We start from the raw sequence: 57671 nt of genomic DNA, 5'->3' as shown, positions 1-57671 counted from the left end.
TAGCTCTGTAGGTATTCCCCCCTCACCCTAACCCTCTCCCCAGAGGGGAGAGGGGACTGCACGGAGCCGTCTTTTCTCCCTCGCCCCTATGGGGAGAGGGCCGGGGTGAGGGGCAGGTTTGAATTACGATTTGGTCGACTGCTCAAAGCGACGCAGCAGCTGATTCCCGCGCTCTACCGCGGAATCCAGCGCCTGCTGTGGCGTTTTCTTACCGGTCCAGACGCTTTCCAGCTCCTCATCCACAATGGTGCGGATCTGCGGCATGTTGCCCAGGCGCAGGCCTTTGGTGAACGGCAACGGCGGCTTGTTCAGCATCTGACGCGTCGCGATATCCGCGCCCGGGTTCTTGCTGTAGAAGCCCTGCTCGCGGGTCAGGTCGTACGCGGCTTTGGTGATCGGCAGGTAGCCGGTTTTCTGGTGCCATTCGGCGGCGTTTTCCGGCTTCGCCAGGAAGTCGAGGAACTCGGCTACGCCTTTATAGGTGCCCTTGTCTTTACCCTGCATCACCCACAGGCTCGCCCCGCCGATGATGGCGTTCTGCGGCGCGCCCTTCACGTCGGCGTCGTACGGCATCATGCCCACGCCGTAGTTGAATTTGGCGTAGTGACGGATGTCCGCCAGAGAGCCGGACGAGGCGGTGGTAATGGCACAGTCGCCGTTGTAGAACTTCTCGGTGGATTCGTCTTTACGCCCGAAGTAGCTGAAGTCGCCCTTCTTGTTCAGATCGGCAAGCAGCGCAATGTGCTTCACCTGCTCCGGCTTGTTGAACTCCAGTACCGCATCGGTGCCGTCGAAGCCGTTGTTTTTGGTCGCAACCGGCAGGCCGTGCCAGGCGCTGAAGTTTTCAATCTGGATCCAGCCCTGCCAGCCGCTAGCGTAGCCGCACTTCATTCCCGCCGCTTTCAGCTTCGCGGTGTATTCGGCCAGGTCCTGCCAGGTTTTTGGCGGCTGCTCCGGGTCTAAGCCGGCTTTTTTGAATGCGTCTTTGTTGTAGTACAGCACCGGCGTAGAGCTGTTAAACGGCTGGGACAGCAGATGGCCGGTTTTGGAATCGGTGTAGTAACCCGCTACGGTCGGTACAAACTGGGATTCATCGAAGTTGATACCCGCTTCTTTGAATACTTCATAGACCGGCTTGATGGCTTTGGAGGCCATCATGGTGGCAGTGCCCACTTCATAAACCTGTAACAGTGCAGGCGCGTTGCCGGTACGGAAGGCGGCGATGCCCGCGCTCAGGCTCTGCTCGTAGTTGCCTTTGTAAACCGGCACAATTTTGTAATCCGGGTGGGTGTCGTTGAAACGCTGCGCCAGGGAGTCAACTTCTTTACCCAACTCCCCTTCCATGGAATGCCAGAACGGAATGGTCGTCACAGCCATTGCATTCGTCGCAAAAGCCAGACCCAGTGCCAGACCCAAAGCTGTGTGTCGTAACGATGTCATTGTCATCTCTCTTATTGTGCCGGATGCGCGATATCACGCGTTTTATGCTCGCGAGGTAACATGACATGCTCGAATGACAGAAAAATAACTGTTTGTTTACAGATAAGTGACAGTAAAGGGTCAGGGGGATGATGGTTGTGTGAAGGGGGTTTATGTGAAAAAGCCGGGTGGCGGCTTCGCCTTACCCGGCCTGGTTGATACCGTAGGCCCGATAAGCGTAAGCGCCACCGGGCGATACAGACGACTCAGCCGCCCAGATACGCGCTCCGCACCGCTTCGTTCGCCAGCAGCGCGTCGCCGGTGTCTTCCAGCACTACGCGGCCGTTCTCCAGCACGTAGCCACGGTCGGCGAGCTTCAGCGCCTGGTTGGCGTTCTGCTCGACGAGGAAGATGGTCATCCCCTCTTTGCGCAGCTGCTCGATGGTGTCGAATATCTGCTGGATGATGATTGGCGCCAGGCCGAGCGACGGCTCGTCCAGCAGCAGCAGGCGCGGCTGGCTCATCAGCGCGCGGCCGATCGCCAGCATCTGCTGTTCACCGCCGGACATGGTGCCCGCACGCTGAATGCGGCGCTCCCACAGGCGCGGGAAGAGTTCGTACACCCACTTGATGCGGGTCTGGTATTCATCGCGGTGGGCGAAGAACCCACCCATCGCCAGGTTCTCTTCCACCGTCATACGCGAGAACACGCGGCGCCCTTCCGGAACAATCGCCACCGCCTCGCGCATGATTCTGGCGGTCTGCCAGTCGGTAATGTCTTTGCCATCAAACACAATCCGCCCGCTGGTGGCGCGCGGGTCGCCGCACAGGGTGCCGAGCAGCGTGGTTTTGCCCGCGCCGTTGGCGCCAATCAGAGTCACGATTTCACCCTGATTGATATGCAGGCTGACGTCGTGCAGCGCCTGGATCTTGCCGTAGTGCGCGTTGACCTTGTCGAACGTTAACATCGCTTTTTCCATCTTATGCCTCACCCAGGTATGCGCGGATCACGTCCGGGTTGTTGCGGATCTCTTCCGGCGTGCCGTTTGCCAGCGGCGTACCCTGGTTAACCACGTAGATACGGTCCGAAATGCCCATTACCAGCTTCATGTCGTGCTCAATCAGCAGAATGGTGGTGTCGTGGTGATCGCGCAGCTCGGCAATCAGCTCGTCCAGCTCTTTGGTCTCTTTCGGGTTGAGGCCCGCCGCCGGTTCGTCGAGCATCAGGATTTCCGGCTGGGTGACCATGCAGCGCACAATCTCCAGACGACGCTGGTCGCCGTAGGCCAGATTGCTCGCCTGGCGGTTAGCGTGCTGCAGCAGGCCAATTCGGTCGAGCCAGGTGGCGGCGCGATCGAGCGCTTCATCCTGGGCGCGGCGGAAGGCCGGGGTTTTCAACAGGCCGGAGAACAGCCCGGTTTTCAGCTGCTGATGCTGTGCCACCAGCAGGTTCTCAATCACCGTCATCTCGCGGAACAGACGCACGTGCTGGAAGGTACGCACCACGCCCATGCGGGCAATCTGCTGGCCCGGCAGCCCTTCAAGGTGCTTGTCGCGCAACATGATGGTGCCGCCCGTCGGCTTGTAGAAGCCGGTCAGGCAGTTAAAGACCGTGGTTTTCCCCGCGCCGTTCGGGCCAATCAGGGAGACAATCTCTTTCTTGTGCAGATCCAGTGACACATTGTTGACCGCCAGCAGGCCGCCAAAACGCATCATCAGACCGTTAACGGATAATAATGGCTGACTCATGCCTGCTCTCCTTTCGCTTGACCGTTCTTCAGCTTCAGCTGTGGACGGGTCATCGGCAGCAAGCCCTGCGGACGCCAGATCATCATCAGCACCATCAAACCACCCAGCATTAACATGCTGTATTCGTTAAAGTCGCGCATCAGCTCGCGCGAAACAACCAGCAGGATGGCCGCGAGGATAACGGCAAACTGCGAGCCCATCCCGCCGAGCACCACAATCGCCAGCACAAAGGCGGATTCGGCAAAGGTGAACGATTCCGGGCTGACGAAGCCCTGACGCGCGGCAAACAGCGTCCCGGCGAAACCGGCAAACGCGGCGCTGATGGTGAACGCGGTCAGCTTGATGCGTGTCGGGTTCAGGCCCAGGGAACGGCAGGCGATCTCATCTTCGCGCAGCGCTTCCCACGCGCGGCCCAGCGGCATGCGCAGCAGGCGGTTAATCACGAACAGGGTAATCACCACCAGCAACAGCGCCACCAGATAGAGCCAGATCACGCGGTCGGACGGGTCATACTTCACGCCGAAGAAGTTACTGAAGGTATCCCAGCCGCCTTCGCGGGCGGTACGGCTGAACTCCAGACCGAAGAAGGTCGGTTTCGGGATCTGGCTGATGCCGTTCGGGCCGCCGGTCACTTCGGTGTTGTTCAGCAGCAGGATACGGACGATTTCACCGAAGCCTAAGGTCACGATCGCCAGGTAGTCACCGCGCAGGCGCAGCACCGGGAAGCCAAGCAGGAAACCGGCTGCGGCGGAGACCAGCCCCGCCAGCGGCAGGCAGGTCCAGAAGCCGAGGCCGTAATAGTGGTTCAGCAGCGCGAAGGTGTAGGCGCCGATGGCGTAGAAGCCGCCGTAGCCCAGCACCAGCAGGCCAGAGAGCCCCACCACCACGTTCAGACCGAGACCGAGGATCACGTAGATCATGGTCAGGGTAGCGATATCTACGGTTCCACGAGACACCACGAACGGCCACGCCACGGCGGCCACCAGCAGCGCCACGAGGAACAGCTTCTGCTTAACGGTTGACCCGTCGATGGCCGGCAGAACGAATTTCGGCCCGGAGACGTTTTTCAGCGACTTCTGGAACAGCGGACGCAGCAGCTGGAACAGGAACACGACGGCAGTGCCGATAAACACCCACTGCCAGCGGATGTCGGGGGCGGCGTCCACCACCAGCTTCGTCCCGTCCAGACCTAACTGGACGCCCATAAAGACGCCCGCCAGCACGAAGAACATGGCGGCAGAGAGCAGCGCCATTGCAAAATGCATCGGTTTCATACTTTCTCTACCTCCGGACGGCCCAGAATGCCGGTAGGCATGACCAGCAGAACCAGAATCAGCAGGGCAAACGACACCACGTCTTTATATTCCGTGCTCAGATACGCCGAGGAGAGCGCTTCCGCCACGCCCAGGATCAGGCCGCCGATCATCGCCCCCGGAATACTGCCGATACCGCCCAGCACCGCCGCGGTAAAGGCTTTCATCCCGGCCATAAAGCCGATGTACGGGTTGATCACGCCGTAGAACTGGCCGAGCAGCACGCCTGCGACGGCCGCCATCGCGGCGCCAATCACGAAGGTCAGGGCAATCACGCGGTCGGTGTTGATGCCGAGCAGGCTCGCCATCTTCAGGTCTTCTGCGCAGGCGCGGCAGGCGCGTCCCATCCGCGAGTAGCGGATGAACAGCGTCAGGGCCAGCATCGCAATAAAGGTCACGACCCAGATAACCAGCTGCATGGTGGTGATAGAGGCCGAGAAGTTTTCACTGGCCCCCACAATCCACTGGCCGTTAAACAGGCTTGGCAGCGCCACGTCGCGCGAGCCTTCGGTCAGGCTGACGTAGTTTTGCAGGAAGATCGACATCCCGATCGCGGAAATCAGCGCAATCAGACGCTTGGAGCTGCGTACCGGCCGGTAGGCCACGCGCTCGATGCTCCAGCCGTAGGCGCTGGCAATCACAATCGCGCCAACAAACCCGGCGGTGACCAGCAGCCAGCTGCTGTCGATGCCCATCATCATCAGCGCGGCGATGATCATAAAGGAGACATAGCTACCGATCATGTAGACCTCGCCGTGGGCGAAGTTGATCATGCCGATAATGCCGTAAACCATCGTATAGCCGATGGCGATCAGCGCGTAGGTGCTTCCCAGCGTAACGCCGTTAAACATCTGCTGCAGGAAATAGAGAAACTGCTCGGACATATGCAAACCTTTTTATACCCGCCCGTCAGTCCGGGCGGTGGGATAATTATTTGGCGGCCGAGGATGAACCGTCGGCGTGCCACTTAAAGACACCAAACTCAAATCCCTTCAGATCGCCTTTCTCATCCCAGTTCAGCGGCCCAATCACGGTGTTCGCCCCGTGTGCTTTTAAATCTTTCACCAGATCCAGCGGTTCTTTGCTGCCGGAGCGTTCCAGCGCGGTGGCCAGAGACTGTACGGCGGCGTAGGTGATCCAGACGTACGGACCACTCGGATCTTTCTTCTGCGCCTTGAGCGCATCCACGATAGCCTTGTTGGCCGGATCCTGGTCATAGCGTTTTGGCATCGTCACCAGCATGCCTTCAGCAGAATCCCCGGCGATGTTCGACAGAGAGGCATTGCCCACGCCCTCTGGCCCCATAAACTGGGTCTTCAGACCGGTGGCGCGCGCCTGACGCAGCATCTGCCCCATCTCCGGGTAGTAGCCGCCGTAGTAAACAAAGTCGATATTCTCTTTTTGCAGGCGGGCGATCAGCGCGGAAAAGTCTTTCTCACCGGCGGTAATCCCGTCGAAGAAGACGATGTTTGCGCCGCCTTTTTTCAGGCCGTCCTGAACGGAGCGCGCCAGGCCTTCGCCGTACTGCTGCTTGTCATGAATAATGGCGATACGCTGCGGCTTGACGGTTTCAAGGATGTATTTGGCGGCGGTTGGCCCCTGAGAGGAGTCCAGCCCCGCGGTACGCATGATGTGCTGGTATCCGCGCTGGGTCAGCTCAGGGTTAGTGGCGCCAGGGGTGATCATCAGAATGCCTTCGTCTTCGTAGATATCAGACGCGGGCTGGGTGGACGACGAGCACAGGTGGCCGATCACATACTGGATGCCGTCGTTAACGATTTTGTTGGCGACCGCGACGGCCTGTTTCGGATCGCAGGCGTCGTCATATTCTACGCCCACCAGCTTGTCGCCTTTGATGCCGCCCTTAGCGTTGATGTCTTTGATGGCCTGGCGCGCACCGTTGAACTCCATATCACCCCACTGGGCAACAGGGCCGGACATCGCGCCCACTACCGCAACTTTAATGTCCTCCGCCATGGCGGCATGCGAGATCGACAGTGCGACCATCCCCGCGATTAACGTCTTCGCGTTCCTTTTCATCTCTGAATCCCCATTCGTGATGTCGTGTTTATATTTTGTTTTATTATGGTTAAAAAGCATTCTGTACTTTTAATGAACAACGCTATTTTTACCAGTGCCTTTAATGGTTTAGCGCAGTTTTTTGTCAAAAACCAGACTAAAATCTCTATTTTTCAGGCGATTAAGCAAAGATAATATTCTGAAATCAGGCAGAGATAAACAAATAAAAGTGCAGTTTGCAGCATAAAATAACGGTACAAAGCGCCGAATAAATCACTACCATTCAGGTTAAAATTCTGCTTATTTTTCGATCCATGTGTTTTCAAACTGCCCATCGCGTTGCCAAAAAACTAATCACCTGGTTAATGAGAATAAAAAGAGGAAGCCGCTGAGTGAATAAATTGAGTACACTGCCTCTACTCAATTTGATTTGGACAAGTAGCTAATGAAACTGACTATCGTGCGTCTGGTGACCTTTAGCGACCAGGATCATATCGACCTGGGCAAGATCTGGCCGGAATATTCCCCTTCGTCGCTGCGCGTTGATGAGACCCACCGCATTTATGCCGCGCGTTTTAACGAGCGCCTGCTGGCTGCGGTTCGCGTCACTCTGAGCGGTACAGAAGGAGCGCTGGACTCACTGCGCGTTCGTGACGTCACCCGTCGTCGCGGCGTGGGACAGTATTTAATTGAAGAAGTGATCCGCGAAAACCCAAGCGTGAGCTCATGGTGGATGGCTGACGTGGGCGTGGAAGACCGCGGCGTGATGGCAGCGTTTATGCAGGCGTTAGGCTTTTCGGCGCAGGAGAGCGGGTGGGAGAAGCGCTAAAAGAAAGCCGGGTGGCGGCTGCGCCTTACCCGGCCTACATTCTCCACTGTATTTTCCCAAGCATTTCGTGTTGCAGGAAGGCGGCAAGTTATGAAATCCCCGGGAGCTTACATAAGTAAGTGACCGGGGTTGAATAACGCAGCCAACGCACCTGCGGCGCGAAAGGAGACGGGAAAATTATTTTGCGTCTGTCGCCGTGCCATTGGCATGCCAGTCAAACACGCCGAACTCGAAGCCCTTCAGGTCGCCCTTCGCGTCCCAGGAGAGTGGCCCCATGACGGTCTGGACCGTATTCGCTTTCAGCCAGGTGGCAATCTCAGCCGGATCGGCGGACTGGTTCAGACCTGCCTGCAGAGACTGCAGCGCCGCGTAGGTGGTCCAGACGAAAGCGCCGCTTGGATCCTGTTTCTTCGCCTTGATGGCATCTACGATAGGTTTGTTCGCAGGGACCTGGTCGTAGTTCTTCGGTTTGGTCACCAGCAGGCCTTCGGCTGATTCACCCGCGATGTTAGACAGAGAAACGTTCGCCACGCCTTCCGGGCCCATAAACTGGGTTTTCAGGCCAGCAGCGCGCGCCTGACGCAGGATCTGGCCCATTTCCGGATGGTAGCCGCCGTAGTATACGAAGTCGATATTCTCTTTCTTCAGACGCGCCACCAGGGTGGAGAAGTCTTTCTCACCGGCGGTGATACCGTCGAAGAACACCACGTCGGCATTGGCTTTCTTGAGGTTGTCCTGCACTGAACGCGCCAGACCTTCACCGTACTGCTGCTTGTCATGAACGATAGCAATGCGCTTCGGCTTCACTTTTTCAACGATGTATTTCGCCGCGGTTGGGCCCTGGTCAGAGTCCAGACCGGTGGTGCGCAGGGTCAGCTTGTATCCACGCGCAGTCAGCTCCGGTGCGGTCGCTGCCGGGGTGATCATCAGAATACCTTCGTCTTCGTAGATGTCAGACGCGGGCTGAGTAGAGGAAGAGCACAGGTGACCGATAACGTATTTGATCCCGTCGTTCACCACTTTGTTCGCGACCGCGACCGCTTGTTTCGGGTCACAGGCATCATCATATTTTACGATCTGCAGTTTTTCGCCTTTGATACCGCCCTTAGCATTAATGTCTGCAACCGCCTGTTCAGCGCCGGTAAATTCCTGGTCGCCGTACTGTGCTACCGGACCGGACATCGCGCCAACCACAGCCACCTTGATGTCTGCCTGTGCCATGGTGCTGAATGCCAACGCGATACATCCTGCCAGTAACGCTTTACCCTTCATGTTCATCCTGAGATTCCCCATTATTATGGTTATTACGATTGTTGTGATGTTGTTGTGCAGCGCTTTATGTCAGTTATAGGTGTGCTGTCCGCGCTTTTTCAGCATACTCTGCTAAAACATACCCGATTTTTATGATTTTGGAATAGCTAATTTGAAATGAATATATGATAAGCCCGGCAGGATTTACCGCCGGGCATGTGGCTTTAACGTGTCAGCGACGCGGAGATAATGTCCAGCGCTTTACGGAACTGCGCTTCAGGGATAGTCAGCGGATAGAGGAAACGAATGACGTTGCCGTAGACGCCGCAGCTCAGAAGAAGCAGCCCTTCCTGCAACGCGCGCTCCTGCACCTCACGGGTAAATTCCGGCGAAGGCTGACCCGTTTGCGGGTCGTTAAACTCTACCGCCACCATCGAGCCCTGCCCGCGAATGTCAGCGATATACGGGCAGTGTTCCTTGGCTTTGTTGAGCACTTCAACCAGGTGATGGCCGAGATGCGCCGAGCGCGTGCAGAGATCTTCCTCGTCAATCACGTCCAGCACCGCGTGCGCTGCGGCAATCGCCAGCGGATTGCCCGCGTAGGTGCCGCCCAGCCCGCCCGGCGCAGGCGCGTCCATCACGTCGGCACGGCCCGATACCGCAGAGAGCGGCATCCCGCCCGCCAGGCTTTTTGCCATGGTGATCAGGTCCGGCTTCACGCAGTGGTGTTCCATCGAGAAAAGCTTGCCGGTGCGGGCGAAGCCGCTTTGCACCTCGTCAGCAATCAGCAAAATACCGTGGGTATCGCACAGGGCGCGAAGAGCCTGCATAAAATCAGCAGGCGCAATGTTGAAACCGCCCTCTCCCTGAACCGGTTCGAGAATAATCGCCGCGACCTGGTCAGGAGCAATATCTGCTTTAAAGATACGTTCCAGGCTTTTTAACGCCTCAGCGGTGCTGACGCCGTGCAGGTCATTCGGATACTGCGCGTGGTAAACCGAGCCGGGGAAGGGTCCGAAGCCGAGCTTGTACGGCGCAACTTTGCCGGTCAGCGCCATGGTCATAAAGGTGCGGCCGTGGAACGCGCCGCCGAAGGTGATAAGGCCAGGACGTTTGGTATAGGCGCGCGCAATTTTGACCGCGTTTTCGACCGCCTCAGCCCCCGTCGAGAAGAACGCCGTTTTGGCAGGACCTTCTACGGGCACGCGTGCGTTGATACGCTCGGCAAGCGCCACGTAGCCTTCGTACGGCAAAATCTGGTAGGCCGTGTGGGTAAACGCGTGGAGTTGTTTTTCGATGGCGGAAATGACTTTGGGATGGCGATGGCCGGTATTCAGCACCGCGATCCCAGCGGCGAAGTCGATATACTCATTGCCTTCCACGTCCCACACCGTGGCGTTTTCGGCTTTATCGGCATAGAAGTTACACATCACGCCGATGCCGCGCGGCGTCGCCTGTAAACGCCGGTCGTTCAGTTCGTTATTTTTCACCCTGTCCCCCTGAGAAAGTCGCCTGCTTAGCGCATCAGTAAGTGTTTGCCAGGGGGAGGAAATTAGCCAGAGCGGGCGCTAAAAAAACAAAACCCCCGAATTTGCATTCGAGGGTTCTCGGTGTACTTCGCGAAAATTACGCTTCGATAGCGGCGCGAAGTTTTTTCATGGCGTTCTTTTCAAGCTGACGCACACGTTCTGCAGAGACGCCGTAGCGGTCGGCCAGCTCCTGCAGCGTGGACTTGTTGTCTTCGTCCAGCCAGCGGGCGCGGATAATATCCTGGCTACGTTCGTCGAGGCCTTCCATCGCATGGGTCAGCTTGTTCGCGGCCTGATCTTCCCAGTTGTCCTCTTCGATGCCGTCAGCAAAATTAGAGGTTTTATCCTGCAGATACAGAACCGGCGCCATTGGCTGGCTGTCGGAGGCGTCATCGTCGGAGGACATATCAAAGGTCATGTCCTGCGCGGCCATACGGGATTCCATCTCACGCACGTCTTTGCTGGATACGCCCAGCTCGCGCGCCACCATTTCCACTTCGTCCTGATTGAACCAGCCCAGACGCTGCTTGGTTTTACGCAGGTTGAAGAACAGTTTACGTTGCGCTTTTGTCGTGGCGACTTTCACGATACGCCAGTTGCGCAGCACGTATTCATGAATTTCTGCCTTGATCCAGTGTACGGCGAAGGAGACGAGTCGCACACCCACTTCCGGGTTGAAGCGACGCACAGCCTTCATCAGGCCGATGTTGCCTTCCTGAATCAAGTCCGCCTGCGGCAGGCCATAGCCCGCATAATTACGAGCAATGTGAACAACAAAGCGCAGGTGAGACAGGATCAGCTTTTTCGCTGCTTCCAGATCGCCCTGGTAATGCAGCTTTTCAGCAAGCTCCTTTTCTTCCTCGGCCGTTAACATCGGCCAGGTGTTCGCAGCCCGGATATAAGATTCCAGGTTACCAACAGGGGCTAAAGCTAAAGTTTGCATTTCTTTGGTCATTCATTCCTCTCAGTATTTCTTCTGGTCCAGGCTGTCCCCGTCAGGCAACAACCATGCCAAAGCGTTTGAGCAACGAGATTAGCATTCACTCTTTTATCAGACAGTGATTTTATCCACAAGTTCCAGGTGCAACGGTGAATAAATTACGCACAAAATGTGACATGGAGATGATAACAGGGGAAGAGACAACAGGGACGCTTTCCCTGCAGAGCGAACATCTCGGTGCAGGGAAAGATTATATCACGCTTTTATTAGTCGGGAGTAAAGTGACGTAAATGTTGAACGGTTGCCAGCCACGCTGCCACCCACCCAATCATCGAACACACCAGCAGCAGTAACAGGCACTCATCGAACCCTAAGCCACTGATATCAAACTTCGTTCCGAAAACCTGCGCCACTTCAGTCACGGCAGAGGAAAGCCGCATCACCAAAATTTCTGACAATATCAGTGAAAGAAATGCGCCGGAAAAACCGAGCAGTGCGCCGCCGTAAAGGAACGGACGGAGGATGAAACCATCCGTCGCACCAATCAGTTTTTGCACGTTGATGGTATCGCGACGGGCGAAAATGCTCAGGCGCACGCTGTTGCCGATGACGAGGAAGACCGCCGCCACCATCAGCACGCCAATCATCGCCGCGACGCGGCCTACCAGCCCGGTGAGAGCAGAAAGGCGCGCAAACCAGCTGTCATCCATGCGCACTTCATCAATGCCCTTAATGCGCGTGATGCGATCGCGCAGGGTGTTAAGCGAATCGGTCCCCTGGAAATCCAGCTTCGGGATTACCACCGCCACGGCGGGCAGCGGGTTCTCTTCGAGCATATCCAGCGCGCCGCCAAAGCCAGACCAGTTACGGAACTCGCCCAGCGCGTCTTCACGTGAGAGATAGTTGACCTTCTCTACGCCCTGCTCGGCCTGAATTTGCCCAACCACCTGGGCCGCCGCGTTATCGTCGAGCGCTTTATCCAGATAGACCGTGATCTGCGGGGACGGATAATACTGTGAGGCCGCCTGGTTGACGTTTTTATAGACCATATAGCAGACGCTTGGAAGCGTGAGGGAGATGGCAATCACCATCACCGTCAGGAACGTCGCCAGCGGTTTGCTTTTCAGGTCCTGCAGCGCGCCGTGGAACGCGTAGCGCACCTGCTCGTTAAAGACGTTGGTTTTACGGGAGGCCGGTTTTGGCGCGGCCTTCTGGCGCTTCGGCGCATTACGATTGCCGTCCCCCCCGCCCTGCGGCTTACGGAAACGGTCAAACCGGTTCCCGAACTGCCGAATCTGGTTTATTGCATCACGCTTATTCACCGTGGCCTCCGTGCAAATGACCGTCGCTCAGGGTCAGCATGCGGTACGAACGACGGGAAATCAGCCCGATGTCGTGCGTTGCCATCAATACGGTGACCCCTACGCGGTTAAATTCCTCAAACAGACGCAAAATCCCTTCTGACAGGGCATCGTCCAGGTTACCGGTCGGTTCATCCGCCAGCAGCACCGCAGGCTTGTTCACCACCGCGCGGGCGATACCCACGCGCTGCTGTTCACCGCCGGAGAGCTGGATCGGGAAGTTCTTCGCTTTGTCCAGTAGCCCGACCTTATCCAGCGCCGCAGAGACGCGGCGGCGGATATCGTCATAGCTGGCGCCGGCAATAATCAGCGGAATGGCCACGTTATCGAAAACGGTGCGATCCATCAGCAGGTGGTGATCCTGGAAAATCATACCGATCTGGCGACGCAGGAACGGCACCTCACGGTTTTTCAGGCGGCTGATCTCATGGCCGCTGAAAAAGATCTTCCCGGCGCTTGGGCGCTCGATCCCACAGATAAGCTTGAGCAGGGTACTTTTCCCCGCGCCGGAATGGCCGGTCAGGAATGCCATCTCGCCTGGCTGCAGGTGGAATGTGACCCCCTGCAGCGCTTGTCTCCCACCGAGATAGGCCTTGCTGACGTGTTCAAAGCGAATCATTGTTAGTCCTCTCGGGCAAATAATGCCTCAATAAAGTCGCCCGCCTTAAACGGACGTAAATCCTCAATACGCTCGCCCACACCGATGTAACGGATAGGAATGCCGAACTGGTCAGCCACGGAGAAAATCACCCCGCCTTTCGCGGTGCCGTCCAGTTTGGTCAGCGTGATCCCCGTCAGTCCTACCGCTTCATGGAACAGCTTTGCCTGGCTGATGGCGTTCTGTCCGGTGCTGGCATCAATGGTCAGCATAATTTCATGCGGTGCGTCTTCGTCCAGCTTCTTCATGACGCGAACGATTTTCTTCAATTCTTCCATCAGGTGCGATTTGTTCTGCAAACGCCCTGCGGTATCGGCAATCAGCACGTCCACGTTGCGCGCCTTCGCCGCCTGGATAGCGTCAAAGATCACGGACGCGGAATCCGCGCCGGTATGCTGGGCAATCACCGGAATGTTGTTGCGCTGGCCCCACACCTGCAGCTGCTCAACCGCCGCTGCACGGAAGGTATCGCCCGCCGCCAGCATCACCGATTTGCCCTGCTGCTCGAACTGGCGCGCCAGCTTGCCGATGGTGGTGGTTTTACCCACGCCGTTCACGCCGACCATCAGAATAACAAATGGCGTTTTGCCTTCAATATTAAGCGGTTCGTCAACTTTTGCGAGAATTTCACCCATCTCGTCTTTCAGCAGACCGTACAGCGCTTCGGCGTCGCGCAGCTGTTTGCGGCTCGCCCCTTCGGTCAGATTGGCGATGATCTTACGGGTAGTTTCTACCCCAACGTCAGCAATCAGCAGTTGTTCTTCCAGCTCTTCAAACAGATCGTCGTCGATCTTCTTGCCGCGGAACAGACTGATAAATCCGGAACCTAAGTTTTCTTTGGTTTTAAGCAGGCTGCGCTTCAGGCGCGCGAAGAAACCTTCTTTGGTCGGTTTTTCCTGCTCCTGAACGATCTCGTCTTCGGCCTGCTCTTCTACCGGCACAACGATGACCGCTTCTTCAGCTGCCTCCGCCGCCAGCGCCTGGGCTTCCAGCTCTTCGTCGGTCAGCTCTGGCTCAAGCGTCGCTTCTTCTTCGACCGCCTCAACGATTTCAACGGTTTCCGCTTCGGCCTGCCACTCTTCGGCAGACACCGCTTCGTCTTTGACCTCTTCCGGCAGCGGAAGCTCTTCGTGTTCGATAGCGGCCTGTGGCGCTTCGGTAACGGCTTCGACGACAACCGGTTCTGGCTTCTCGCTCTCCTGAACCTGTTCAGTGACTTCAACCACCTCTTCAGCAAAGGTTTCAATCTCTTCTTTGCTGTGCGCCGTTTCTTCCGCTTCGACAACCGCGGCGGTTTCTACAGGCGTTTCAGGCTGCGACTGCTCTTCAACGGCTTGTTGCTCTTCGGTTTTCTGTTCTGTTTCTTGCTCTTTTTCACCGAAGCCCAGCCAGGAAAAGAAGCCACGTTTTTTTTGTTTTGCCATCTGCGACTACACTCCTCGCGGCGCTATATACATGGAAGCTAAAAAAATGATGAAATAGTCTAACACTTTACTTAATTGACATCACCGCCCGCAATCGCAGGCCAATTGTTAACAGAGCTTTCCTGAGATGAAGAAACCCAACCGCGCCCCGGCCGGTCAAATTCGTATTATCGGCGGTCAGTGGCGAGGCCGGAAATTACCGGTGCCGGACAGCCCCGGTTTACGCCCAACTACCGACCGCGTGCGCGAGACGCTGTTTAACTGGCTGGCTCCGTCTATGGTAGACGCCCACTGCCTGGACTGCTTCGCCGGAAGCGGCGCCCTCGGGCTGGAAGCGCTGTCGCGCTATGCCGCCAGCGCCACGCTGCTGGAGATGGAGCGCGGCGTTGCGCAGACGCTGCAGCAAAATCTGGCGACGCTGAAGGCGAGCAACGCCAAAGTGGTGAACACCAACACGCTGAGCTTCCTCGCGCAAAAGGGCACGCCGCATAACGTGGTGTTTGTCGACCCGCCGTTCCGCAAGGGGCTGCTGGAGGAGACGTTATCCCTGCTGGAGCAAAACGGCTGGCTGGCGGATGACGCGCTAATTTATGTTGAAAGCGAAGTGGAAAACGGTTTACCGCCGGTTCCCGCCCACTGGGATCTGCACCGTGAAAAAGTGGCAGGTCAGGTTGCTTATCGTCTTTATCACCGTCAGGCACAAGGAGGATTCGATGCCGGTACTGATTAACCTGGGACGCTTGCTGATGCTGGGCGTCTGGGCGTTCTTGATTCTGAATCTGGTGCACCCGTTCCCGCGCCCGATGAACATTTTCGTTAACGTGGCGCTGATTTTCACGTCGTTTATGCACGCCCTTCAGATGGTGATGCTGAAAAACGGCCTGCCGAAAGACGGCCCGCAGATGACGGGCTGGCAGCAGCTGCGCGTCTTTATTTTCGGCGTGTTTGAGCTGCTGGTGTGGATGAAGAAGTTTAAGGCGCAGGTGAAGAAATAATGTGCGGCCTGATGCCCTCTCCCACAGGGAGAGGGAACCGATCGCGCCTTATTCAGGCGTAAAACCTTCGAATCGCGACCCTTTGTAGCTCAGCGTTCCTTTCTCTCCCACCGTCAGCTGATGGTACTGTTGCGCCTCCAGGCGGAAGGTCATCTCAAGGCCGCCCGTTTCCGGCTTAAAGCTCGCTTCATAGCGCATTGTTGTGCCCGCAGGCGTCACCTGCTGCTGGCGCGAGCGGCGGTCGTTGAGCGGTTTTTCGCGTTTGTTCGTCACCACCACGCGCTTTTGCATCAGCGGTGCAGCATCGTTATCCGCCTTCTCGCGGCGCTGCTGCACGAAACGAAACGAGGCGGCAATGACGATAATCGCCACCACGATAATGAAAAAAAGCGGCATCTTGCTCATTGAAAAATCCCATCAGATTATGCGGAATTCAGGATACCTTGCCTTCCCTACCATTGCCAAACGCCCGCCCGCGTCACTACACTGGATCAGAAACTGATTATTCAGGCTTAACAGATACAGGGAGTTAATATGCTTTGGTCATTTATCGCTGTCTGTTTTTCCGCATGGCTTTATGTCGATGCGTCGTACCGTGGTCCCACCTGGCAGCGCTGGTTGTTTAAACCGGTCACGCTGTTGCTCCTGCTGCTGCTGGCCTGGCAAGCGCCAATGTTTAACGCCGTCAGCTATCTGGTGCTCGCCGGGCTGTGCGCCTCTCTGATTGGCGATGCCCTGACCCTGCTGCCGCGCCAGCGCCTGCTGTATGCCGTAGGGGCATTTTTCCTGTCGCATCTGCTGTATACCATCTACTTCGCCAGCCAGATGACGCTCTCTTTCTTCTGGCCGCTGCCGCTGGTCCTGCTGGTGATTGGCGCCCTGCTGATCGCGGTGATCTGGTCGCGTCTGGAAGAGATGCGTTTGCCGGTTTGTACGTTTATCGCCATGACGCTGGTAATGGTATGGCTGGCTGGTGAACTGTGGTTCTTCCGTCCGACCGCTCCGGCGATGTCAGCGTTCTTCGGCGCCGCATTGCTGCTGATCGGTAACGTCGTCTGGCTGGGCAGCCACTATCGCCGCCGCTTCCGGGCGGATAACGCGATTGCCGCCGCCTGTTACTTTGCCGGGCATTTCCTGATTGTGCGTTCGCTGTATATCTAAATAGCGCTTGACTCTGGAGTCGACTCCAGAGTGTATGCTGCGGTTAATGAGAAAATTATCATTGCCGGAGACTGCCATGTCGACTCCAGAAATACCTAAAAAAGTTCCTCAATTCTCGGCACTTAAGCTCAGCCCGGTTCCGTCGAAAGACGACTGCTGCTGCGAAGGCGCGTGCGAAACGCAAACTCAACCCCTTCCTGAAAGCGGCAACCGCTACAGCTGGGTCGTCAACGGCATGGACTGCGCCGCCTGCGCGCGCAAAGTGGAAAACGCCGTCAAACAGGTGCCGGGCGTGAGTCACGTTCAGGTGCTGTTCGCCACCGAAAAGCTGCTGGTTAGCGCCGATAAAGACGTCAGCAAGCAGGTTGAAGCCGCCGTCAGCAAGGCGGGTTATACCCTGCGCAGCGAAACGGCGCCCGTTGAAAAAGTCTCCTCCCTGAAAGAAAACCTGCCGCTCATTACCCTCATCATCATGATGTCCCTGAGCTGGGGTCTGGAGCAGATTAACCACCCGTTCGGCAATCTGGCGTTTATCGCCACCACCCTGGTCGGTCTGTTCCCGATTGCCCGTCAGGCGCTGCGCCTGATGAAAAGCGGCAGTTGGTTTGCCATCGAAACGCTGATGAGCGTGGCGGCCATCGGCGCGCTGTTCATTGGCGCGACGGCAGAAGCGGCGATGGTGCTGCTGCTGTTCTTAATCGGCGAACGTCTTGAGGGCTGGGCGGCGAGCCGGGCGCGTAAAGGGGTCAGCGCGCTGATGGCGCTGAAGCCGGAAACCGCCATTCGCGTGGTAAACGGTACGCGTGAAACGGTCGCCATCACTACGCTGCGTCCGGGTGACGTGATAGAAGTCGCGGCAGGCGGACGCCTGCCTGCAGACGGCGCGCTGCTTACCGCCACCGCAAGCTTTGATGAAAGCGCCCTGACCGGGGAATCCATTCCAGTAGAGCGTGCCGCGGGTGAAAAAGTGCCTGCAGGCGCCACCAGCGTCGACCGTCTGGTACAGCTCACCGTGCTTTCCGAGCCGGGTGACAGCGCCATCGACCGTATCCTGAAGCTGATTGAAGAGGCTGAGGAGCGCCGCGCGCCGGTCGAACGCTTTATCGATCGCTTCAGCCGGATCTACACGCCCGCCATTATGCTGGTTGCCCTGCTGGTCACCGTCGTCCCACCGCTGTTCTTTGGCGCGCCGTGGGAGGGCTGGATTTATAAAGGGCTGACGCTGCTTCTGATCGGCTGCCCATGCGCGCTGGTGATTTCCACCCCGGCGGCGATTACGTCCGGTCTGGCGGCTGCGGCACGTCGCGGGGCGCTGATTAAGGGCGGCGCGGCGCTGGAGCAGCTCAGCCAGGTCCAGCATATCGCCTTTGATAAAACCGGTACGCTGACCGTGGGCAAGCCGCAGGTGACCGGCGTGTATCCGCAGGATATCAGTGAGGATGAACTGCTGACCCTGGCCGCCGCCGTTGAACAGGGCTCCACCCATCCGCTGGCGCAGGCGATTGTGCGTGAAGCGCAGTCGCGCGGACTAAACATACCTCCGGCAACCGCCCAGCGGGCGCTGGTAGGGTCAGGTATTGAGGCCACCGTTGACGGTAAAAAGGTGCTGATTGTCGCGGCGGGTAAGTCTTCTACTCCAGAGGTGGAGACGTTAGAACAGACCGGACAGACTGTCGTGACCGTCATGCAGGACGGCACCGCAAAAGGGATGCTGGCGCTACGCGACACCCTGCGCGATGACGCAAAAGAGGCCGTGGCGGCGCTGCGTCAGCTGGGCGTGAAGGGCGTGATTCTCACCGGTGATAACCCTCGCGCGGCGGCAGCGATTGCCGGTGAGCTGGGGCTGGCGTTTAAAGCCGGATTGCTGCCTGCGGATAAGGTCAGCGCGGTGACGGAACTGAACGCTCAGGCTCCGCTGGCGATGGTCGGTGACGGGATTAACGATGCCCCGGCGATGAAAGCGTCCACCATTGGTATTGCGATGGGTAGCGGTACTGACGTGGCGCTGGAGACCGCCGACGCGGCGCTGACCCACAACCGCCTGACCGGACTGGCCCAGATGATCGATCTTGCGCGCGCAACGCGAGCCAATATCCGTCAGAACATCGGCATCGCGCTCGGGCTGAAGGGGATTTTTCTGGTGACGACCCTGCTCGGCATGACCGGACTGTGGCTGGCGGTGCTGGCGGATACCGGGGCAACGGTGCTGGTGACGGCGAACGCGCTCCGGCTGCTGCGCCGCCGGTAAAAAAACGCCCGGTGGCGCTAACGCTTACCGGGCCTAGCCGCCACCCGACTTTTTTATAAGAAATAGCTCATCGCCAGGCCTAAAAACAGCACCAGACCGACGTAGTTATTGTTCATAAACGCCTTGAAGCAGGCATCACGTTCACGCTTAGCGATCAGCTTCTGCTGATAAGCAAACAGCAGCCCCGCCACCAGCACGGACCAGTAAAACTCCCAGTTCAGCCCGTTCAGGCGGCCAATCGCCACCATCAGCGCCAATACCGCGACCTGCAGGATACCGATAATCAGCTTGTCGTGACGACCAAAGAGGATGGCGGTGGATTTGATGCCGATTTTCAGGTCATCGTCGCGGTCTACCATTGCATATTGCGTGTCGTAAGCCACCGCCCAGAGAATGTTCGCCAGGAACATCAGCCAGCAGCTGAGCGGTAAGGACTCACTAACCGCCGCAAACGCCATCGGAATCGACCAGCCAAACGCCGCGCCCAACACCACCTGAGGCAGGTGGGTATAGCGCTTCATAAACGGATAAACCCAGGCCAGGGCCAGCGCCGCAACGGAAAGCAAAATGGTCATGGTGTTCAGGGTTAACACCAGCAGGAAAGAGAGCAGAACCAGAACAATAAACAGCACGCGGGCTTCTTTCCCGGTGACCTGCCCGCTGGGTAACGGACGACCGGCAGTACGCTTAACATGACCGTCGAATTTACGATCGGCATAGTCATTCACCACGCAGCCCGCCGCGCGCATCAGCCAGACGCCGGCAACGAACACGCCCAGGATCCACAGCGGCGGCACGCCCGGCGTGGCAAGCCACAGCGCCCAGAGGGTCGGCCACAGCAGCAGCAACGCGCCAATGGGTTTATCGGTACGCATTAAGCGGTGATACGCCAACAGCTTATTCTGCGTCAGGCTCCACTCCATTTTTTCTTCCTCTTAGTACAACGGTGATGCCGGTAAAAAAAGCTCCGTCAGTATTAACGGTTTACCGCTCAGGCGAAGGCGGGAACGACGCCCCCACAGTTCAGCATCACGACCAATCTCAATAAAATCCCGGGTAAGCTCAGACGAGGTGAAAAGGTAACGCCCCAGAGGCGTTTTCCCCAGACGTTGCAGCGCCAGCTCTGGCCCGGAAAGGGTGGACTCGGGCACTACCGTCCGTCCGGCAAGCCACGGCTCGCCATCGGCACAGAGCAAAATTTCGCGCAGCCAGTAACGTGGCTCGTGCGGCAGCAGCGGCAGCTCGTTGGCGATCTCATCGCCAGAGACAAACCCTTCCTGAATCAGGGTCACCGTGACCGTTTTACCCTGCTGCTCAAAACGTTTCGTCATGGAATCTTCCAGCAGCAACCAGTCCAGCTGCTGCGGATCAAGCGCAGGTATTTGGTCGAAATAGCGCAGCGCACGCAGTTGCGTTAGCGCAGGGTGTGACATGCCAGACTCTCCGATACATAACGTAATGGCATTGTATCGCAGAAACACGGATTGAGGGGGGCCAAACGTTATTTAACGATCACGATCGCAACATGGGCGCAACAGCCTGGCCGATACGAAAAAAAGTGCGCCCACTCAGGCGCACCAAACTACTAACAAATCAGCACTGTGGGGAAACGGTTACCCCTTGCCTTTTACACTGCTGATAAAGGTGGAACGGGCAGTGGTTGAACCTAAACGTTCGGCTTCATCAAGCAGCTTCAGCGCTTTATCGACATCGCCGCGCTTCACCGCCTGCTTAATGGCGTTGTTGAAGTACTCTTCGGTGTCGTTCAGTACCGGCTCGGCTTTCTTCGCCGGTGCAGGCGCTGCAGTCGCTACCGGTGCGGCTGCCGTGGCAGCGGGTGCGGTATAGGCAGGTGCAGGTGCCGCAGTGTTGCCAACGGTGACAGCAGCAGGGCCAGAGGATCCGAATAACGGACCGACCAGAATACTGGAGCTGGTGTTTGTTTGAACTTTGAGTTTTAGCGTACCGTTCGTCACGTGGCGTGCGACCGGATCAGGAATATCAGGAATAGCGTTACCCGCCCCCTGAGCATAGGATTTTGCCGGATCAATCATTTTGGTGGTGCGCTGCAGATCTTCGGGCGTAGTAAACGCGAGGATATAAATCTTTTGCTGGCCTAAAGCGGGTGTCAGTTTCAGGATGCCCTCAAGGCGGTCAGCCGACATGACGCCGGGTTTCTGATAGGTAAAATAACTGCTTGGGAAAAAAGCTGAAGGCGACATGTTTTGATCAAGCACTAACACGTTTGGTGCAAATACAGAGGGTGTTTTGTCGGCTTCACTGACAAGCGTTAACGTTAACTCACCCACATTTGCAGGGACACTCCATGCAGCAACCGGTCCTGAAATTCCCGGTACATTCAGGGTCTGTCCTGTATTCCCCAACTCGATGGTCTGGGTTTGTGCCACATTCACGGGCACCCAGTTCAGACTTTGCAGTGTGGCAGAGGGGATCGCAGGCGCAGCAGTCGTGTTCTGCGGAACGATATTGACATCAGCCAAGCTCACTGCTGGTAATGCAGCAAACATGCCCGCCGTCAGACAGAGTGCTAAGAGACTTTTTTTCATCGTTATGACCTCATTATTCGAAAGCATGGTAGCCAGGCAATAGCGCATACTTTCCGAGAAATGCGTTATGAGTTAGAGGGGCCTAAGCCCCTCTTTTAAATACATTAACGTCTAAAATTACCACCAGATTTCCATCTGAGCACCGAAGGTCCACTCGTCGCTGTCACCACGGCTGGTCGTACCGAACGGAGTTACAGTGCTGTTGCTTGCAGCAGTGGAAGAGAAGTTACCCTCAGAGTCGGTCTTCACGTAACCCCATTTCTCATCCCACTTGGCGTAGGTAGCAAACACGCGAATCGCTGGACGGGACCAGATGCTGTCACCCGCCTGCCACTGTTGTGCCAGAGTGATTTTGTATTGGTCGTTACGATCGCCGGTTTGCTGAGATTTGACGTTGTCATATCCCACTTCCAGCAAGGTGCTCATGATAGGCGTCCATTTATACATTGGACGTACGCCCACGGTGTACCAGGTGGTACCTTGATTGTTGTCACGATCGATATCCTGATACATACCGACGTACATCAGGTCCCATTTATCCGCCAGCGTGATCGCACCGTGGTCGAGGATACGGATCAGGCTGCCGTCATTATCAACAGCACCCCCACGCGCCTGACCTTTACCCTGAGAAATCATGGAGTCGGTGGCGTACTGCACCACAAACTTGTTGAAGCCTTTCATCATGCTCTGGGTGTGTTCTGCAGTGAACATCCAGCCATCTTTCGATGCACCAGGCTGCAGGTAGTAATCGTCAGGAATGTTGGTATGGCCGTAGTCAACACCCAGTTCCAGAGTACCGCCCGGGTTAATTTCCATACCGGCTAAACGCGCATCAAACACGTCGTTTGGCACTTTGTTGTTATAGGTACGCAGACCGGTATTCGGATCGCGATCGCCAAAAGCCGAGGAGCCGCCGGATTCAGAAGAACGAGTTGCTGCGAGAGAGAGTTTACCTATACCGACATCAACGTTTTCCAGACCTGCACCAGGACCAGAAATATCCCAGTAGTAGAAGTCGATCATGTGAACGTCATGACGTTGATAGAAACGCTTACCTGCCCAAATATTTGCCCCTGGCAGTGAATCAATCAGGTTTTTACCTACGACGTTAAACTCACGCACTGCTGGCGTGTTACTGTCTTCCCAGTCGTTAAGCTGAGCAGTTTTATAGGCGATGTTGGAATCGAAATAGAAGCTCTTGTCCGCTTCTTTCCACACTTCCTGGCCTAATTTAACTTCCGCATAGGTTTCACACTCGTTACCAAGACGATATTTAGAATCCGCACCGGTGGTCTGGAAACATTGTTGTTCACCACCACTCCCGGTCCAGCCGATGCCAGAACGAGCATAACCTTTAAAATCTACAGCACCCGCCTGGGCAGACAGGATGCCTGCCGCAATGGCGATTGCCAGAGGGACTTGTTTGCGCAGAGTAATCATCATTCTATCTCCTGAGATCATTGCTTTTCTTTGAACACTTCACCTGTCGGTTTCGTGTCTTCTTTTGGGATTGCTTAAACGCCTGGCTCTTTATGCAACCGACGACATGCAGTGCCATCCTCACGGAACAGATGGCAACGCTCTGGCGGCAAGCCGATAGCGAATGTGGCACCCTCTTCTACCAACACCACGTCGTTCTGGCGGTAGACCAGGTTCTGACGGATGGCGGGGATCTGGATATGAATCTGTGTTTCGTGACCAAGCTGTTCGACGACCTGAACGTCACCTTCCAGGGTCACATCAGCGATGTGGCTCGGCAGCAGATGCTCAGGACGAATACCGAGGGACATGTTTGCCCCGACCTGTACGTTGGCGCTGTCGACCGGCAGCCAGACCTGCTGGCGGTTTGGCAGCTCCACCTGTACCTGTTCAATGGCTGTCGCGGTCACTTTGACGGGCAGGAAGTTCATCTTTGGCGAGCCAATGAAGCCCGCAACAAAGCGGTCTGCCGGGTAGTGATACAGCTCCAGCGGTTTACCCACCTGCGCCACGCGACCGGCATCCAGCACCACGATTTTGTCGGCGAGGGTCATCGCTTCGACCTGATCGTGGGTGACGTAAATCATCGTGCGGCCAAGACGCTTGTGCAGACGGGAGATTTCGATACGCATCTGGACGCGCAGGGCGGCATCCAGGTTGGAAAGCGGTTCGTCGAGCAGGAAGACGCGCGGCTCGGCGACCAGGGTACGGCCAATCGCCACGCGCTGACGCTGACCGCCGGAAAGCGCTTTCGGCTTACGCTCCAACAGGTGCGCCAGCTGTAATACTTCAGCTACCTGCGTCACGCGCTGGTTAATGACCTCTTTCTTCGCGCCGGCCAGCTTCAGGCCAAAGGACATGTTCTCGGCAACGGAAAGATGGGGATAGAGTGCATAAGACTGGAACACCATGCCTACGCCACGTTCGGCAGGCGGGATGTCATTCATTCGGGTATCACCAATCAGCAGGTCGCCGCTGGTGATGGTTTCAAGACCGGCAATCATACGCAGCAGAGTAGATTTACCACAGCCTGATGGGCCAACAAACACCACGAATTCGCCTTCGTTGATGTCCAGATTGATGTCTTTCGACACCACAACGTCACCCCAGGCTTTCGTTACATTACGCAGCTGTACGCTCGCCATGCCCTTCTCCCTTCGTTACAACCTGTCACCGACAGAAACATTCAAGATAAGTTCACTATGGGGTATCCATTACTTTCCCGAATCCTCCACCCCCCGCCTTTTTTATGGGGGAGGAGGCGGGAGGATGAGAGAGCAGGCTCTGCGACCGCCGTGGGAGGGCTGAGGCAAAATTCGTGAAGCCGCCTGCAAAATTCGGTGGGTTTTTATGTGCGCCAGCACTCATAACTTAAATTTATGCAACGGAGATCACACAAACGGGGGGTGGGGCGTAGGGGTTGGGAGGATGGAAAGAGGATGTCAAATAAGGAGACTGAGACACGTTGAACCACTGAAGTCATACCATGAGACATCACCAAAAAGGATGGCAGCTATGAATATCAAGACTGGCGCACGCGTTTTCGCATTGTCCGCCCTCGCAGCAATGATGATTTCCGCACCGGCGCTCGCCAAAATTGAAGAAGGCAAACTGGTTATCTGGATTAACGGCGACAAAGGCTATAACGGCCTGGCCGAAGTGGGCAAAAAATTCGAGAAAGACACCGGCATCAAAGTTACCGTAGAACACCCGGACAAACTGGAAGAGAAATTCCCGCAGGTTGCGGCAACCGGCGACGGCCCGGACATCATCTTCTGGGCGCATGACCGTTTCGGTGGTTACGCGCAGTCTGGCCTGCTGGCTGAAGTCACCCCGGACAAAGCTTTCCAGGACAAACTGTTCCCGTTCACCTGGGACGCTGTTCGCTATAACGGCAAGCTGATCGCTTATCCTGTCGCGGTTGAAGCCCTGTCTCTGATTTATAACAAAGACCTGGTACCTAACCCGCCGAAAACCTGGGAAGAGATCCCGAAACTGGATAAAGAGCTGAAGGCGAAAGGTAAATCCGCCCTGATGTTCAACCTGCAAGAGCCGTACTTCACCTGGCCGCTGATTGCTGCCGACGGCGGTTACGCGTTCAAGTTTGAAAACGGTAAGTATGACGTGAAAGACGTGGGCGTCGACAGCGCGGGCGCGAAAGCGGGCCTGACCTTCCTGGTTGACCTTATCAAGAACAAACACATGAACGCTGATACCGATTACTCCATCGCGGAAGCGGCGTTCAACAAAGGCGAAACCGCGATGACCATCAACGGTCCGTGGGCCTGGACCAACATCGACAAGAGCAAAATCAACTACGGCGTGACGCTGCTGCCAACCTTCAAAGGCAAGCCGTCTAAACCGTTCGTTGGCGTGCTGAGCGCGGGTATCAACGCTGCCAGCCCGAACAAAGAGCTGGCGAAAGAGTTCCTGGAAAACTACCTGCTGACCGATCAGGGTCTGGATGAAGTGAACAAGGACAAACCGCTGGGCGCCGTTGCGCTGAAATCCTTCCAGGATCAGCTGGCGAAAGACCCACGTATCGCGGCTACCATGGATAACGCCCAGAAAGGCGAAATCATGCCGAACATCCCACAGATGGCTGCGTTCTGGTACGCCACCCGTACCGCGGTCATCAACGCTGCAAGCGGTCGCCAGACCGTTGATGCCGCGCTGAAAGATGCTCAGGGTCGTATTACTAAGTAATGACGTAGTCCCCTCTCCCTTTGGGAGAGGGTTAGGGTGAGGGTTGTCGCTATTCGCACGCCCTCACCCCGGCCCTCTCCCCCAGGAGAGGGAGAAAAGATCAAACGTTGTAGAGGAAAAACCCCATGGATGTCATTAAAAAGAAACGCTGGTGGCAAAGCGACGCGCTGAAGTGGTCAGCGATAGGTCTGCTGTGTCTGCTGGTGGGTTACCTTGTTGTTTTAATGTACGTACAAGGGGAATATCTGTTCGCCATCATGACGCTGATTTTAAGCTCTGCTGGCCTGTATATTTTCGCCAACCGTAAAGCCTATGCCTGGCGCTATGTCTACCCGGGCGTGGCCGGGATGGGGCTGTTTGTCCTGTTCCCGCTGATTTGTACCATCGCCATTGCGTTTACCAACTACAGCAGCACCAACCAGCTTGCGCAGGAACGCGCCCAGCAGGTCCTGCTGGATCGCTCATATCAGGCAGGCAAGACCTTTAACTTCGGCCTCTATCCTGCTGGGAACGAGTGGAAGTTAGCGCTTACTGACGAAGCAAGCGGCAAATACTACGTTTCCGACGCGTTCAAATTTGGCGGCGAGCAGAAGCTGGCCTTAAAAGAGGCCCAAGCCCTGCCGGAAGGTGAACGTGCCAACCTGCGCGTCATTACCCAGAACCGCCAGGCGCTGACCCAGCTCACCGCCGTGCTGCCAGATGAAAGCAAGGTGACCATGAGCTCGCTGCGCCAGTTCTCCGGCACGCAGCCGCTGTATACCCTGGCGGACGACGGCACGCTGACCAACAACCAGAGCGGCGTGAAGTACCGTCCGAATAACGACATTGGTTTCTATCAGTCCATTACTGCCGACGGCAAATGGGGTGATGACAAGCTCAGCCCGGGCTACACAGTCACCATCGGCTGGGACAACTTTACCCGCGTGTTTACCGACGAAGGCATTCAGAAACCCTTCTTCGCCATCTTTGTCTGGACGGTGGTCTTCTCGGCGCTGACGGTGATACTGACCGTTGCCGTGGGCATGGTTCTGGCCTGTCTGGTCCAGTGGGAATCCCTGAAGGGCAAAGCAATCTACCGCGTGCTGCTGATTCTGCCGTATGCCGTGCCGTCGTTTATCTCGATTCTGATTTTCAAAGGGCTGTTTAACCAGAGCTTCGGTGAAATCAACATGATGCTGAGCGCCCTGTTCGGCATCAAACCGGCCTGGTTCAGCGACCCAACCACCGCCCGCTCGATGATCATCATCGTGAATACCTGGCTGGGCTATCCGTACATGATGATCCTGTGCATGGGGCTGCTGAAGGCCATCCCGGATGACCTGTACGAAGCTTCGGCGATGGACGGTGCGGGTCCGTTCCAGAACTTCTTTAAGATTACGCTGCCGCTGCTCATCAAGCCGCTCACCCCGCTGATGATTGCCAGCTTCGCCTTTAACTTTAACAACTTCGTGCTGATTCAGCTGTTGACCAACGGCGGCCCGGACCGCCTCGGCACTACGACGCCGGCAGGCTATACCGACCTGCTCGTGAGCTACACCTACCGTATCGCCTTCGAAGGCGGCGGCGGCCAGGACTTCGGTCTGGCGGCAGCGATTGCCACCCTGATCTTCCTGCTGGTAGGCGCCCTGGCGATTGTGAACCTGAAAGCCACACGTATGAAATTCGACTAAGGAGGGCATCGATCATGGCAATGGTACAACCCAAATCTCAGAAACTGCGCCTCCTGGCGACGCACTTAGGCCTGCTGATTTTCATCGCGGCGATCATGTTCCCGCTGCTGATGGTTATCGCCATCTCCCTGCGTTCGGGTAACTTCGCGACAGGAAGCCTGATCCCGGACGAAATCTCCTGGGAGCACTGGAAGCTCGCGCTGGGCTTTAGCGTGGAACACGCGGATGGCCGCGTCACGCCGCCGCCGTTCCCGGTGCTGCTGTGGCTGTGGAACTCGGTGAAAATCGCAGGCATTACCGCCATTGGTATCGTGGCGCTGTCCACCACCTGCGCCTACGCCTTTGCCCGTATGCGTTTCCCGGGCAAAGCGACGCTGCTGAAAGGGATGCTGATTTTCCAGATGTTCCCGGCGGTGCTGTCGCTGGTGGCGCTGTATGCCCTGTTTGACCGCCTGGGCCAGTACGTCCCGTTTATCGGCCTGAACACCCACGGCGGCGTGATCTTCGCCTACCTTGGCGGTATCGCACTGCATGTGTGGACCATTAAAGGCTATTTCGAAACCATCGACGGCTCGCTGGAGGAAGCGGCCGCGCTGGATGGGGCTACCCCGTGGCAGGCGTTCCGCCTGGTGCTGCTGCCACTGTCGGTGCCGATTCTGGCGGTGGTGTTTATCCTGTCGTTTATCGCTGCGATCACTGAAGTACCGGTTGCCTCACTGTTACTGCGTGATGTGAACAGCTACACCCTGGCCGTGGGTATGCAGCAATACCTCAACCCGCAAAACTACCTGTGGGGCGACTTTGCCGCGGCGGCCGTACTTTCCGCCATCCCGATTACCGTGGTGTTCCTGCTGGCGCAGCGCTGGCTGGTGAACGGCCTGACGGCGGGCGGTGTGAAAGGTTAAGTTTCATTTTGTTATGCCACTGCAACCCTCAACTTTAGACGTATTGTATTGACCCAACTTGTGACTGTTGTTAGGCGCTCTTCGGAGCGCCATTTTTTTATTCCCGTTTCAGCCGCTTCGAATTGCACAGCCAGAGGGTGATCACCAGCAGCAGGATCGCCGCCGAGTAGATCAGCACGTCGAGCGGGGATTTATGATCGACGATGATCAGCCGCACAATGGCGGTGATCCCAATGTAGACAAAATAACGTAGCGGGAAGTGAAAGCCGGACTGAAAATACTTCACAATCAGGGCGATAAATTCAAAGTAGAGAAAGTAGACCACCAGGCCTTCCACCAGCGCATATTTGCTGGTTTGTTCAGGGGCAAACAGCACATCCGCCAGATGCACCGTCTCTTTGCCGAGAAAGACGACCAGTATCAGGCCAAGGCTCAACAGACCGAGGTTCAGCACGGTCTGGAGGATAGTTGAGATAAACTCAACGCGCGGGCGAGTCAGGGATGTCATACAGCACCTCATTCTCCAGGGCGAGGTTTCTGTATAACGCAAAAATGTGACGGGGATCTATATTTTTTAATTATGTTTTATGTACGGAGGTAACCGATGGATCGTAAACCAACCGGGGTTCGCAACGTGACCTGCGGCGACAATGTGACCGTATATGAACCTACTAATCTTTACGACTGCGTGCTGGGCAACGGCGTATTCGTCGGCCCGTTTGTTGAAATCCAGGGCAATACGTACATAGGCGACGACAGCAAGATTCAGTCGCACACCTTCATTTGCGAGTACGTCACCGTCGGCGAACGCTGTTTTATTGGCCATGGGGTGATGTTTGCCAACGATATGTTCCGCGAAGGCAAACCCAATGCTGACCGGAACAGCTGGGGACGCATTACCGTGGGGAATGACGTATCAATAGGCAGCGGTGCCACCATCCTGGCGGTCTCCATCTGCGACGGGGCGGTGATTGGAGCAGGAAGCGTGGTAACAAAATCGATCGTCGAGAAAGGTGTCTATGCCGGTAACCCTGCGAGGCTGCTGCGCCGCTTGTGACTTCCCGGTGGCGCTGCGCTTACCGGGCCTACGAAATCGTAGGCCGGGAAAACGCAGCGCCGCGCGGCGTGAAGCATCAGCGGAAGTTAATGTTCTTATCGCTGGTCATGTCGTACAGCTGGAACTTACGTCCAAGCTGCTGGCCGCCGTCGCGCGTCAGCGGCGTCCAGCCAACCGCTGCACGGCTGCGGGTTGGGCCTGACGAGAATAGATCCAGCGGAATCGACACATAGACTCCCTTGGTGAAGTCCCCTTCCCCGTATTCGTCCGGCGAGACGTTGGTAATGGTGGCGTAGCCGCCCACCACGACGCCGCTATCGAAGTGTTTGGAGATGTCCAGCGTACCGCCCTTATCGCCCGCCAGGTACTGGCCTACGCTGGCTTTCACCAGCACGTCAGGCGCGAACGACGGCGTCCAGTAGGCGGTCAGGTGTCCGGTTTTGACGCTGTAGTCGGTGAACTTCATCATGTCCTGCGCGCTGCGCCAGTCACGCTGTTTAACATAGTTAGCATCAATCCCGAACGCCCAGTTGCTGTCGACAGGACGATAAAGCACTTCCGCCCCCGCGCCGCCGTACATGGTTTCCAGATATCCACCGTACACCTGGCCGTAGAAGCCGTTGCCGAAGTACTGGAAGTAGTTGGCCTGCAGGTTGTTCACGTAAGCATCGTTCTGCACGTACTCACGCACGCGGGTACGCACGCGCGGCAGCGACGAGTCTTTTGGCGGGTTGGTGTAGTTGAACTTGTCGTAGTTGTTGGCGATGTTGCCGAACAGGCTGCCGGTGGTCAGCAGATGGTCGGTCAGCCACAGATCCGCCGTCGCCATGACGCCCAGCTGATACATGTAGAAGTTTTCCGGCCCACCGACGGACTGGTTCAGCACCGGATCGATATGGAAATCGAAGCGCGACTTGTCGATATACCAGCCCTGCTCTGTGGTTTCTGGCACGATCGGCTCAACGCGTTTTTGCACCAGCTCGGTTTCATGTCCGAGCGGCTCGCCTTCCAGGTGGCGCTTAAGGCTGGCAACATCCGTTTCCGTCGTCACCTGCGGCAGGTTGAGACGATTCTCCGTCACGCGGATCGTGCGGATCCCCTCTGGCAGATCGTTCATGATGATCCGGTTGGCGCGCTCGATCCCTTCCCGCGAGTCGCGGTATTTCACCTGCTCGCCGGTGACGTAAAGCGTATCGCCTTTCACCTGAATTTTCGGATCCGCCAGGCCGGCATTGTATTTCAGCAGCGTAAGCTGGTTTGCCACCACGGAGTGCTGCAGAATCGCATCCTGCGGTTCCGGCTGGTATGCAGGCCGCGCGTTATCATTGTAGTGTGGCCGCATGTCGTTAAAGTTAGTGCGCAGCGTGAAGCCGAACATCACCGTATTGCCGCGCTCGTAGCTGAGGTTAACGTCGGCCCAGTCGGTGACGCGATAAATTGCGCCGACGTTAAACTTGCTCTTCTGCTCAATCTTCCCGGCGAAGTCCTGCGAGTAATCATTCCCCTCGTACTCCAGCTTCAGGCGTAACGGCTGCCATGGGGTTTGATACTCCACACCGCCAAACAGCGATGCCGGACCGTGGAACATCTGGTCCCCGTTGATGGAGCCCGCTTTCTTATAGCTGTTATCGCGGTAGCAGTATTTATCGCTGTAGGAGCAAAACGGGTTTTTCACGTTTCCGCTGGTGCCGAGATAGCCCCATCCCAGGCCAAGCGAGAAGTCGAACGGCCCCCAGGCCTTGCTGCCCACGATGTATTCCGCATCAAACAGGCCGGTACCGCCGATATCTTTGGCGCCCACGGAGACCTGCGGCATCCAGTAGCTCTCTTCCCACAGGCGCAGCTTGACGTCGAAGGCTTTATCTTTGTAGGTCTGATCGCCTGAGAACGCCTCGACGCTGCTGTATTGTTTCGTCCGCACGTCGGTATAGCGCAGCGTGGTTTCAAGCCACGGAAACAGCTGCACTGACCCCGAGTAGTAGCGATACTGGTCGTTATCACGGTAGTTAAGGCTAATTTCCCCTTCTCGCGCCATACGCGCGGTGGGCGTTTGCAGTAAACCGACGCCGCCGAAGTCTGACTGAGACGGGCCAATGGGTGCCGGATACGTTTCTGCATGGCAGGCGGCACTCACGCAGAGCGCCAGCATGCTGTAGAGATAGGTTCTTTTCATTATTCCGGTATCCGCTGAATCAGGGAGTGAAGGATATCGGCGTTAAGCCCGTCATACGCCTTCGTCCAGAAATGGTCGGCAAAACCGACAAAAATAATGCTGCCCGGCATGGGTTCGATATGACGTTTATTCCAGTAAGCAACGGGGGCTTTTTGCGTGTGGCCGTCGGGGTAAATCACCCAGGCGTAGCTGTTATCCGCGCCGCTCAGCCGACTCTGCTCGTCGAGATAACTCGCCACGTCACGACCGGGGGTAAAGGGCTTGTTACCCGGGCTGCTGATAAGCCCCATCACGGTCACCGTCGTCGGCTTCGCCGGAAGCCAGAGCGTATAGTCCCCTTCCAGGGCCGGGTTGCCGTTTTCCGTGACCCGCACGTCATCCGGGTCAAGATTGACGTTCTGTCGGCCCGTCACCTTCAGCGCCTGCAGCTGCTGGCGAACGCTATTAATCGCCGCCGCGTCGTCGCCGTCTTCCTGCTCCGCTAATCCCGTTAGCCTGGCAAGGAGCGCCTTGTGCTGTTGTTCCGCTTCAGCTGTCTTCTGACGTTCAGCGATGACTGCCCCCGGCCACCAGCTGTTGGCGAGCCTTGGCTGTCCGACGAGATCGAGAAGATGCTCGGCGTGGGTTAAGGTTTTGGGTTTTTCACTGTCCGGCGTGTAGACCTTTACCGTACCCGCGGACCATGCCAGCGGCGCGGCAAAACTGGCGATAAGCGCAGCGTGAATGAGCGTTTTCATGATTTCGCCGCCTTGATCAGGGTGGTTTTGACCGGGAAGAATCCGGCACCAAGATACTGTAATGACTGGCGGATCTGCCCTTCCTCGTCAATCCAGAAGCGGTTGTGCCAGGTGGCCCGATCGGTAGTGACCTCTTCATCCAGCACGCGAACCTGCGTTTCGTCGCTGCCGACCTTCACGCTGTCGGTGCCGTCCCAGCGGAAGGTCGAGCGTGCCGTGGCGTAACGCACCTGCTTGTGTTCAGTCCAGCCCATCGTGCGCGTCCAGCCTGCGCCGTCGACGATCTGGTTCGGCTTGATCAGCGGGTCGTCGGCGAGATTATTCACCTCCAGCAGGTTGTCGCCGCCCAGCAGGGTTTTCACGATACGGCCATGCTGCGTCACGATGGTGGCCTGATCCTGCGTCACCCATTTCTGCTGCCCGTTTTCATCGAAAGCGAGCACCACAAACAGCTGCGGGCCATCGTTAAGCTGCATGTACTGACTGGCATAAGGCATGTTCTGAAGTTCGTCATCGGTCAGATGCACGCCCGGCGTGCCGAACATGCTTTCCCACAGTGAATTTCCCAGCCCTTTAGTGGTGGCCGAGCACGCCTGCAGCAGCAGGCAAATCAGAATGATTGCAGGTCGCTTCACGACTCTTCTCCGAAGGGGCGAAATAACCACACCGAAGTGTGGTTATGATTAAAACACCCGCTATTACTGGGTGCTGGTTGTCGTGGTGGTCGTGGTTCCGGTGTTGGAGCCATCACCGCCACCGGTTGCCGCCAGCGCGACACCCACGGCTGAACTTACGGTGCTGGCGCTGGCTGCGGTAGAACTTCCCGCAGACGCAGACGTCGCAGCCGACCCTGCCGCTTCCCCGACCTGAACCGGAGCTGCATAAACAGATGTCGCCGCAAGCGCAGATATGGCAAAAATGCCATACAGTACTTTCTTCATAACAATTTCCCTTCAATGAATGAATGGAGATTTGCCCGAAAAGAATTTCAGGCGGAATCGAGTATACACAACTCATGCCGTGGGTTTGCCGTAAGGGGAAATAGGGGGCGGGTTTTCGGAATAATGGTTAAAATGGAAATGAAGGACAAACCCAAAAAATATAAAACAAATACAAATCAAATTCTTATAATATATTTACATTATCTTATTTCTGCGTATTTTCTTAAAATAAACCGCAGCAATTAACGGGTTAAGCGTCTTTTTCGGATTAAACTCAGATCCAGAATTTGAGTTAACTAACAGACATCAGGAATTATCCGATAAAAAAATGCCGGCATTAAGCCGGCACGTTTTCATGTCGTTTTAATTACGCACGCCATGCTTTATAACGGTTGATCAAACCATTTGTCGAGCTGTCATGGCTGGTAATCGCTTTATCGTCACCCAGCTCTGGCAGAATACGGTTTGCCAGCTGTTTGCCCAGCTCAACGCCCCACTGGTCAAAGGTGAAGATGTTCAGGATCGCGCCCTGCGTGAAGATTTTGTGCTCGTACAGGGCAATCAGCGCGCCCAGGCTGAACGGCGTGATTTCGCGCAGCAGGATGGAGTTGGTTGGACGGTTGCCTTCGAACACCTTGAACGGCACCACGTGGTCCAGCGTTGCCGGATCTTTACCCTGGTCGCGGTATTCCTGCTCTACCACCTCGCGGGATTTACCGAACGCCAGCGCTTCGGTCTGGGCGAAGAAGTTGGACAGCAGCTTCGGATGGTGGTCGGACAACGGGTTATGGGTGATAGCCGGGGCGATGAAATCGCACGGTACCATTTTGGTGCCCTGGTGAATCAGCTGGTAGAAAGCATGCTGACCGTTAGTGCCCGGCTCGCCCCAGATAATTGGGCCAGTCTGGTAGTCCACCGCGTTGCCGTTACGGTCAACGTACTTACCGTTGGATTCCATGTTGCCCTGCTGGAAGTAAGCCGCAAAGCGGTGCATGTACTGGTCGTACGGCAGGATCGCTTCGGTTTCAGCGCCGAAGAAGTTGTTGTACCAGATCCCGATCAGCGCCAGCAGCACCGGCAGGTTTTTCTCAGGCGCGGTGGTGGAGAAGTGTTTGTCCATCGCGTGCGCGCCGGAGAGCAGCTCAACGAAGTTGTCGAAGCCCACGGACAGGATGATGGACAGCCCAATCGCTGACCACAGGGAGTAGCGGCCGCCAACCCAGTCCCAGAACTCGAACATGTTCGCGGTGTCGATACCGAACTCGCTGACGGCTTTACCGTTGGTAGAAAGCGCCGCGAAGTGTTTCGCCACGTGCTTGTTGTCGCCAGCGGTTTTCAGGAACCAGTCTCGCGCGCTGTGGGCGTTGGTCATGGTTTCCTGAGTGGTAAAGGTTTTAGACGCAACCAGGAACAGGGTGGTTTCCGGGTTCACGTTTTTCAGCACTTCGGCGATGTGAGTACCATCGACGTTAGACACAAAGTGCATGTTGAGGTGGTTTTTATACGGACGCAGCGCTTCGGTCACCATGAACGGGCCGAGGTCAGAACCGCCGATACCGATGTTAACCACGTCGGTGATCGGTTTGCCGGTGTAGCCTTTCCAGCTACCGGAGATAATCGCTTCGGAGAACGCTTTCATCTTTTCGAGCACCGCGTTCACTTCCGGCATGACGTCTTTGCCGTCAACGATGATTGGCGTATTGCTACGGTTACGCAGGGCCACGTGCAGCACGGCACGGTCTTCGGTGCGGTTGATCTTCTCGCCGGAGAACATGGATTTGATGGCGTCTGCAAGCTCAGTCTCTTTTGCCAGATCCTGCAGTTTTGCCAGCGTCTCTTCGGTAATGCGGTTTTTAGAAAAATCCACCAGCATCAGGTCGTCGAAGGTCGCGGAGAACTTGTTGAAACGATCGGCATCTTTCGCGAAAAGATCCGCGATGGTGACGTCTTTCATTTCATCATAATGTTTCTGGAGTGCCTGCCAGGCAGCGGTCTGCGTTGGGTTGATGTTTTTCATTAGCAATACTCTTCTGATTTGAGAATTGTGACTGCGGTCGATTGTAGCGCCTGCAAATAAAAATTGTGATGGTTTTTATGCCATTGCCCTGGCCTGCATCAAACACAGGTGAAAAGACCCGAAAAGTATAGCTGCTGAAGCGCCCTCCCGGAGCGGAGAAATGTCGGTCAAAATGCCCTAAAACGGAGCATAAAATCTGGCCCTGTTATAAGTCCTGTTTCTCAGGGGTACCCCCCCATAAAAAATCCGCATAATCCCAGCATTGACAGGACCTCCCCCGCATTTTATTTATAGGGCCGTATTTTGCGCCTGCACCTGTTTTCGTTTCACTCTTGTGCCAAGGTCGCTTATTCATTCCCTGACACGAGGTTGTTATGACGAGTTTTGTGGTCGCCAAATTTGGCGGCACCAGTGTGGCCGATTACGATGCCATGAACCGCAGCGCCGATGTGGTGCTGGCCGATCCGAATACCCGCCTGGTGGTGCTGTCTGCCTCCGCCGGCGTGACGAACCTGCTGGTTTCTCTGTCTGAAGGACTGGAAGCGACAGAACGTTTCGTGAAGCTGGATGCACTGCGCAAAATTCAGTTCGACATTCTTGAACGTCTGCAGAACCCTAACGTCATCCGCGAGGAAGTGGAACGTCTGCTGGAAAATATCACTACCCTGGCAGAAGCGGCTTCTCTGGCAACCTCCACCGCCCTGACCGACGAGCTGGTCAGCCACGGTGAGCTGATGTCCACCCTGCTGTTTGTTGAAATCATGCGCGAGCGTAACGTTCAGGCGCAGTGGTTTGACGTGCGCAAAATCATGCGTACCAGCGACCGCTTTGGCCGCGCCGAGCCGGACGTTGAGGCGCTGGCGGAACTGACCAATCAGCAGCTGGCCCCGCGTCTGGCAGACGGCATCGTGGTCACCCAGGGTTTTATCGGCAGCGAAGCGAAGGGCCGCACCACCACGCTTGGCCGTGGCGGCAGCGACTACACCGCAGCGCTACTGGGCGAGGCCCTGCATGCCACGCGCGTGGATATCTGGACTGACGTTCCGGGCATTTACACCACCGACCCGCGCGTCGTTTCCGCGGCGAAACGTATTGATGTGATCGCCTTTGAAGAAGCGGCGGAAATGGCCACCTTCGGCGCGAAAGTGCTGCACCCGGCCACGCTGCTGCCTGCCGTACGCAGCGATATCCCGGTCTTCGTCGGCTCCAGTAAAGATCCAAAAGCGGGCGGCACGCTGGTCTGCAAGAAAACGGAAAACCCGCCGCTGTTCCGCGCCCTGGCCCTGCGCCGTCGCCAGACGCTGGTGACCCTCCACAGCCACAATATGCTGCACTCCCGAGGTTTCCTGGCGGAAGTGTTTGGCATTCTGGCACGCCACAATATCTCCGTGGATCTGATCACCACCTCGGAAGTGAGCATTGCGCTGACGCTGGACACCACCGGTTCAACCTCAACCGGTGATACCCTGCTGACGCAGTCGCTGCTGATTGAGCTGTCTGAGCTGTGCCGCGTGGAAGTGGAAGAAGACCTGGCGCTGGTTGCCATCATCGGCAACAAGCTGTCGCGCGCCTGCGGCGTGGGCAAAGAGGTATTTGGCGTGCTCGACCCGTTCAACATCCGCATGATTTGCTACGGTGCGTCCAGCTATAACCTCTGCTTCCTGGTGCCAGCCGATCAGGCCGAGCAGGTCGTGCAGAAACTTCATCAGAATTTGTTTGAATAAGCGCAAGAGTGGCCCGGGCGTTTTCACTACCGGGCCATTCTTTAGCTTTTCATTACTGTTCTCATCAGCAGCGAATCCAGATCTTTTAAATTTCCTTCTCTGCTGTCGGGTAGTACCGGCGGCACTTCTCCTCTCACCAGCTCACTTTGCAAAAAAGCGTGGAGTAAGGGCCGTTTAGGACCATATTCCGCTTCACCTGCGCGCTGTTTTATTTCCAGTAATGCATCGATTTCCGCACGTAACGGCGCGCACAGTTCGCTCCCGGCAAGCAGTTCGGCAAAACGCATCGGTGGAACGTCTTTCCCCGCTTCTACCCACCGCGCCGCCAGCAAAGGGCGCAGAACATAAAAGTACTTTTTCAGCCGAACCGTTTCCCCCTGTAAATATCCACGGAAGTTTTTTCGGGACATTGAGTAGTAATGCCAGCGGGCGCGCAATGGCGAAAACCACGCAGGTATCAGCGCACGCAACTCGGCCACTACCGTCTCATCCTCCTGATAAACAACAGGGGAATCTAGCCACTCGATAAGCGTCGGGTTTGCCCCCTTCAGCAGGCCCAGTGCCTTGCGCCATTCCCAGCCACAAACGTCCAGTTCATCATCTATCGGCAGCTCGATCACATCCCGCTGGGATTCGACGCGCAGATACCATTCTGGGTGGTGAACGTACAAAAACCGCACATCATAATCGCTATCCGGTGAGGCAAATCCCCATCCCCGGCTGCCCGATTCACAGGCGTAGAGCACGCGCACGTTATAGCGCTGCTCTATATCGCGAAGTTGCGCGCAGACACGTGCGCGCATCGCGCTATCAACATCGTTGTTGCTCATTTTTTTATCCTTTTACACACACTACCTGACGCAGGGTGTGAACGATCTCCACCAGCGACGATTGCGCGGCCATCACGGCGTCAATGTCTTTATAGGCCATCGGCGTTTCATCGATCACCTCATTGTCTTTGCGACACTCTACGTGAGAGGTCGCCTGAATATGGTCGCTGAGGGTATAGCGTTTTTTTGCCGCCGTTCGGCTCATCACTCGCCCGGCGCCGTGGCTGCAGGAACAGAAGCTTTGCTCGTTGCCGAGGCCACGCACGATGAAGCTCTTTGCGCCCATTGAGCCCGGAATAATCCCCATCTGCCCTTTCTGCGCCGACACCGCACCTTTGCGCGTGATCAGTACCTCTTCCCCAAAGTGATGCTCTTTCTGCACATAGTTGTGATGGCAGTTAACCGCCTCCTGCTGCGTAATAAAGGGCTTTGTCACTTCGCGAGAGAGCGCCGCCAGCACGCGCGACATCATCACTTCCCGATTGTGGCGGGCAAAATCCTGCGCCCACTCCACCGCCTCAATGTAGTCCTCATAGTGACGACTCCCCTCCTGAAAATAGGCCAGATTTTTATCCGGCAGATGTCCCAGGTGATGCTGCATATCCTGCTGTGCCAGGGCGATAAACACATTACCGATGGCGTTTCCTACGCCGCGCGAGCCGCTGTGCAACATCACCCAGACGCGCTGCTGCTCATCGAGGCAAATTTCAATAAAGTGGTTTCCGGTACCCAGCGTGCCCAGATGCTGGTAGTTGTTGGTTTTCCGCAACTGCGGGTATTTATCCGTGAGTTGTTTAAAACGTGGGGCCAACACCAACCAGCGATCGTCCACTTCTTTCGGTGGCGTTTCCCACGCGCCTTTATCCCGTCGAGAACGCATATTGGTTCTCCCATGCGGTACTGCCTGTTCAATGGCGCTACGTAAACCGCTGAGATTATCCGGCAAATCACCGGCCACCAGCGACGTGCGAACGGCAATCATCCCGCAGCCAATATCCACGCCAACCGCCGCAGGAATAATTGCCCCTTTGGTCGGAATCACGCTGCCGATGGTTGAGCCTTTACCGAGATGAACGTCGGGCATCACCGCAAGGTGTTTGAAAATAAACGGCATCTTTGCAGTATTCAGTAACTGCGCCTGTGCCTCTGGCTCCACGGGAACGCCGTGAGTCCACATTTTGATCGGGGCGCCGTTTGACGCCGTCAGTAATTCAAAATCATTCTGTTGCATTGCGTTATCCTTTCAGGTTAACAAGGCCGTGTAATACCTGGTCCAGGCCACCAAATACTGAAATTTTGTCGATACGCTCCGCGACCCTTTCCAGGGTTTCCAGCTCTTTTAAACGCAGCGCCACCGGGTTGTTCTCCATCACCTTTGCGGTGTTTAACAGCGATCGTGTCGCCGCCGTTTCTTCACGTCGGCGAATAACATTCGCCTGGGCCGATTTTTCGGCCTCTACCAGACGGGATAAAATCGTTTTCATATCACCAGGTAAAACAATATCTTTTACCCCAAGCGACGCAATTTCCATTCCAAAGGATGACAGGCGGCCTTGCACCTGTTTGCTGACCACCTCATCAATGATCTGCTTATCTTCCAGTAACTCATCGAGCGTGCGGGTGCCGACCGCCTCACGCAGTGCGAACTGGAGTTCGCGGTACAAATGTTCCAGCGGTTTCGTAAGCTGTCCGCAGGCCTGCAGCACGTCGCTGTAGCGCCAGTTAGCCGCCAGGTTCAGGCGCAGGTTAACTTTGTCCTTCGTCAGGATCTCCTGCCCGCTCACTTCCACCACCTGAAGGCGCGTATCCACTACCTCTGCCTCAACCAGATGGTTAATTTTCCAGTAAGCCGTCAGTCCCGGCGGTAACAGTGCCTGAATTTCTCCGTCGATTTTCACCACCCCGACGTGCCAGGCAGGTACCTGTACGACCAGCATCGCGTCGCGCCCCTTTAGCGCGCCATTACGACGCGGTTGCAGAGCAGCATTCATCACGTCCACCGGCACCCGCACGTCGCGGGTATCGATTCTTTGCAGGGTCAACGCCGCATCCTGCTGCCAGTACAGACGACGAGTCGAAGGCGGCACAATTTCCTGCAATACGCCGTTGTTCGATAACACCCCGATTTCATCTGCAGTAAGGTCAACCGCCAGGCAGTAACGTACCACCCAGTCAGGCTGAAAGCGGCGCAGATAATCCGCCAGCGCACCCGGCACCTCGCTGCCATCCTGGCTCACCACCAGCACGTCGTCAGTATTGAACCAACCCAGACGGTGTTCACCCGCCTCCAGTACCCGGTAATAATCGCCAGTTTTTGCTACCAGTCCTAACTGACCTTTTTTTATCGTGATTTTTTTAGCCATTTTATATTCCTTAAAGTCAGGCGCGGGTGCAGGCACGAAATCACAGGGGAATGCCTTTTCGCCTGCGATCCGGCGCCATTACCGGCGACCTTCATTGGGATTGCTGACTGCGCAATACCCGTTTTTACTTTGATGTTTACAACCAGTTTTCATTGGGAGAATGAATCGGGAATCGAACCCTTCTATCTGTCATTGTTTGACGGAACGCCCCCGGAAAACAGCCTTGCCGTTCCTGGTGCGCCGACGGGGCCTTAACCCCCAGTGTGCTCAACGTCGTGACGTTATCTGTATTGCCAGAAGCGTGCCAAAAACAAAAATCGCTGTTTTATTTTTTTATTTTATTGATAATCAATGAGTTTTATTTATCGCGCTTTTCATGCATTGCCGTTCGGCTCAACATTTCTTATCCTGCTATATCGACAATTATCTTTCTGGATAAACATGAAGAAGCGGAAGGTGGTGATCGGGGTGCTTGGCACCGTGATGGATAAACGAGGAAAGCGGGCTAATCGCTTTCGCAAATGGCGACCGACCGTCGGGCTGTGCCAACAGCCGGATTTCCCGGTCGACAGGCTGGAGCTACTACATCAACCGCGAGATCTCGGCATGGCTCAGCAACTGGCGGAAGATATTGTGCTGGTTTCCCCCCACACCGAGGTGCGTCCCAGCACGGTAATCATTGAAGACCCGTGGGATTTCGAAGAGGTTTATGCCGCGTTTCTCGATTTCGCCACCCAGTACACTTTTGATACCGATCGCGAAGAGTATTTCGTCCACATCACCACCGGCACGCATGTGGCGCAGATCTGTTGGTTCCTGCTGACGGAAGCCCGCTATCTTCCCGCCAGCCTTTTGCAGACTGGCCCTGCCAGAAAAGAAGCCTCTGCTGAGGAGACTGCAGCCGGAACTTACTCAATTATCGATCTGGATTTAAGCCGCTACACGACCCTTACCAACCGTTTTCAGCGCGAGCAGCAGCAGTCAATCTCATTTCTGAAAGCGGGTATTGAGACGCGAAATGCCACCTTTAACAGTCTGATCGACAAGATTGAACGCGTGGCGCTACGTTCAACAGCCCCGATCCTGCTGACCGGCCCCACCGGCGCGGGCAAGTCGTTCCTTGCGAACCGCATTTATCAGCTTAAGCAGTCACGCCATCAGGTTTCCGGCAAACTGGTTTCCGTCAACTGCGCGACCCTGCGCGGTGATAACGCCATGTCCACGCTGTTCGGCCATGTGAAAGGGGCCTTTACCGGCGCACTGTCGGCGCGCAGCGGCCTGCTGCGTGAAGCCGATGGCGGTGTCCTTTTCCTCGACGAGATTGCCGAACTAGGCCTGGATGAACAGGCGATGCTGCTCAAAGCCATTGAAGAGAAAACTTTTTTCCCGTTTGGCTCCGATAAAGAAGTTCACAGCGATTTTCAACTTATCGCCGGAACCCACCGTGATATGCGCCAGTGGGTGGCAGAAGGACGTTTTCGTGAAGATCTCTATGCCCGTATTAATATGTGGAGCTTTGCCTTACCCGGCCTTGCCCAACGGAAAGAAGACATCACGCCGAATGTTGACTACGAACTTCAACGTTTCTCTCGCGAAAGCCAGACGCAAATCCGCTTCGATAAAGAGGCACGCGAAGGCTATCTGGCCTTTGCCTGTTCCAGCAGAGCGCTGTGGCGGGGCAACTTTCGCGAACTGAGCGCCAGCGTCGCACGCATGGCGACGCTGGCGGAACGAGGGCGTATTACTCAGGATCTGGTGCTGGAGGAGATCTCACGTCTTCAGACCGACTGGCAAACTGACGTGACGCAGCCTGCAACTGACACGGAGATTGATCTCTTTGACCAGCGGCAACTGGAAACGGTGCTGGAGGTATGTCGCCGCAGCGCATCGTTGTCTGAAGCCGGACGTGAGCTGTTTGCCGTTTCACGGCTCAAAAAAGCCAATCCTAACGACGCCGACCGACTGCGCAAATATCTGGCTCGCTTTAGTCTGAGCTGGGAAAGCATCCGGTCATAATTCATTTGAATATTACTTCCTTACGCGATAAACAATAACTATAGCCGGGCTCGATCCCGGCTTTTTATAACAAACACACGCAACATTCATCGCAAGGAAATCATTATGTTATCCGCCATTACGCGGCTGTTCCCGTTATGGGCGCTGCTGCTCTCCGTACTCGCGTATTACACTCCCACCACGTTCACCGGTATCGGTCCATGGGTCACCACGCTGCTGATGCTGATCATGTTCGGTATGGGCGTGCATCTGAAAATCGACGACTTTAAACGCGTGCTCTCTCGCCCTGCGCCCGTCGCGGCAGGAATATTTCTGCACTATCTGGTGATGCCGCTCGCGGCGTGGCTGCTGGCGATGGCTTTTAAGATGCCGCCCGATCTCTCCGCCGGGATGGTGCTGGTGGGCAGCGTGGCCAGCGGCACGGCGTCCAACGTCATGATCTACCTCGCGAAAGGGGATGTGGCGCTCTCCGTCACTATCTCATCCGTCTCCACGCTGGTTGGCGTCGTTGCCACACCGCTGTTAACCCGCCTGTACGTGGATGCGCATATTCAGGTGGACGTGATGGGAATGCTGCTGAGCATTCTGCAAATCGTGGTGATTCCGATTGCGCTGGGGCTGGTCATTCACCACCTGTTCCCTCGCGTGGTGAAGGCCGTTGAGCCGTACCTGCCCGCATTTTCGATGGTCTGTATTCTGGCCATCATCAGCGCCGTGGTGGCGGGCTCCGCCTCACACATTGCTTCCGTAGGCTTTGTGGTGATCGTCGCGGTGGTGCTGCATAACACCATTGGTCTGCTGGGCGGCTACTGGGGCGGGAAGCTGTTTGGTTTTGACGAATCGACCTGCCGCACGCTGGCAATTGAGGTAGGCATGCAGAACTCCGGCCTGGCGGCGGCGCTCGGTAAAATTTACTTCTCGCCGCTGGCGGCCCTGCCGGGTGCGCTGTTCTCCGTCTGGCACAATCTCTCCGGCTCTCTGCTGGCGGGCTATTGGTCCGGCAAACCGATTGATGAACAAACGAAAAAAGATGCGGTGAAGCAGGGTTAATTGACTCAGCTTGCTTTACACTGAAGCCTCTCTCTCAGGAGGCTTCAGCAATGGCGACACCACGTTTGACCCAGAAAGACATGACGGAAGCCGAGCAGCGCGAACTGAAAACGCTTCTCGACCGCGCCCGCATCGCGCATGGCCGCACGCTGACCAACGCCGAAACCAATCAGGTGAAAAAAGAGTACATCGACAAGCTGATGGCGCAGCGTGATGCCGCAGCGAAAAAAGCCCGCAAGCTGAAAAAAGAGCAGGCTTATAAACCTGATGCAGAAGCGACCTTTTCCTGGTCCGCCACCACATCAACCCGTGGAAGGCGCTAATCAGCGCCCTTTCTTTTTACGCCCCGGCTGGGTAAAGCGTTTTCCGTTGCCCGGCTTGCCTCGCCCTTTATCTTCCGCCTGCGGCGCCTTCACGACCGGGCGCTTAATCGCCTGAGCTTTCGGTTTTGCTTTGGCCTTCGGCTTCGCTTCGGACGAGGAGTTCTCGATAAGCTTGAACAGCTCGATCAGCTCGTCGTCCGTTAAGTCGCGCCACTCACCCAGCGGGATGCCGGACAGGCTGACGTTCATGATGCGCGTGCGCTCAAGCTTCGTCACTTCATAACCGAAATACTCGCACATGCGGCGGATCTGGCGGTTTAAGCCCTGCACCAGGGTAATGCGGAACGCGAACGGCGCTTCTTTCTTCACCTTACACTTTTTCGTGACGGTACCGAGGATCGGCACACCGGCGCCCATGCCGCGAATAAAGTCGTCCGTGACCGGTTTATTCACCGTCACAATGTACTCTTTTTCGTGATCGTTACCGGCACGCAGGATCTTGTTGACCAGATCGCCGTGGTTGGTGAGGAAAATCAGCCCCTGAGAGTCTTTATCCAGACGGCCAATCGGGAAGATACGGCTGCTGTGGTTCACGAAATCTACGATGTTGTCCCGCTCGCCGTCTTCTGTGGTGCTGACAATCCCAACCGGTTTGTTCAACGCGATAAACACCAGGTCTTCAGCATCACGCGGTTCGATGACCTGACCATTCACTTTAACCACATCGCCAGGGACCACCTGGTCGCCGATGGTGGCGCGTTTGCCGTTAAGAAACACGTTACCTTGTTCAATGTAACGGTCAGCCTCGCGACGTGAGCAGATCCCGCTCTCGCTAATGTATTTGTTTAATCGGGTTGATTGAGTTGGCAGCATAGTTTCTCCTGTGAAGGGCGAAATATACCTTACCTTGCGGCTGACAAAAAAGTGTTAGTAACCGTTGTTCAAAAAATCGAGTGCATCCCGCAATGAAGCACGGTTTTGCGTAAGATCGGCGACACGCTCGCCTAACTCTTTTGGCGATATGCCTGCCTATTGTTCCATCAGAACGACCTCTGAAAGTCGCTAAAGGAGCCGTTTTCATCAACCCACTGGTTAATGGCCTCGATAGAAACTTTATTTTCTGCTAACCACTCTGCGCGCTGATGCGCACGAAACTGCTCCTGCAGTGCAGCCATGAGTAGTGCACATGAGCCCCCCATCGGAATGCGCATGAATTGGCGAAGTGTAGTGTGTAAATGCGCTTGATAAGGTGTCACGCCTCGCAAAAAGGTTTTGCGAGGCGCTTTCAGAAATTAATACTCATCCCGCTCGTCATCTTCATCCGGCTGTTCCATCACGCTGTAGGCCACCGCGCAGAACAACGAGTTGAGACGCTTCATATCGCCCAGCAGCCCCAGGTGGAGTGAGCTGGTCTCAATACTCTGCACGTTCTGCTGATGCAGACGCTCGACGTGGGCGTGCGAATAGCGGCGGTTCAAGATACGGAAACGATGCTTGTTGCGGCGCAGGCGGCGCGCGCTCGGCACGTCGCTGGAAAAGAAGACCAGCATCGCCAGCTTGAGGTTGCTGACCAGCTGTTCGTGCAGCGCTTCAAGCTCTTTTAAGCCTTCAACGGAGAACGCCCGGCGTGCGGCCAGCGATTTATCGGCTATCTCGCTGCCCATGCGCTCAACAATATCGGAGGCCTGCTCAAGGTTAAGCGACATCTCAATGATTTCCGCCCAGCGGCGGGACTCCTCTTCCGCCAGTTCGTCCTGCGGCATTCGCGCCAGGTAAAGCTTAATGGCGGTATAGAGCACGTTGATATCGTCCGCCAGTCTGCGCAGCTCTTTCTCCTCTCGCGGCTCGCCGTGCATCACCTTTTGCAGGCCTTCGAGCATGGTTTCCATTGCGTCGCCCATGCGCAGCGTCTCGCGCGCGGCATTCGCCAGCGCCAGTGCCGGGGTATCCAGCGCGGACGTATCCAGGTGCTTCGGCTTCAGGCGCGCATCCAGCTCCGGTTCGTCCTGAATGAGTCGTTCGCAGAAGCGGGCCATCGGCCCGGCAAAAGGCACCATCGCCAGGCAGCGCACCAGGTTGTAGAACACGTGGAAGTAGATCACCAGCTCCGCCTTCGGCAGCGGGAGGTTGTCCATCAGGTTCGCCAGCGGATGGATAAAGGGCAGGATAATCAGGCTGCCCACCAGCTTAAACAGCAGGCTACCGAGCGCCACGCGGCGGGCGGCAGCGTTGGCGGCGCTGTTATTGAGCATCGCCAGCAGGCCAGAGCCGAGGTTGGCACCTATCACCAGACACAGCGCCACCGGGAAGGAGATCGCCCCGGCGGCGGTAAGCGTGGCCGTCAGCAGCACGGCGGCCAGGCTGGAGTAGCTGACGATGGCAAACACCGCGCCAATCAGCGCGTCGAGCATGATGTCCCCGGTCAGGGAAGCGAAGATGACCTGAACGCCGTTGGCCTCGGTAATAGGGGTGACCGCCTGCACAATCAGCTCCAGCGCCAGCAGAATCAGCCCCAGGCCAATCCCTACGCGCCCTAGCTGCCCGGCGCGCGTCTGTTTGCGACCGAGGAAGAAGATAACGCCGACAAAAATCAGCAGCGGCGACAGCCAGGAGAGATCGAAGGTCAGGATACGCGCCATCAGCGCGGTCCCCACGTCGGCCCCCAGCACAATGACCAGTGCCGGAGCCAGCGCAACCAGATCCTGCGCCACAAAGGAGGTGACAAGCAGGGTTGTGGCGTTACTGCTCTGCACCAGTGCCGTTACGCCAATACCCGCGCAGAAGGCGAGCGGCTTCTTCTCAACGCTGCTGCTGAGAACGGTACGCAAGCGCGCCCCAAAAACGCGCATCACGCCGGTACGAACGATATGGGTGCCCCATACGAGCAGTGCGACTGCGGAAAGCAGGTGTAACAAGGTCAGCACGGAAGGTTTTCCTCCTTATCGTTATTCGTTTTCCATAGGTTCAGTATAAGGGTTTAAGCGTAAGAATGAGACAAGGCACCCTTGAGGTGCCCTGTTTGTTGTAAGGAAAAGTGACGTTAGTCTGCGTCGTAGCCTAAATTCGGTGCCAGCCAGCGCTCGACTTCTGATACGCTCATGCCTTTGCGCAGGGCGTAATCTTCAATCTGATCGCGCTGCAGCTGCGCCACGGCAAAGTACTTGCTGTCCGGGTGGCTGAAGTACCAGCCGGAGACGGACGCACCCGGCCACATGGCGAACGACTCGGTGAGCTTCATTCCGGTATGGGCTTCGACGTCCAGCAGTTGCCAGATAGTGCCCTTTTCGGTGTGTTCCGGACAGGCCGGATATCCCGGTGCCGGACGAATACCCTGGTAGTTTTCGCGGATCAGCTCCTCGTTGCTGAGGTTTTCATTCGCCGCGTAGCCCCAGTGCACCTTGCGCACGCGCTCGTGCAGGTACTCGGCGAAGGCTTCCGCCAGGCGGTCGGCTATCGCTTTCACCATGATTTTATTGTAATCGTCGTGCTGCGCTTCGTACGCGTCCGCCAGCGCATCTTCTTCCAGACCGCCGGTTACCGCAAAGGCGCCGATATAGTCGGCTTTTCCGCTCAGCTTCGGCGCGACAAAATCGGCCAGGCAGTAGTTGGCAAAGCCCACTTTCTCGGTTTGCTGACGCAGATGGCGGCTGACCGCCAGCACGTGGGTGCGGGTTTCATCGCGATAAATTTCGATGTCGTCACCCACGCGGTTAGCCGGGAACAGCCCTACCACGCCGCGCGGATTGAGGGTTTTCTCAGCACTCAGCGTGTCGAGCATATCGTTGGCATCTTTAAACAGGCGTTTCGCTTCTTCACCTACGACCTCATCTTCCAGGATGCGCGGATATTTGCCCGCCAGCGACCAGGTCATAAAGAACGGCGTCCAGTCGATGTAGTTGCGCAGCGTTTCTATGCTGGCGCTGACCTCCTGAACGCCCAGCCGATGCGCGACCGGCGGCGTATAGCTCGACCAGTCAAACGCCAGATCGTTATCGCGGGCCGCCTGGAGTGAAACTGGCGGGGTGCGCGGTTTCTTGCGCCCGTGCTGGATGCGAACGGTTTCGTACTCTTTGCGGGTGCGCTCAACAAACTCGTTGCGCTGGCTGTCAGAGAGCAGTGCGGAGACCACGCCCACCGTGCGCGAGGCGTTCTGAACGTAGACCGTCGGCCCGCTGTAGTTCTGCTCGATTTTCACCGCCGTGTGCGCTTTGGAGGTGGTCGCGCCGCCAATGAGCAGCGGTATGGTGAAGCCCTGACGCTCCATCTCCTTCGCCACGTTAACCATCTCGTCCAGCGACGGGGTGATCAGCCCGGAGAGGCCAATCAGATCGGCGTTCACTTCGCGCGCGGTCTTGAGGATTTTATCCGCGGGGACCATGACGCCAAGGTCGATAATCTCGTAGTTATTGCACTGCAGCACCACACCGACTATGTTCTTGCCGATGTCGTGCACGTCGCCCTTGACGGTGGCAATGACCATTTTGCCGTTGCTGGAGCCTTTCTCTTTGCTGGCCTCGATAAACGGCTCCAGGTACGCCACGGCCTGCTTCATCACTCGGGCGGATTTCACCACCTGCGGCAGGAACATTTTGCCCTCACCGAACAGATCGCCCACCACGTTCATGCCGTCCATCAGCGGCCCTTCGATCACCTCGATCGGGCGGGCTGACTGCTGACGCGCCTCTTCGGTATCCTGCTCGATAAACTCGGTGATGCCTTTTACCAGCGAATATTCCAGACGCTTTTTCACGTCCCAGGCGCGCCACTCGGCCTGCTGAACGTTGGCTGATTCATCCGATTTGCTGCCGCGGTATTTTTCCGCCAGGTCCAGCATGCGCTCGGTGGCGTCGTCGCGACGGTTAAGGATCACGTCTTCTACCGCGTCGCGCAGCTCGGCTGGCAGGTCGTCGTAAATCGCCAGCTGGCCGGCGTTGACGATCCCCATGTCCATCCCGTTGCGGATGGCGTAGTAGAGGAACACGGCGTGGATCGCTTCGCGCACCGGGTCGTTACCGCGGAACGAGAACGACACGTTCGACACGCCGCCGGAGATCAGCGCATGCGGCAGCTCGCGCTTAATGTCCTCGCACGCGCCGATAAAGTCCTGGGCGTAGTTATTGTGCTCTTCGATACCGGTCGCCACGGCGAAGATGTTCGGGTCAAAGATGATGTCTTCCGGCGGGAAGCCCACCTCTTCGGTCAGTATTTTGTACGCGCGGCGGCAAATCTCAATTTTACGCGCGCGGGTATCGGCCTGGCCCACTTCGTCAAAGGCCATCACCACCACGGCGGCACCGTAGCGGCGCACCATCTTCGCGTGGTGGATAAAGATCTCCACGCCCTCTTTCATCGAGATGGAGTTGACGATGCCTTTACCCTGAATGCACTTCAGCCCCTTCTCGATCACGTCCCACTTGGAGGAGTCGATCATGATCGGCACGCGGGCGATGTCCGGCTCACCGGCAATCAGGTTAAGGAAACGCACCATCGCCGCTTCGGCGTCGAGCATCCCCTCATCCATGTTGATATCGATAATCTGCGCGCCGTTCTCTACCTGCTGACGCGCGACGTCCAGCGCTTCGCTGTACTTCTCTTCTTTGATCAGACGTTTGAACTTAGCGGAACCGGTAACGTTCGTACGCTCGCCCACGTTCACAAACAGGCTGTCTTCGCCGATGGTCAACGGCTCAAGGCCGGAGAGACGACAGGCAACCGGAAGCTCGGGCAGCTTGCGCGGCGGCAGCCCGGCCACGGCGTTGCTCATAGCAGCGATATGTTTAGGCGTGGTGCCGCAGCAGCCGCCGACGATGTTCAGAAATCCAGACTCGGCCCACTCGCGGATTTGCGCCGCCATGGTATCGGCATCAAGATCGTATTCGCCGAAGGCGTTCGGCAGACCGGCGTTCGGGTGCGCTGTGACGTAGCATTCCGCGATGCGCGACAGCTCCTGCACGTACTGGCGCAGTTCATCTGGACCCAGCGCGCAGTTCAGGCCGAAGGAGAGCGCGTCGGCGTGGCGCAGGGAGTTATAAAACGCTTCGGTGGTCTGGCCGGACAGGGTACGGCCGGAGGCATCGGTGATGGTGCCGGAAATCATGATCGGCAGGTCAACGCCCAGCGCCTCGAACTCCTCTTTCACCGCGTAAATCGCGGCCTTGGCGTTGAGGGTGTCGAATACCGTTTCAATCAGGATCAGATCGGAACCGCCTTCCACCAGTGCTTTGGTCGATTCACGGTAGGCAGCAACCAGCTGGTCAAAGGTGATATTACGAAACGCCGGGTCGTTGACGTCCGGTGAAATCGACGCGGTGCGGTTCGTCGGGCCAAGCACCCCGGCAACGTAGCGCGGTTTATCCGGCGTGCGGGCCGTCCACTCGTCGGCGCAGGCGCGCGCCAGCTTCGCGGCTTCCAGGTTGATTTCCGCCGACAGGGATTCCATCTGGTAATCCGCCATGGCGATGGTTGTCGAGTTAAAGGTGTTGGTTTCAACGATATCCGCACCCGCTTCGAAGTAGGCGTTGTGGATATCTTTAATCACGGACGGCTTGCTGAGCACCAGCAGGTCGTTGTTCCCTTTCAGGTCGCAGGGCCAGTCGGCAAAGCGTTCGCCGCGGAAATCATCTTCACTCAGACGATACCCCTGGATCATGGTGCCCATGCCGCCGTCCAGCACCAGAATTCGTTCATTTAACTGCGCACGCAGTTGCTCTACTTTGCTGCTCACACTTGCTCCCGACAACGCTCAACAAGGCCAAAAGGCTGCGTTCCATACTGGCACAATCTCGCAGGGTGGAAAAGCCGCTCAGCGGTAACATGAGACATGTTCACCATCACTCCTCCGATCAGTCAGGATAACGGTTGCAAATTCACCAAATAAAACGAAAATGATTTCCACAATACAGAAAAAGGAGATCGTCATGGTCGCGACCGTTCCCGCTAAACGCGGCAGAAAACCTGCTGCTGCCACCACCGCACAACAGGGCGGACAGGTTCAATCGCTCACGCGCGGTTTGAAGCTGCTGGAGTGGATAGCCGAGTCGCACAGCAGCGTGGCCCTGACGGAGCTTGCCCAGCAGGCTGGCCTGCCGAACTCCACGACGCACCGTCTTCTGACCACCATGCAGCAGCTGGGCTTTGTCCGCCAGGTGGGCGAGCTGGGGCACTGGGCGGTGGGCGCGCATGCATTTATCGTTGGCAGCAGCTTCCTGCAGAGCCGCAACCTGCTGGCGATTGTTCACCCGATTCTGCGCAAGCTGATGGAGGACTCCGGCGAGACCGTAAACCTGGCGGTGCTGGACCAGAGCGACCATCAGGCGATTATCATCGACCAGGTGCAGTGCACGCAGCTGATGCGCATGTCCGCGCCGATTGGCGGCAAGCTGCCGATGCACGCCTCCGGCGCGGGAAAGGCATTTCTCTCGCAGCTGAGCGAAGAGCAGGTGACGGGCCTGCTGCACCGTAAAGGGCTACACGCCTATACCCACGCCACCCTGGTCTCGCCCGTGCATTTAAAAGAAGATCTTGCTCTGACCCGCAAGCGCGGCTATTCGTTTGACGACGAGGAGCACGCCCTCGGCCTGCGCTGTATCGCAGCCTGTATTTTTGACGAGCACCGCGAGCCGTTTGCCGCCATCTCCATCTCCGGACCGATTTCGCGCATGACCGATGACCGCGTGACCGAACTGGGTGCGCTGGTGATTAAGGCGGCGAAAGAGGTGACGCTGGCGTACGGTGGGATTCGTTAAGATTGAGTGCGGCCTGACGCCCTCACCCCGGCCCTCTCCCACAGGGAGAGGGAGAAAACATAACGCCCTTACCCTGCGAGCGAGGGAGAAAACCGGATGCAAAACCGCTGCTTACGCCGATATGCATACACATCTTCCACGTGCCCATTTTTGATCCGCGTTTGCAGCCCGCGCCAGTAGCTGGCACGGAACAGATCCTCATGCATTTCTTCGAATAGCGGCCCGATGCGCGGGTCGGCGCACAGCCAGTGGCGAAACTCTTCGGGAAAAACATCGCCCGGCGAGACGCTGTACCACGGCTCACCGGAAAGCTCATCTTCCGGGTAGCGGGGCGGTGGGATATCGCGGAAATTCACTTCAGTCATGTAGCAAATTTCGTCGTAATCGTAGAACACCACCCGCCCGTGACGGGTAACGCCGAAGTTTTTGAACAGCATATCGCCCGGGAAGATATTGGCGGCGGCAAGCTGGCGAATCGCGTTGCCGTACTCTTCAATCGCATCTCTTAAAGCCTGACCTTCGGACTGCTCCAGCCAGATATTCAGCGGCACCATGCGGCGTTCAATATAGAGATGGCTAATCACGATTTTATCACCCAAATCGGTGATTTTCGCGGGAGCTTCCTGCATTAACAGCGCCATGAGCGCCGGGTCGATCTGCTGCTTATCCAGCACAAAGTTTTCGAATTCCTGGGTATCCGCCATGCGACCGACGCGGTCGTGTTCCTTAACCAGCTGGTAGCAGGCGCGGACGTGCGCGGCGGTCATCTCTTTCTGCGGCGCGAATCTGTCTTTGATCACCTTAAATACCCGGTCGAAACCCGGCAGCGTAAACACCAGCATCACCATGCCGCGAATGCCGGGCGCTTCGATGAACTGCTCATCGGCCGTGGTGACATAGCGCAAGTATTCCCGGTAGCTTTCCGTTTTGGCGTGCTTCTGGCAACCGATGGCCATATACAGCTCTGCCGTGGTTTTACCCGGCAGGATCTCGCGCAGCCACTCCACCAGCGCGGCAGGTAACGGTGCATAGACCATAAAATAGGAGCGTGCGAAGCCAAACACGATGCTGGCCTCGGCGCCGGTGGTCAGGCAGGTATCGACAAACAGTTCCCCGTCGTCTGTACGGTGGATCGGTAACAGAAACGGCACGATGGCCGTAGGGGTAACCAGTTTACCCACCATCCAGGCAGCTTTATTGCGGTAGAAAAGCTCGTTGGCAACCTGCAAATGGCTGCGGCTGAGCACCTCCGCGCCGAAAGTTTCGTTGAGATGGGCGTGGATATACCCGATATCCCGAGTTTTATTCTCCCAGGGCAGGCGCAGCGGCAAATCCGTTAGCACGCGGTGCAGGAGCTTTTCCCATCCGCGATCGGGAAAGAAATCTTTCGCCAGTGGACGCGGAATGTTACGAAAGCGCCGCTCGGGCTGGGAGCTGAAGATAAATAACCGCTCAGGAGATAATGAGCGGTGGTCAAATAACCGGCAATAGACGGAGTTGAAAAAGCTCTCCGCAATCTCGAAGCGCGGGTAGTCGGGTAACAAATGGGTGTAATGCTCTTTTACGCGCAGTAAAAATTCCGCGTCCGGACTTTTACCGTCGGTAATACAGCGCAGCTGCTCCACCACCAGACCCACGTGGTGGTCATAAAGATGGATACGCTGCTTCATGGCCTGCTGAACCGCATGCCAGTCTGCATGTTCGAAGCGCTGCTGCGCGCCGGAGGTCACTTCAAGAAAACGACCATACTGGGCATCGAAGCCCTGCAAAATAGTTTGGGCAATCAGTAATTCCAGGCCACGTGACATATATTCCCCCTCACCACCAGCCCTCTCCCCAGGGGGGAGAGGGGGAAAAGATTAGAACTGTGCTTCTTCCGTTGAACCCGTTAAGGCGGTGACGGAGGAGGTGCCGCCCTGAATAATCGTGGTCACATTATCAAAGTAGCCGGTGCCCACTTCCTGCTGGTGAGAGACGAAGGTATAACCATCTTTGCCCGCCGCAAATTCCGGCTGCTGCACTTTCTCAACGTAGTGCTTCATGCCCTCACCCTGCGCATAGGCGTGCGCCAGGTCGAACATGTTGAACCACATGCTGTGGATGCCTGCCAGCGTAATGAACTGGTATTTGTAGCCCATGTCGGACAGCTGCTGCTGGAAGCTAGCGATGGTTTTGTCATCCAGCTTTTTCTGCCAATTGAAGGACGGCGAGCAGTTGTAGGCCAGCAGCTTGCCCGGGTACTTCGCATGAATGGCGTCGGCAAAGCGTTTTGCCAGCGCCAGATCCGGCGTAGAGGTTTCACACCAGACCAGGTCCGCGTACGGCGCGTACGCCAGACCGCGGCTGATCGCCTGCTCAATACCCGCATGGGTACGATAGAACCCTTCGCTGGTGCGCTCGCCGGTGATGAACTCGCTGTCGTACGGATCGCAGTCAGAGGTGATCAGGTCAGCCGCGTCCGCATCGGTACGGGCAATGACCAGCGTCGGCACGCCGAGCACGTCAGCAGCCAGACGCGCGGCAACCAGCTTCTGAACCGCTTCCTGTGTAGGAACCAGCACCTTACCGCCCATATGTCCACACTTCTTCACTGACGCCAGCTGGTCTTCGAAGTGAACGGCCGCTGCACCGGCTTCAATCATCGATTTCATCAGCTCAAAGGCGTTCAGCACGCCGCCGAAGCCCGCTTCCGCATCCGCAACGATCGGCAGGAAGTAGTCAATAAAGCGCGGATCGCCAGGTTCGATGCCCGCTGCCCACTGGATCTGATCCGCACGGCGGAAGGTGTTGTTGATCCGATCCACGACCGACGGCACGGAGTTAGCCGGATAGAGCGACTGATCCGGGTACATGCTTGAGGCAAGATTGGCGTCCGCCGCGACCTGCCAGCCGGAGAGGTAAATAGCCTCAATGCCCGCCTTCGCCTGCTGCAGGGCCTGACCGCCGGTCAGCGCGCCGAGGCTGTTGATGTAGCCTTTTTTGGAACCGCCGTGCAGCAGCTTCCACATTTTCGCCGCGCCATTTTGCGCCAGCGTGCATTCCGGATTGACCGAGCCGCGTAATTTCACCACTTCCTCAGCGCTGTAAGGACGGCGGATGCCTTCCCAGCGAGGTTGTGTCCACTCTTTCTTCAATTCTTCGATTTGTTGGGTACGGGTTTTCATGTGCAGATGCTCCATATTGTTATGTGGTGGATTACGCCAGGAAGCGGTAGCCCGGCAGGGTCAGGAAGTCGATTAAGTCATCTGATGTGGTGATTTGCTCCATCAGGCGCGCGGCGTCGTCAAAGCGTCCGCTGCTGAAGCGGTGTTCGCCCAGCTCGTCCTGGATCACCCGCATCTCTTCGGCGAGCATCTGGCGGAACAGGGTCTTGGTTACCGGTTTGCCGTTGCTGAGCGTTTTTTGATGGTGGATCCACTGCCAGATAGAGGTTCGTGAGATCTCCGCCGTCGCGGCATCTTCCATCAGGCCGTAGATCGGCACGCAGCCGTTGCCGGAGATCCACGCTTCGATGTACTGCACCGCAACGCGGATATTGGCCCGCATCCCCTCTTCCGTCCGTTCGCCCGCGCACGGGGCCAGCAGCTGTTCTTCAGCCGTTGGGGCATCGTCTTCACGTGTGACAAACAGCTGGTTTTTGTTGTCACCGAGGACGCGGTTGAAGACCTCCATTGCCGTATCGGCCAGGCCGGGATGCGCAATCCACGTGCCGTCGTGACCGTTACGGGCTTCAAGCTCTTTATCGGCTTTCACCTTGTTGAGCACCTGATTGTTGCGCTCTGCGTCTTTGCTTGGGATAAAAGCCGCCATGCCGCCCATCGCAAAGGCGCCGCGCTTGTGGCAGGTTTTGATCAGCAGACGCGAGTAGGCGCTCAGGAACGGTTTATCCATGGTCACGACCTGGCGATCCGGAAGCACGCGATCGGGATAGTTTTTCAGGGTTTTGATGTAGCTGAAAATATAGTCCCAGCGTCCGCAGTTCAGACCGACAATGTGGTCACGCAGGGCGTGCAGAATTTCATTCATCTGGAATACGGCAGGCAGCGTTTCAATCAGTAGGGTAGCTTTGATGGTGCCGCGCGGCAGATTGAAACGATCTTCCGCGTAGCTGAAGACCTCGCTCCACCAGGCTGCTTCCTGCCAGGCCTGCGTTTTAGGCAGATAGAAATACGGGCCGCTGCCCTTCGCCAGCAGGGCTTTATAGTTGTGGAAGAAATAGAGCGCGAAATCAAACAGGCTGCCCGGAATGGCTTCCCCACGCCAGGTGACATGTTTTTCAGGCAGGTGCAGGCCGCGCACGCGGCAGATCAGCACCGCCGGGTTCGGTTTGAGCTGGTAAATTTTACCGGCTTCGTTGGTATAGCTGATGGTGCCGTTCACGGCGTCGCGCAGGTTGATCTGCCCCTCGATGACCTTACGCCAGTCCGGCGCCAGGGAATCTTCAAAATCGGCCATGAAGACCTTAACGTTCGCGTTCATGGCGTTGATCACCATTTTTCGCTCTACCGGACCGGTGATCTCAACGCGACGATCCTGTAAATCTTCAGGGATGCCGCGGATTTTCCACTCGCCACGGCGAATGGAAGCGGTTTCCGAAATAAAACCAGGCAACTTGCCGTTATCAATTTCCTGCTGCTGATGAATGCGTGCCGCCAGCAGCTTATTACGCTGCGGCGTAAAGCGGGTCACCAGTTCAGTCAGAAATTCTACCGCTTCTGCCGTCAATACCTGCTGTTCTTGCTCACCATACGGCTGGGTAAAGGCCAGTTCATCGACCGTCGTTGCCTGTTGAGTCATTACTCTGCTCCTCATCAAAGATCCAAAATCACGCTCCCGATGCGAACGAAAGATCGTTGGGTAGTTTTCGCTCAGCAGAATTAAGACTATCTCTATTTCTTCTAAAATCAAAAACAATTTCCATTTTAATTATAAATGGTTATTAATTTATTGATTTTATTAAGATTAAAGTTTTGCAGCGTGGTGAGTTATATTTCGGAAATAAAAAAGGCACCCGAAGGTGCCTGATTTGAATAGCTGAAACGCTTTAGGATCGTTTAGTGCAGACGATTACTCCAGCGTTGGATTCATGTGACGCAGATCGTATGGTGTTATCTGGTAGACGTAATAGTTGAGCCAGTTAGTAAAAAGCAAATTCCCGTGGCTGCGCCAGGTAGCTCTCGGTTTGTTTTGTGGATCGTCTTTCGGGAAATAGTTGTACGGGACATCCGGGTTAAGACCCGCTTCGACATCACGGAAATACTCTGACGCAAGGGTGTGCGGATCGTACTCAGGATGTCCGGTCACAAAGGCAATGCGCTTATCTTTACTGGCAAACAGGTAAGCGTCCCCATCTTCCGTTTCGGCCAGGATCTCCAGATCGGTGTAATCACGAATCAGCTGGGCCGGGAAGTCAGCGTAGCGAGAATGCGGAGCCAGGAAAGAATCATCAAACCCGCGCGTCAGCAACGCATGGGGATGGAGAATATGGTGTTCGTATACGCCGGAGAGCTTTTCAGTGCGGGTTTGCTTGGGGATGCCATACAGAATATTCAGTGCGGCTTGTACCGCCCAACAGACAAACAGCGTGGACGTGACGTGATCTTTTGCCCATTCCAGCACCTGTTTGATCTGCGGCCAGTAAGCGACATCGTTAAATTCCACCAGGCCGAGCGGGGCGCCGGTCACAATCAATCCATCAAAATTTTCACCCTGAATGTCATCAAAGTTGCAGTAGAAGTTGTTCAGGTGCTCAGAAGGCGTGTTGCGAGACTCACGGGCATCGATCCGCAGCAGCTGAATATCAACCTGCAGCGGGGAGTTCGACAGCAGACGCAGGAACTGATTTTCTGTTTCGATCTTCTTCGGCATCAGATTGAGAATAAGCACCTTCAGCGGGCGAATTTCCTGACCTGTCGCACGTGAAGTCGTCATGACAAAGACATTTTCTTCACGCAAGAAATTGACGGCTGGTAGCTCGTCCTGCACCCGAATCGGCATAGCTTTATATCCTCACAGCATACGTATAAACGTTTAGACATCCAGATAGCTAACGATACCCAGAAACGGTTTGAATGTCGAGTCTGCAAGCGGAAGGTGAGAAAGTTTCAAGGAGAGAATGGTACGGTTTGATGCCCTCACCCCGTCTCTCTCCCACAGGGAGAGGGTGAAAAACAAAAGCAAAAAACCCCGCACCTTTCGGTACGGGGTTCTTATGTTTGATGCCTGGCAGTTCCCTACTCTCACATGGGGAGACCCCACACTACCATCGGCGCTACGGCGTTTCACTTCTGAGTTCGGCATGGGGTCAGGTGGGACCACCGCGCTAAAGCCGCCAGGCAAATTCTGTTAATCTGTATCAGGCTGAAATTGATTGTTCTGTCTCTTCGCCAAAACACCTTCGGCGTTGTAAGGTTAAGCCTCACGGTTCATTAGTATCGGTTAGCTCAACGCATCGCTGCGCTTACACACCCGA

General features: G+C 56.4%; 49 protein-coding genes and 1 rRNA gene. 14 read left to right on the top strand and 36 right to left on the bottom strand.

What is annotated here, in order from left to right; genetic code table 11:
- Window positions 1-123: 123 nt before the first annotated feature.
- The 6 genes from ugpB to livK all read right to left on the bottom strand — a co-directional run bounded on the left by ugpB (window position 124) and on the right by livK (window position 6521).
- Entirely contained in the window at window positions 124-1440 is a 1317-nt protein-coding gene (gene ugpB / locus F0319_RS13955; protein ID WP_023310025.1) for a sn-glycerol-3-phosphate ABC transporter substrate-binding protein UgpB, read from the bottom strand.
- A 245-nt stretch (window positions 1441-1685) separates the two neighbouring features.
- On the bottom strand, window positions 1686-2399 hold the full coding sequence (gene livF / locus F0319_RS13950; RefSeq protein WP_008500102.1) for a high-affinity branched-chain amino acid ABC transporter ATP-binding protein LivF: 714 nt from the start codon (window positions 2397-2399) through the stop codon (window positions 1686-1688).
- Window position 2400: 1 nt separating this feature from the next.
- The gene (livG, locus tag F0319_RS13945; RefSeq protein ID WP_024906698.1) at window positions 2401-3168 is read right to left on the bottom strand and encodes a high-affinity branched-chain amino acid ABC transporter ATP-binding protein LivG; all 768 of its coding nucleotides are present in this window, start codon (window positions 3166-3168) and stop codon (window positions 2401-2403) included.
- Entirely contained in the window at window positions 3165-4442 is a 1278-nt protein-coding gene (gene livM / locus F0319_RS13940; protein ID WP_048226437.1) for a branched chain amino acid ABC transporter permease LivM, read from the bottom strand. The genes livG and livM overlap by 4 nt, the downstream gene beginning before the upstream one ends.
- Window positions 4439-5365, bottom strand: a complete 927-nt coding sequence (gene livH, locus F0319_RS13935) for a high-affinity branched-chain amino acid ABC transporter permease LivH (RefSeq protein WP_149367213.1) — start codon at window positions 5363-5365, stop codon at window positions 4439-4441. The genes livM and livH overlap by 4 nt, the downstream gene beginning before the upstream one ends.
- A 46-nt stretch (window positions 5366-5411) precedes the next feature.
- Complete coding sequence (gene livK / locus F0319_RS13930) at window positions 5412-6521, bottom strand: high-affinity branched-chain amino acid ABC transporter substrate-binding protein LivK (protein ID WP_047653117.1); 1110 nt, start codon at window positions 6519-6521, stop codon at window positions 5412-5414.
- A gap of 424 nt (window positions 6522-6945) precedes the next feature.
- Between livK and panM the strand changes: the two genes are divergently transcribed.
- A complete protein-coding gene (gene panM, locus F0319_RS13920; protein ID WP_149367212.1) occupies window positions 6946-7329 on the top strand; it encodes an aspartate 1-decarboxylase autocleavage activator PanM in 384 nt (127 codons plus the stop codon).
- A gap of 177 nt (window positions 7330-7506) precedes the next feature.
- On the opposite strand, the gene livJ is transcribed toward panM, so the two are convergent.
- The 6 genes from livJ to ftsY form a co-directional block, all read right to left on the bottom strand.
- Entirely contained in the window at window positions 7507-8607 is a 1101-nt protein-coding gene (gene livJ, locus F0319_RS13915) for a branched chain amino acid ABC transporter substrate-binding protein LivJ (protein ID WP_074147346.1), read from the bottom strand.
- 197 nt (window positions 8608-8804) lie between these two features.
- Window positions 8805-10070, bottom strand: a complete 1266-nt coding sequence (locus F0319_RS13910; RefSeq protein WP_149367211.1) for a 4-aminobutyrate--2-oxoglutarate transaminase — start codon at window positions 10068-10070, stop codon at window positions 8805-8807.
- A 136-nt stretch (window positions 10071-10206) separates the two neighbouring features.
- Window positions 10207-11064: an RNA polymerase sigma factor RpoH gene (gene rpoH / locus F0319_RS13905; protein ID WP_028015143.1), complete on the bottom strand. Its 858-nt coding sequence runs from the start codon at window positions 11062-11064 to the stop codon at window positions 10207-10209.
- A gap of 251 nt (window positions 11065-11315) precedes the next feature.
- The gene (gene ftsX / locus F0319_RS13900; protein WP_045909157.1) at window positions 11316-12371 is read right to left on the bottom strand and encodes a permease-like cell division protein FtsX; all 1056 of its coding nucleotides are present in this window, start codon (window positions 12369-12371) and stop codon (window positions 11316-11318) included.
- Entirely contained in the window at window positions 12364-13029 is a 666-nt protein-coding gene (gene ftsE / locus F0319_RS13895) for a cell division ATP-binding protein FtsE (RefSeq protein ID WP_045402529.1), read from the bottom strand. The genes ftsX and ftsE overlap by 8 nt, the downstream gene beginning before the upstream one ends.
- A gap of 2 nt (window positions 13030-13031) precedes the next feature.
- Window positions 13032-14492, bottom strand: a complete 1461-nt coding sequence (ftsY, locus tag F0319_RS13890) for a signal recognition particle-docking protein FtsY (RefSeq protein ID WP_149367210.1) — start codon at window positions 14490-14492, stop codon at window positions 13032-13034.
- A 127-nt stretch (window positions 14493-14619) separates the two neighbouring features.
- Here ftsY and rsmD point away from each other — a divergent pair, with 127 nt between their 5' ends.
- Together rsmD and F0319_RS13880 are read left to right on the top strand one after the other, a co-directional pair.
- The gene (gene rsmD / locus F0319_RS13885; RefSeq protein ID WP_111965829.1) at window positions 14620-15222 is read left to right on the top strand and encodes a 16S rRNA (guanine(966)-N(2))-methyltransferase; all 603 of its coding nucleotides are present in this window, start codon (window positions 14620-14622) and stop codon (window positions 15220-15222) included.
- Window positions 15206-15487 carry a DUF1145 family protein gene (locus tag F0319_RS13880; RefSeq protein WP_010436509.1) on the top strand — a complete coding sequence of 94 codons (282 nt, stop codon included), beginning with the start codon at window positions 15206-15208 and terminating at the stop codon, window positions 15485-15487. The genes rsmD and F0319_RS13880 overlap by 17 nt, the downstream gene beginning before the upstream one ends.
- Before the next feature lie 48 nt (window positions 15488-15535).
- Here the strand turns inward: F0319_RS13880 and F0319_RS13875 are convergent, their stop codons facing one another.
- On the bottom strand, window positions 15536-15892 hold the full coding sequence (locus F0319_RS13875) for a DUF2500 domain-containing protein (protein WP_149367209.1): 357 nt from the start codon (window positions 15890-15892) through the stop codon (window positions 15536-15538).
- Window positions 15893-16021: 129 nt separating this feature from the next.
- On the opposite strand from F0319_RS13875, the gene F0319_RS13870 reads away from it, so the two are divergent.
- Together F0319_RS13870 and zntA are read left to right on the top strand one after the other, a co-directional pair.
- A complete protein-coding gene (locus F0319_RS13870; protein ID WP_024906687.1) occupies window positions 16022-16648 on the top strand; it encodes a lysoplasmalogenase in 627 nt (208 codons plus the stop codon).
- 76 nt (window positions 16649-16724) lie between these two features.
- On the top strand, window positions 16725-18896 hold the full coding sequence (zntA, locus tag F0319_RS13865) for a Zn(II)/Cd(II)/Pb(II) translocating P-type ATPase ZntA (RefSeq protein ID WP_149367208.1): 2172 nt from the start codon (window positions 16725-16727) through the stop codon (window positions 18894-18896).
- Window positions 18897-18949: 53 nt separating this feature from the next.
- Here the strand turns inward: zntA and ubiA are convergent, their stop codons facing one another.
- The 5 genes from ubiA to malK form a co-directional block, all read right to left on the bottom strand.
- The gene (gene ubiA, locus F0319_RS13860) at window positions 18950-19819 is read right to left on the bottom strand and encodes a 4-hydroxybenzoate octaprenyltransferase (protein ID WP_111965826.1); all 870 of its coding nucleotides are present in this window, start codon (window positions 19817-19819) and stop codon (window positions 18950-18952) included.
- Window positions 19820-19831: 12 nt separating this feature from the next.
- On the bottom strand, window positions 19832-20329 hold the full coding sequence (gene ubiC, locus F0319_RS13855; protein WP_021242729.1) for a chorismate lyase: 498 nt from the start codon (window positions 20327-20329) through the stop codon (window positions 19832-19834).
- Between the two features lie 180 nt (window positions 20330-20509).
- Window positions 20510-21469: a maltose operon protein MalM gene (malM, locus tag F0319_RS13850; protein WP_133295391.1), complete on the bottom strand. Its 960-nt coding sequence runs from the start codon at window positions 21467-21469 to the stop codon at window positions 20510-20512.
- Between the two features lie 111 nt (window positions 21470-21580).
- Entirely contained in the window at window positions 21581-22906 is a 1326-nt protein-coding gene (locus F0319_RS13845; RefSeq protein WP_047173657.1) for a maltoporin, read from the bottom strand.
- A gap of 71 nt (window positions 22907-22977) precedes the next feature.
- Window positions 22978-24087 carry a maltose/maltodextrin ABC transporter ATP-binding protein MalK gene (gene malK, locus F0319_RS13840; RefSeq protein WP_023310005.1) on the bottom strand — a complete coding sequence of 370 codons (1110 nt, stop codon included), beginning with the start codon at window positions 24085-24087 and terminating at the stop codon, window positions 22978-22980.
- Window positions 24088-24457: 370 nt separating this feature from the next.
- Here malK and malE point away from each other — a divergent pair, with 370 nt between their 5' ends.
- From malE to malG, 3 genes are all read left to right on the top strand, one after another.
- A complete protein-coding gene (malE, locus tag F0319_RS13835; RefSeq protein ID WP_045909150.1) occupies window positions 24458-25648 on the top strand; it encodes a maltose/maltodextrin ABC transporter substrate-binding protein MalE in 1191 nt (396 codons plus the stop codon).
- A 125-nt stretch (window positions 25649-25773) separates the two neighbouring features.
- Window positions 25774-27318: a maltose ABC transporter permease MalF gene (malF, locus tag F0319_RS13830; protein WP_149367207.1), complete on the top strand. Its 1545-nt coding sequence runs from the start codon at window positions 25774-25776 to the stop codon at window positions 27316-27318.
- Window positions 27319-27332: 14 nt separating this feature from the next.
- Window positions 27333-28223: a maltose ABC transporter permease MalG gene (malG, locus tag F0319_RS13825; protein WP_023310002.1), complete on the top strand. Its 891-nt coding sequence runs from the start codon at window positions 27333-27335 to the stop codon at window positions 28221-28223.
- A 97-nt stretch (window positions 28224-28320) separates the two neighbouring features.
- Here malG and psiE read toward each other — a convergent pair whose 3' ends face one another.
- Window positions 28321-28731 (bottom strand): phosphate-starvation-inducible protein PsiE, encoded by a 411-nt coding sequence (gene psiE / locus F0319_RS13820; RefSeq protein ID WP_000202963.1) that lies wholly within the window; start codon window positions 28729-28731, stop codon window positions 28321-28323.
- A gap of 96 nt (window positions 28732-28827) precedes the next feature.
- Between psiE and F0319_RS13815 the strand changes: the two genes are divergently transcribed.
- Entirely contained in the window at window positions 28828-29280 is a 453-nt protein-coding gene (locus F0319_RS13815; protein ID WP_149367206.1) for an acyltransferase, read from the top strand.
- Between the two features lie 76 nt (window positions 29281-29356).
- On the opposite strand, the gene F0319_RS13810 is transcribed toward F0319_RS13815, so the two are convergent.
- The 5 genes from F0319_RS13810 to pgi form a co-directional block, all read right to left on the bottom strand.
- The gene (locus F0319_RS13810; RefSeq protein ID WP_149367205.1) at window positions 29357-31453 is read right to left on the bottom strand and encodes a YjbH domain-containing protein; all 2097 of its coding nucleotides are present in this window, start codon (window positions 31451-31453) and stop codon (window positions 29357-29359) included.
- A complete protein-coding gene (locus F0319_RS13805) occupies window positions 31453-32190 on the bottom strand; it encodes a capsule biosynthesis GfcC family protein (protein WP_149367204.1) in 738 nt (245 codons plus the stop codon). Before F0319_RS13805 ends, F0319_RS13810 begins: the two co-directional genes overlap by 1 nt.
- Window positions 32187-32825, bottom strand: a complete 639-nt coding sequence (locus F0319_RS13800; RefSeq protein ID WP_115876948.1) for a YjbF family lipoprotein — start codon at window positions 32823-32825, stop codon at window positions 32187-32189. The genes F0319_RS13805 and F0319_RS13800 overlap by 4 nt, the downstream gene beginning before the upstream one ends.
- Before the next feature lie 63 nt (window positions 32826-32888).
- On the bottom strand, window positions 32889-33131 hold the full coding sequence (gene yjbE, locus F0319_RS13795) for an exopolysaccharide production protein YjbE (RefSeq protein WP_008503423.1): 243 nt from the start codon (window positions 33129-33131) through the stop codon (window positions 32889-32891).
- Window positions 33132-33498: 367 nt separating this feature from the next.
- Entirely contained in the window at window positions 33499-35148 is a 1650-nt protein-coding gene (pgi, locus tag F0319_RS13790; protein WP_149367203.1) for a glucose-6-phosphate isomerase, read from the bottom strand.
- 374 nt (window positions 35149-35522) lie between these two features.
- On the opposite strand from pgi, the gene lysC reads away from it, so the two are divergent.
- On the top strand, window positions 35523-36872 hold the full coding sequence (gene lysC, locus F0319_RS13785; RefSeq protein WP_111965816.1) for a lysine-sensitive aspartokinase 3: 1350 nt from the start codon (window positions 35523-35525) through the stop codon (window positions 36870-36872).
- A gap of 41 nt (window positions 36873-36913) precedes the next feature.
- On the opposite strand, the gene F0319_RS13780 is transcribed toward lysC, so the two are convergent.
- The 3 genes from F0319_RS13780 to F0319_RS13770 are packed head-to-tail and all read right to left on the bottom strand — an operon-like array spanning window position 36914 to window position 40065.
- Window positions 36914-37702 carry a nucleotidyltransferase domain-containing protein gene (locus F0319_RS13780; RefSeq protein WP_149367202.1) on the bottom strand — a complete coding sequence of 263 codons (789 nt, stop codon included), beginning with the start codon at window positions 37700-37702 and terminating at the stop codon, window positions 36914-36916.
- A 4-nt stretch (window positions 37703-37706) separates the two neighbouring features.
- Window positions 37707-38933 (bottom strand): RtcB family protein, encoded by a 1227-nt coding sequence (locus F0319_RS13775; RefSeq protein WP_111965814.1) that lies wholly within the window; start codon window positions 38931-38933, stop codon window positions 37707-37709.
- A 4-nt stretch (window positions 38934-38937) separates the two neighbouring features.
- Window positions 38938-40065, bottom strand: coding sequence for a slipin family protein (locus tag F0319_RS13770; RefSeq protein ID WP_111965813.1), 1128 nt, complete (start codon window positions 40063-40065; stop codon window positions 38938-38940).
- A gap of 441 nt (window positions 40066-40506) precedes the next feature.
- Here F0319_RS13770 and rtcR point away from each other — a divergent pair, with 441 nt between their 5' ends.
- The 3 genes from rtcR (at window position 40507) to F0319_RS13755 (ending at window position 43454) form a co-directional block, all read left to right on the top strand.
- Complete coding sequence (gene rtcR, locus F0319_RS13765) at window positions 40507-42081, top strand: RNA repair transcriptional activator RtcR (protein WP_149367201.1); 1575 nt, start codon at window positions 40507-40509, stop codon at window positions 42079-42081.
- A gap of 105 nt (window positions 42082-42186) precedes the next feature.
- A complete protein-coding gene (gene panS / locus F0319_RS13760; RefSeq protein ID WP_149367200.1) occupies window positions 42187-43131 on the top strand; it encodes a ketopantoate/pantoate/pantothenate transporter PanS in 945 nt (314 codons plus the stop codon).
- Between the two features lie 50 nt (window positions 43132-43181).
- Window positions 43182-43454, top strand: coding sequence for a YjbD family protein (locus tag F0319_RS13755; protein ID WP_023309994.1), 273 nt, complete (start codon window positions 43182-43184; stop codon window positions 43452-43454).
- Here the strand turns inward: F0319_RS13755 and rluF are convergent, their stop codons facing one another.
- The 4 genes from rluF to metH form a co-directional block, all read right to left on the bottom strand.
- Window positions 43455-44327 (bottom strand): 23S rRNA pseudouridine(2604) synthase RluF, encoded by an 873-nt coding sequence (gene rluF / locus F0319_RS13750; RefSeq protein WP_149367199.1) that lies wholly within the window; start codon window positions 44325-44327, stop codon window positions 43455-43457. It abuts the gene before it with no gap.
- Between the two features lie 167 nt (window positions 44328-44494).
- On the bottom strand, window positions 44495-44665 hold the full coding sequence (locus tag F0319_RS13740; RefSeq protein WP_376708935.1) for a type II toxin-antitoxin system CcdA family antitoxin: 171 nt from the start codon (window positions 44663-44665) through the stop codon (window positions 44495-44497).
- Between the two features lie 81 nt (window positions 44666-44746).
- Window positions 44747-46378, bottom strand: coding sequence for a Na/Pi cotransporter family protein (locus F0319_RS13735; protein ID WP_111965810.1), 1632 nt, complete (start codon window positions 46376-46378; stop codon window positions 44747-44749).
- Window positions 46379-46494: 116 nt separating this feature from the next.
- The gene (metH, locus tag F0319_RS13730; RefSeq protein WP_149367198.1) at window positions 46495-50178 is read right to left on the bottom strand and encodes a methionine synthase; all 3684 of its coding nucleotides are present in this window, start codon (window positions 50176-50178) and stop codon (window positions 46495-46497) included.
- Between the two features lie 193 nt (window positions 50179-50371).
- On the opposite strand from metH, the gene iclR reads away from it, so the two are divergent.
- On the top strand, window positions 50372-51199 hold the full coding sequence (iclR, locus tag F0319_RS13725) for a glyoxylate bypass operon transcriptional repressor IclR (RefSeq protein WP_127729219.1): 828 nt from the start codon (window positions 50372-50374) through the stop codon (window positions 51197-51199).
- A gap of 68 nt (window positions 51200-51267) precedes the next feature.
- On the opposite strand, the gene aceK is transcribed toward iclR, so the two are convergent.
- From aceK to rrf, 5 genes are all read right to left on the bottom strand, one after another.
- Complete coding sequence (gene aceK / locus F0319_RS13720) at window positions 51268-53007, bottom strand: bifunctional isocitrate dehydrogenase kinase/phosphatase (RefSeq protein WP_149367197.1); 1740 nt, start codon at window positions 53005-53007, stop codon at window positions 51268-51270.
- A gap of 51 nt (window positions 53008-53058) precedes the next feature.
- Entirely contained in the window at window positions 53059-54363 is a 1305-nt protein-coding gene (aceA, locus tag F0319_RS13715; RefSeq protein ID WP_024906665.1) for an isocitrate lyase, read from the bottom strand.
- Between the two features lie 31 nt (window positions 54364-54394).
- On the bottom strand, window positions 54395-55996 hold the full coding sequence (gene aceB / locus F0319_RS13710) for a malate synthase A (RefSeq protein WP_149367196.1): 1602 nt from the start codon (window positions 55994-55996) through the stop codon (window positions 54395-54397).
- 270 nt (window positions 55997-56266) lie between these two features.
- Window positions 56267-57196 (bottom strand): homoserine O-acetyltransferase MetA, encoded by a 930-nt coding sequence (gene metA, locus F0319_RS13705; RefSeq protein ID WP_008503405.1) that lies wholly within the window; start codon window positions 57194-57196, stop codon window positions 56267-56269.
- A 223-nt stretch (window positions 57197-57419) separates the two neighbouring features.
- Window positions 57420-57535: ribosomal RNA gene (rrf, locus tag F0319_RS13700) — 5S ribosomal RNA — on the bottom strand.
- Window positions 57536-57671: the final 136 nt, after the last annotated feature.

The sequence above is a fragment of the Enterobacter vonholyi genome (genome assembly GCF_008364555.1).
Classification (GTDB): Bacteria; Pseudomonadota; Gammaproteobacteria; order Enterobacterales; family Enterobacteriaceae; genus Enterobacter; species Enterobacter vonholyi.
This window is presented reverse-complemented; position numbering and strand designations above follow the sequence as displayed.

Coding starts and splice junctions, on each gene's coding strand:
- ugpB (WP_023310025.1), bottom strand. CDS start 1,440: ATGACATCGTTACGACACACAGCTTTGGGTCTGGCACTGGGTCTGGCT.
- livF (WP_008500102.1), bottom strand. CDS start 2,399: ATGGAAAAAGCGATGTTAACGTTCGACAAGGTCAACGCGCACTACGGC.
- livG (WP_024906698.1), bottom strand. CDS start 3,168: ATGAGTCAGCCATTATTATCCGTTAACGGTCTGATGATGCGTTTTGGC.
- livM (WP_048226437.1), bottom strand. CDS start 4,442: ATGAAACCGATGCATTTTGCAATGGCGCTGCTCTCTGCCGCCATGTTC.
- livH (WP_149367213.1), bottom strand. CDS start 5,365: ATGTCCGAGCAGTTTCTCTATTTCCTGCAGCAGATGTTTAACGGCGTT.
- livK (WP_047653117.1), bottom strand. CDS start 6,521: ATGAAAAGGAACGCGAAGACGTTAATCGCGGGGATGGTCGCACTGTCG.
- panM (WP_149367212.1), top strand. CDS start 6,946: ATGAAACTGACTATCGTGCGTCTGGTGACCTTTAGCGACCAGGATCAT.
- livJ (WP_074147346.1), bottom strand. CDS start 8,607: ATGAACATGAAGGGTAAAGCGTTACTGGCAGGATGTATCGCGTTGGCA.
- rpoH (WP_028015143.1), bottom strand. CDS start 11,064: ATGACCAAAGAAATGCAAACTTTAGCTTTAGCCCCTGTTGGTAACCTG.
- ftsE (WP_045402529.1), bottom strand. CDS start 13,029: ATGATTCGCTTTGAACACGTCAGCAAGGCCTATCTCGGTGGGAGACAA.
- ftsY (WP_149367210.1), bottom strand. CDS start 14,492: ATGGCAAAACAAAAAAAACGTGGCTTCTTTTCCTGGCTGGGCTTCGGT.
- rsmD (WP_111965829.1), top strand. CDS start 14,620: ATGAAGAAACCCAACCGCGCCCCGGCCGGTCAAATTCGTATTATCGGC.
- F0319_RS13880 (WP_010436509.1), top strand. CDS start 15,206: ATGCCGGTACTGATTAACCTGGGACGCTTGCTGATGCTGGGCGTCTGG.
- F0319_RS13875 (WP_149367209.1), bottom strand. CDS start 15,892: ATGAGCAAGATGCCGCTTTTTTTCATTATCGTGGTGGCGATTATCGTC.
- F0319_RS13870 (WP_024906687.1), top strand. CDS start 16,022: ATGCTTTGGTCATTTATCGCTGTCTGTTTTTCCGCATGGCTTTATGTC.
- zntA (WP_149367208.1), top strand. CDS start 16,725: ATGTCGACTCCAGAAATACCTAAAAAAGTTCCTCAATTCTCGGCACTT.
- ubiA (WP_111965826.1), bottom strand. CDS start 19,819: ATGGAGTGGAGCCTGACGCAGAATAAGCTGTTGGCGTATCACCGCTTA.
- ubiC (WP_021242729.1), bottom strand. CDS start 20,329: ATGTCACACCCTGCGCTAACGCAACTGCGTGCGCTGCGCTATTTCGAC.
- F0319_RS13845 (WP_047173657.1), bottom strand. CDS start 22,906: ATGATGATTACTCTGCGCAAACAAGTCCCTCTGGCAATCGCCATTGCG.
- malK (WP_023310005.1), bottom strand. CDS start 24,087: ATGGCGAGCGTACAGCTGCGTAATGTAACGAAAGCCTGGGGTGACGTT.
- malE (WP_045909150.1), top strand. CDS start 24,458: ATGAATATCAAGACTGGCGCACGCGTTTTCGCATTGTCCGCCCTCGCA.
- malF (WP_149367207.1), top strand. CDS start 25,774: ATGGATGTCATTAAAAAGAAACGCTGGTGGCAAAGCGACGCGCTGAAG.
- malG (WP_023310002.1), top strand. CDS start 27,333: ATGGCAATGGTACAACCCAAATCTCAGAAACTGCGCCTCCTGGCGACG.
- psiE (WP_000202963.1), bottom strand. CDS start 28,731: ATGACATCCCTGACTCGCCCGCGCGTTGAGTTTATCTCAACTATCCTC.
- F0319_RS13815 (WP_149367206.1), top strand. CDS start 28,828: ATGGATCGTAAACCAACCGGGGTTCGCAACGTGACCTGCGGCGACAAT.
- F0319_RS13810 (WP_149367205.1), bottom strand. CDS start 31,453: ATGAAAAGAACCTATCTCTACAGCATGCTGGCGCTCTGCGTGAGTGCC.
- F0319_RS13805 (WP_149367204.1), bottom strand. CDS start 32,190: ATGAAAACGCTCATTCACGCTGCGCTTATCGCCAGTTTTGCCGCGCCG.
- yjbE (WP_008503423.1), bottom strand. CDS start 33,131: ATGAAGAAAGTACTGTATGGCATTTTTGCCATATCTGCGCTTGCGGCG.
- pgi (WP_149367203.1), bottom strand. CDS start 35,148: ATGAAAAACATCAACCCAACGCAGACCGCTGCCTGGCAGGCACTCCAG.
- lysC (WP_111965816.1), top strand. CDS start 35,523: ATGACGAGTTTTGTGGTCGCCAAATTTGGCGGCACCAGTGTGGCCGAT.
- F0319_RS13780 (WP_149367202.1), bottom strand. CDS start 37,702: ATGAGCAACAACGATGTTGATAGCGCGATGCGCGCACGTGTCTGCGCG.
- F0319_RS13775 (WP_111965814.1), bottom strand. CDS start 38,933: ATGCAACAGAATGATTTTGAATTACTGACGGCGTCAAACGGCGCCCCG.
- F0319_RS13770 (WP_111965813.1), bottom strand. CDS start 40,065: ATGGCTAAAAAAATCACGATAAAAAAAGGTCAGTTAGGACTGGTAGCA.
- rtcR (WP_149367201.1), top strand. CDS start 40,507: ATGAAGAAGCGGAAGGTGGTGATCGGGGTGCTTGGCACCGTGATGGAT.
- panS (WP_149367200.1), top strand. CDS start 42,187: ATGTTATCCGCCATTACGCGGCTGTTCCCGTTATGGGCGCTGCTGCTC.
- F0319_RS13755 (WP_023309994.1), top strand. CDS start 43,182: ATGGCGACACCACGTTTGACCCAGAAAGACATGACGGAAGCCGAGCAG.
- rluF (WP_149367199.1), bottom strand. CDS start 44,327: ATGCTGCCAACTCAATCAACCCGATTAAACAAATACATTAGCGAGAGC.
- F0319_RS13740 (WP_376708935.1), bottom strand. CDS start 44,665: ATGCGCATTCCGATGGGGGGCTCATGTGCACTACTCATGGCTGCACTG.
- iclR (WP_127729219.1), top strand. CDS start 50,372: ATGGTCGCGACCGTTCCCGCTAAACGCGGCAGAAAACCTGCTGCTGCC.
- aceK (WP_149367197.1), bottom strand. CDS start 53,007: ATGTCACGTGGCCTGGAATTACTGATTGCCCAAACTATTTTGCAGGGC.
- aceA (WP_024906665.1), bottom strand. CDS start 54,363: ATGAAAACCCGTACCCAACAAATCGAAGAATTGAAGAAAGAGTGGACA.
- aceB (WP_149367196.1), bottom strand. CDS start 55,996: ATGACTCAACAGGCAACGACGGTCGATGAACTGGCCTTTACCCAGCCG.
- metA (WP_008503405.1), bottom strand. CDS start 57,196: ATGCCGATTCGGGTGCAGGACGAGCTACCAGCCGTCAATTTCTTGCGT.